Here is a 57,671-nt window from a genome sequence, read left to right as displayed (position 1 = left end):
ACGGTTGGCCCAACAGCCCTTGTTAGCCGGTTTGAAAACCCTCAATCGTCTCGAACAGGTCTTTATAAAGCAAGAAGCGGCACAGCAGAGCAGTGATGACTTGCTGGTGCTGGATACCACAGACAAGGTGATTGAAACCTCCAGTGCCAATTTGCTGATGTATAAGCAAGGGCAGTGGTATACCCCAAGCTTAGATCAGGCCGGGGTGCAGGGGGTTTATTTAACGCATCTAAAACAACGCCTGCCAATAATCAGTTGTCAGCTTAATTTGGCCCAGGTATTGTCGATGGATGCGGTGTTTTGTTGTAATAGCCTGATGGAGCTGGTGCCCATTACCCGCATCGCCCACCATGATTACAATCTCGATGTAGCGCATAGCCTGTTAGTAAAACAAGGGATCAAGGTATGATAAGGGTCATAGCCAGTGTTGTGTTACTGGCGTTAGTACTTACTGCGGCTGGATACTACCAGTTGCGCCAAGCCATGCAGGCGCCCTTCAATATTGGCCACACTCAGTTGGTGGAAATTCCCAGTGGCACTGGGTTTAACCAGTTATGCCGTCAGTGGCAGAGTAAGCAATGGGTCGACGAGTGCTGGCCGCTGCAGGTGCTCGCCAAGCTTGACCCCAGCCTTACCGATTTAAAAGCTGGCGTGTATCAGTTGGTGCCGGGTACCGCATTGGGCGCCTTTAGGCAGATCAGTCAGGGTCTTGAGCATGAGTTTAACTTTACCATTATTGAGGGCGACAACTTACGTCAGGTGCTGGCGCGGTTGGCCCAAGCCGAATACGTAGACACGCCGTTGCAATGGGGCGACAGCTTTATTGAACAGCCTTTGGATGAGCGCTTCGAAGGCAAGTTATTTCCCGATACCTATCATTATCATGCCCATGAGGATGCCGAGCAGATCCTATTGCGGGCCTATAACAAGATGGAATTGCAATTGGCCGAAATCTGGCAGCAGCGTGACGATAACACACCGCTTAAGAGCCCTTATGAGGCCTTGATCTTGGCGTCTATTATTGAAAAGGAAACCGGGGTTGCCGGCGAGCGCCCACTCATTGCATCGGTGTTTGTAAACCGTCTAAACAAGGGGATGCGGTTGCAAACGGATCCTACGGTGATCTACGGTATCGGCCCCGATTTCGATGGCAACATTACCCGCGCCCATTTGCGTCAGACTACACCATACAATACCTATCGTATCGATGGTCTGCCACCGACGCCTATCGCCATGCCCTCGCGCAAAGCCTTGTTGGCGGCGGTGCAGCCGGCTCAGTCGGACTACTATTATTTTGTCGCCAAGGGCGATGGCAGCCATCAATTTTCCAAGCAACTGGCGGATCATAATCGTGCAGTGCGCCAGTATCAGTTAAGAAGAGCAAATGACAGCTAAGTTTATTGTGATCGAGGGCCTGGAGGGCAGTGGTAAGTCCACCGCCATGAAGGTCTGTGCCGAGCTATTAACAACCGCAGCAATTGACTTTATTACCACGAGAGAGCCAGGTGGCACTCCGGTGGCGGAGCAATTACGGGCGGTGGTAAAAGAATGTCAGGATGAGCAGATCAGCACCCAAACCGAATTACTTCTGATGTATGCGGCGCGCTCTCAATTGGTGGAAAATGTGATCCGCCCGGCGCTGGCCCAAGGAACCTGGGTGCTTGGCGATCGCCACGATCTTTCATCTCAGGCCTATCAGGGAGGAGGCAGACAGGTCGATGCCGACGTGATGCGTTTTCTTGGCAATTATGTCCTGGACGGGCTGCGCCCGGATTTAACTCTTTATTTGGATATCGACCCGGCCCTAGGCCTTGAGCGAGCCCGTGGTCGCGGTGAGTTGGACCGCATTGAGCAAGAAGACCTGTCTTTTTTTGTGCGCACGCGAGAGCGCTATTTGGCTTTGGCGCAGGCGGATGACAGTATTCATATTATCGACGCCAGCCAAAGCATGGAGCAAGTGCATCAGGCCTTGGCCGACGTGCTTTTACCCTTTATAGCGGGGCAATAATGTACCCCTGGCTTAGCGCTGTTCAGCAACAATATGCCCAACAACAGCAGCAAGGGCGATTGCACCACGCCCATTTGCTCTATGGCGCCGAGGGCGTGGGTAAAGGCGCATTGGCTGAGCAGTTATGTAAGGCCTTATTGTGTGAGCAGGCCGAGCAGATGCATCCTTGTGGTCAATGCAAGGGCTGCAAGCTAATCGCCGCGGGAACCCATCCTGATTTACTGATGCTCAGTGGTGAGGGCAGCAGCATAGGTGTCGATGCCATCCGTGCTATCAGTGACTTTGTCCAACACAGTGCCCAGCAAGGCGGCGCCAAATGCGTAATTATTCCTAATGCCCAGCGTATGACCGTGGCCGCCAGTAATGCTTTGCTCAAAACCTTGGAAGAACCCAATAACCATTGTTACTTGTGGTTGCTCAGCCCAGGCACCGCCAATTTGTCGGCCACCATTTTAAGCCGTTGTGCCAAACAGCAGATTTCGGTGCAGGACGGTAGCGAACTGGATGCCTGGTTGCATCAGTATGCCACTGATGCCATGGCTCAGCCGTTTGCGGTACACTTTAAGAATCAGCCCTTGTTGTTGCGCCAATGGCAAGAAAACGACGAGCTTGGGCAAATCCAAAGCTTATACCAAGCGCTGTATGAGCAGCAATTAGCGGTTAACGAACAAAAGCTGGTTGATATTTTGACGCAAAACTCACAATATATTGCTATCTTTAGGCTGTTCGTAAGCCAGTTTCTATTACACAGGTCCCAGCAGGGGTTGCCCTTTGCGGCTTTTGAACGCTGTTATAGGCAGTTACAACACTTTAGTGAACAGGTAACGCAGACCCCAGGACTTAATATGACTTTAGCACTGGCACAGCTGTTGCGTGTGTTAAAACAAGAATTAGGATAACAAAGGAGCCGTTGTGCAAGAGCTACTTGTAGAATTAGACGATCTGGATGAATTATATCGTTGTTATATGCCTTATCTAAAAACCGGTGGTTTGTTTGTACGCACAAACATGAGCTATGAAATGGGGCAGTCTTTGGCGTTGCGCGTGAGCTTACCCGACTCCCTCGAAGAAGAGGTGGTGACGGGCAAGGTAGTGTGGGTGACCCCAATCGGCGCGCAAAGCTCAAACCCGCCAGGTATTGGCATCGGTTTTATTGACGACAAAGTGCACCTGCGTGACAAAATCGAAAAGATGCTCGGGACTTTGTTAAACTCCGGCCACCCCACATACACCATGTAAGGCCTTCGGCCTTACATTCACATTGCAGTAACTCATGATTGTAGATTCCCACTGCCACCTAGACAGGTTGGACTTCGATAAACTCGGCGAGGATTTGCCGAGTGTATTAGCTCAGGCTCGCGCCAAGGATGTAGAACACTTTTTATGTGTCAGCGTAACCTTGCAGCAGTTTCCGCAGATGTTGGAAAAAATTGCTGCCTTTGACGATGTTTCCGCCTCTTGCGGGGTGCACCCGTTAGATCAGAAAGACGCTTTAGATATCGAACTGCTGCGCCGTTTGGCGGTGCATGACAAGGTGGTTGCCATTGGTGAAACCGGGCTGGATTACTACTACAGTGGTGACACCAAGCAGGTCCAGCAAGAGAGTTTTGTCGGCCATATTCAGGTGGCCAATGAGCTGAATAAACCGCTGATTATTCATACCCGAGATGCAAAAGCCGACACCATTAATTTGATGCGCGAGCATAATGCCGAACGTTGTGGTGGGGTGCTGCATTGCTTCACCGAAGACCTGGACATGGCGAAACAGGCCATGGATCTGGGTTTTTATATTTCCATCTCAGGTATCGTCACCTTCCGTAATGCCGAACAGTTGCGTGAGGTGGTTAAGCAGGTGCCCCTGGAGCGCTTGCTGATTGAAACCGACTCACCCTATTTGGCACCGGTGCCGCATCGCGGTAAAACCAACCAACCCGCCTATGTACAGGATGTGGCCTACTTTATTGCCGACCTCAAAGGGGTGAGCTATAAAGAGCTGGCGAACGCTACCACGGATAACTTCTATCGTTTATTTAACGGTATTAACAGGCGCTAAGGATTGATGGGGCCAATATTGTGACAGAACTTCCTCTGCTGCTGCTTGGCCCTTTGCTGCGTCGCACCGAGCCCGAGCTTATTCGCCTGCAACTGGCTACCTCTAAGGCGATCAACCCAAGATTAGAGCTTGATGGTGTCGAGCTGTATCAGCGGGTAGATATGTGTCGCCTTGGCGAGTACTTGTACCTTTACAGCCTGACCCTTACGCCAAGCAAAGGCACCTTTGCTACTGACGTTGCCATTGCCTATGAGTTGTTTGATGGTCTCGAGCGTATCGATTTGAGGGGGCTTTGCTACCCCGGTCACGCCAGCCCGACGTTATTAATACCTCAGCAATTACACTCAGTGCTCCATGGTTCTTGTCGCAATCCCCATCATTACAGTGACGATGCCCTGGTGCAGGCAGATGAATTGCTGGCGCGCTCCCTAGCGCAAGAAAATGAGGTACAGCGTCCGCAGTTGTTGTTGCTCTCTGGCGATCAGGTGTATGCCGATGATGTGGCCGGCCCCATGTTACTGGCTATTCATCAGTTGATTGCCAAGCTGGGCATTTACACTGAATCCACGCCCTTGTTAGCCTCTAGCGAGCAGGTGGTCGATGAGCTCTATCGGCGCGCCGAGTTGCTGCCGAAAACGCCTTGGCAAAAACTGTCAAAGTGGCACAGCGGCCATTGGCTGCGCAAAGACGAGCCCCACTTTAGCAGCATTAAAAGTGCCAACCATTTAATCCATTTCGAAGAATTTATTGCGCTGTATTTGTTGAGTTTTAGCGCCGCAAGTTGGCAACTGGTCGACTTTGCCCGGCTAGAGCTCGCCGCCGAGCATCCCCAGCAGGGAGTGTTTAGTGCCGAGCGCGAGCATTTGCGTAAATTTGCCGCCAGCCAAGGGCAGGTGGCGCGGTTGTTGGCGCACACCAGCACCTTAATGATTTTCGACGATCATGACGTCACCGATGATTGGAACCTCACCGCTAATTGGGAGCAGGCGGTGTATACCCATGGCGCCAGCCGCGGCATTATCTGTAATGCCATGTTGGCCTACGCCCTGTTTCAGGGCTGGGGCAATACGGATGCTAACCAGGACTGGCCATTTTTCTCCTTGCTTAATCGCGCGTTTGCAGGGGGGCACTGGCGGCTTAAGACCTTGTATAAACCCCTGCTACAATACGACTACTGGCATTATGAGTTGCCAACCGTGCCCAAGGTGGTGGTGCTTGATACCCGCACTCATAGGTGGCGTAACGAGCAGGACTTTAATGAGCCATCCGGGCTGTTGGACTGGGAGCGACTATTAGAGCTAGAGAGTACCCTGGAAGGCTGCGACAAGGTCTTGCTGGTTTCCCCTGCGCCGGTGTTTGGGGTTAAGTCCATTGAGGCGATACAGGCGCTGTTTACCCTGTGCGGTAAGCCATTGATGGTAGATTGTGAAAACTGGATGGCCCATGAGGGCTCGGCGAAAAAGTTACTGGATATCTTTAGGCGTATGGAAACACCGGAAGAAACCATTATTCTTTCAGGCGATGTGCATTATTCCTTCTGCTTTTCCGTCAAAGCACGCTTTGGCGAGCGTGATAATCGTATCTGGCAACTAACCGCCAGTGGCATTAAAAATGAGTTTCCCCGCAAACTGATTAACGTGTTGGACAAACTCGATTCCATTTTATATTCGCCGCGCAGCCCCTTGAATATGTTTACCAAACGTTGGCAGATGAAGGTCGCTAAGCACGATACCACTACTGGGCCACAAAAACATTTGGTCAGTCAGGCGGCGATCAGTTTGATTGAGCTCGAGCAGGGTGATCTAAGTCGTTATCGGCTGCTGCACAGTGATGGCAGTTGCACCGAGTATGAACTCGATTAATGATACTAAAAAGTCACAAAACCTTTTCACAATAGATTGATATTTAACGTAAAAATTTAGATGGAGAATAAAAAACGCCCAGGACGAATCCGCATTGTCCTGGGCATAGGGGAATGGCTCTTGATGAGCCGTGCGCTAACTAAATAAACTGTTCACATTCATACGGGAGAAGCGAAAGTCTTCTTAATTGTAGTTAACGCGCTGCAAAAAGTGAAATAAATCTGAACGATTAAATTTAATTTAAAAACAGTTAGTTATAATGTTTTGTGAAAAAGTGTAAAAAAAACAGGCTGATTTTTGCTGCTTTTATACCCAAGTTATTCCCAAGTTATTAACCGTCCATCCAAGACCAAATCTCTGGCGAGGGAGTTCTTAATTTTATTCTTTTGCCACTTACCCAAACCGACGCTGGCCCCATTTAAGCGGATGATCACCTCGCCTTGAGCCGCACTTGGCTCGCTGAGGCGCACATCCTTACCATTAAAGTAATCGGCGCCTTGCTCAGCGGATAAGTCAACGACATTTTTATTGGCAAGTTTCCCTAGGCAACTGCCAAACTCGTGCTCTAGGCGCACGCCATTTTTGTGTGTGGTGCCGATCAAAATACCGATGCGGGAGTATTTTACCGCCTCTAATAAATGCTCACTTTCCACACTTGGGAACAACCATACCTCTTTATCGCGGATATGCAGGGCACCGGGTAAGCTCTTAATACCGAACTGCTTTTTAAGGTACTGCATAAACTCTTGCTGCTGCTTTGCTGGCATTGGGGTAAACGGGAAAGCGCCTTTTTTGCATTTCGGCTCGCTGACCGCTCTGGCACCGGTTTTTTTAAACTTGGCAATAAAGAAGCCTTCGCTGTCGAATATCTGTGGCCAGATGTGCAGATAGCCTTCCTTTGTTGCCGCTTTTTCTGCATCGGTAAATAAATCATTCAGCGGCTCTACTTCAATTAAGCCGGCAAACTCGTCGAGCAGGTACTGGCACACGGCCTGGTTTTCTACCGGGGTCAGTGTGCAGGTAGAGTAGACCAGGGTGCCACCCACTTTAAGGGCATGGAAAGCGCTTTTTATCAGCGACTTTTGTACCTCGCTTATATCGATATTCGATTGCAAAGACCAATTTTTTAACGCATCTGCATCCTTCCTTACCGTGCCCTCACCAGAGCAGGGTGCATCCAATAAGATGGCGTCGAACATCTCCGGCATATAATCGCCAAACACGGCGCCATCAAAATGCGTGAGCCCAACATTATGGGCGCCGATGCGTTTAAGCGTCGCACTGAGAGCCTTGAGCCGTGACGATGAATATTCATTGGCAACTAAAAAGCCCTCATTGTTGAGCATGGCCACCAATTGTGAGGTTTTACTGCCTGGGGCCGCAGCCATATCCAGTACCGTATGGGCTTCGCCTAAAGCTTCTTTCAAGGCGGTAGGTGGCAGCATGGAGCTGGCCTCTTGTACATAGATGCAGCCACTTAAGTGCAAATCGGTTCTGCCCAAAGGCAGGGACTCTTCTTCTTGCTCTGGACGGGTTAGCCAATAACCCTCTTCACACCAAGGCACCGGGGTGATATGCCAACGGCGCTGGTTACATATTTGCTCAAACTCCTCGGTCGACATCTTTAACGTATTAACTCGCACCGCTCTTTTAAGCGGGGTTTGGCAGGCGTTGATAAAGTCTTCTAGTTCAAGGTGTTCAGGCAAATAGCTTTTAACATCATCAATAAAAGCTTCGGGGATATAGGTATTGATGTTCATAGATATGGACAATGACGGGCAAATAATCTGGCCATAGTGTATCGCATCACCATAGTGAATGCCGATGTTTTTAAAGTGTCGACATTTTTGTTTCAATTCCACACAAAGCACTAATCTTAGCAGGTATAAATAGAATTTATGTCGACAATATGGGCTGGCTACGGTTGACAATATCCCCAACCTCTCCCATAGTAGGTGCCAAGATTGTCGACAATTTGAGAAAGGCGTGAGCAATCAATCCGTGACTAATGAATCAATAGAACCGCAAAACCAGGTGACAACCGCAGTAGACCAAGTTTTTGTGGAGCTGCGCCGCGCCATCGTTGAGGGAGACGTGGCACAGGGGTCGAAAATTTCCGAGCCCGAATTGGCAAAACGCTATGGTGTATCGCGCGCCACCCTGCGCGATGCCCTGAACCGCTTAGAAGCCTGCAACCTGGTTGAACGCAAAGCCAATGTGGGTTGTCGCGTGGTGGCCTTGACGCCGGAGCGTCTTATCGAGGTGTATCAGGTGCGTGCCGCCCTCGAGGGTTTGGCCTGTCGGCTTGCCGCACAGAACATGACCGACGAGGAAATTGCCAATATTAAAGCCTTGTTAAACAAGCACCTTAATGAGCAACGAGTGAAAGAAGGGGAGTCCTATTATCAAGAGGCCGGCGACCTGGATTTTCACTACCGCATCATTAAGGGCTCGAAAAACGAGCACCTATTTAATTTGCTGTATCACGATTTATATCAGCTTATCCGCATGTACCGAGTGCAAATGGGGATGACGGGCCCTCGAGTTTCCAAGGCATTCGACGAGCATTTGGCTATTATTAACGCCATTGAAAATCGTGATGGCGAACTGGCCGAGATGCTGATGAAGCGACATATCAGCTATTCAATGAATAACATAGAAAACAAATTTAACGCGGCGCAATAACCGCAACCGTTCAAAGAGCAGGAGTTTACAATGTCCGCAGGAAAAAAATTTAGAGACGCATTAACAGCCAATCAGCCATTGCAGATTGTCGGCACTATTAATGCTTACTGTGCCATGATGGCCAAACAACTAGGCCACCAGGCCATTTACCTGTCCGGTGGTGGCGTGGCCAACGCCTCATACGGCCTGCCCGACTTAGGCATGACCTCATTGAACGATGTGATTGCCGATGTACAGCGCATTACCTCGGCCTGTGATCTACCCTTGATGGTGGATATCGATACGGGTTGGGGCGGTGCATTTAACATTGCCAAGACCATCCGCGATATGGAAAAAGCCGGTGCCGCCGCGGTGCACATCGAAGATCAGGTGGCGCAAAAGCGTTGTGGACACCGTCCAAATAAAGAAATCGTTCCCGTCGAGGAAATGGTCGACCGTATTAAAGCGGCGGTGGATGCCCGTACCGACCCAGATTTCTTCATCATGGCCCGTACCGACTCATTTGCCCAAGAAGGCCTGGAAGCCGCTATTGAACGTGCAAAAGCCTATGTGGCCGCCGGTGCCGACGGTATCTTTGCCGAAGCGGTACAAACCGAAGAGCATTACCGCGCCTTTGCCGACGCGTTAGACGTGCCAATTCTGGCCAACATCACCGAGTTCGGTAAAACCGAATTGTGGAACTGCAAAGAGCTAGGCGAGTGGGGCGTGGACATGGTGCTTTACCCATTGTCGGCATTCCGTGCCATGAATAAGGCGGCAGAAAATGTGTACAAATCGATTCTAGCGAACGGCGATCAAAAAGCCGTAATAGACACCATGCAAACTCGTATGGAGCTATACGATTATCTTGGCTATCACGAATACGAACAAAAACTCGATGCCCTTTTTGCCGAAGGCAAGAATAAGTAACCGAGTTTCAACAGGAAAAATTCAGGAGAATTATTATGGTAGATAAAGCATTAGGTGGCGCCGGTCTGCGCGGTCAAGAAGCGGGTCAAACAGCCCTTTGTACGGTAGGTAAAACAGGTTCGGGCCTAACCTATTGTGGTTACGACATCAGTGAACTGGCGGATAAAGTACAGTTCGAAGAAGTGGCCTTTTTACTTTCGCGCGGCGAGCTACCTACCGCGGGTGAGCTGGTTGAATACAAAGCCAAACTTAAATCATTGCGCGGCCTACCGGCGGCACTTAAAACCGTGCTTGAAGCCATTCCAAAAGATGCCCACCCAATGGACGTGATGCGTACCGGCTGTTCTATGCTGGGTAACCTGGAAATGGAAACCGACTTCGACCAGGCCAATGACGCCATCGACCGCATGGTTGCCATCTTCCCAAGCATTATTTGTTACTGGTATCGCTTCAGCCACGATGGCGTGCGCATCGAAGTTGAAACCGATGACGATTCGGTGGGCGCGCACTTCCTGCATCTGTTGCATGACAAAGCCCCGTCGCAGTTGTTTGCCGATGTGATGAATGTGTCTTTGATTCTCTATGCAGAGCACGAGTTTAACGCTTCAACCTTCACCGCCCGTGTATGTGCGTCAACCCTGTCTGACATTCATTCATGTGTAACCGGTGCTATCGGTTCACTGCGTGGTCCATTGCACGGTGGTGCTAACGAAGCAGCGATGGAACTGATTGAGCGTTTCAGCAATGCCGATGAAGCCGAGCAGGAACTGATGGGCATGCTTGAGCGTAAAGAAAAAATCATGGGCTTCGGTCATGCGATTTACCGCGAAAGCGATCCACGTAATGTGATCATCAAAAAATGGTCAGAGCGTTTGGCCCAAGAGGTAGGCGATGATGTGCTTTACCCTGTGTCTGTACGTTGTGAAGAAGTGATGTGGCGCGAGAAGAAGCTATTCTGTAATGCCGATTTCTTCCACGCGTCGGCCTATCACTTTATGGGCATTCCAACCAAGTTGTTTACGCCTATCTTTGTAATGAGTCGCGTAACGGGCTGGACCGCACACGTGAAAGAGCAGCGCGCTAACAACCGTATTATCCGCCCAAGTGCGGGTTATATCGGCCCAGAAGCGCGTCCAGTGCCTGAGCTAAGCGAGCGCTAAACCACGGTTTAGCCACCTTGCCTGTCGGTGCGGCACATTCGTTGGCGCACCACATCCATTCGCAATGTAGAGATGATTATGAATACCCAATACCGTAAGACGCTGCCGGGCTCAGAGCTGGTTTATTACGATACCCGAGCAGCGGTTGATGCAATCGAGCCGGGTGCCTACGATGGCTTACCTTATACCTCAAAAGTGCTTGCCGAGAATCTGGTTCGCCGTTGTAACCCAAAAGATTTAACGCAAAGCCTTGAGCAACTTATTTATCGTAAGCGCGAGCATGATTTCCCTTGGTTTCCAGCGCGCGTAGTTTGTCACGATATTCTTGGTCAAACGGCGCTGGTGGATCTTGCCGGTCTGCGTGATGCCATTGCTGCCAAAGGCGGCGATCCGGCCAAGGTAAACCCCGTGGTACCGACCCAATTGATCGTTGACCACTCGTTGGCGGTCGAAGCGCCGGGCTTTGACCCAGACGCGTTCGAGAAGAACCGTGCCATTGAAGACCGTCGTAACGAAGACAGATTCCACTTTATTAACTGGACCAAAACAGCGTTTAAAAACGTTGATGTGATCCCGCCGGGTAACGGCATCATGCACCAGATCAACCTGGAGAAGATGTCGCCGGTGATCCAGGTACGTGATGGCGTGGCCTTCCCGGATACCCTGGTAGGTACCGACAGTCATACCCCGCATGTTGATGCGCTGGGCGTAATCGCCGTGGGTGTGGGTGGTCTTGAAGCCGAAAGCGTGATGCTGGGTCGTGCCTCTTACATGCGCTTGCCGGATATTATCGGTGTTGAGTTGACGGGTAAGCCGCAGCCGGGCATTACCGCCACCGATATCGTACTGGCGTTAACCGAATTCCTGCGTAAAGAGCGTGTGGTTTCCAGCTATCTTGAGTTCTTTGGTGAGGGTGCCTCGCATCTGACCCTGGGCGACCGCGCCACCATCTCGAATATGACACCGGAATACGGTGCCACGGCGGCCATGTTCTATATCGATGAGCAAACTATCGACTATTTGAAACTGACCGGTCGTGAAGACGAGCAGGTTAAGCTGGTTGAACAGTACGCCAAAGAAACGGGCCTGTGGGCCGATGCCATGACGGGTGCGAAATACGAGCGCGTATTGCGTTTTGATCTGTCATCTGTGGGTCGTAACCTGGCCGGTCCATCAAATCCGCATGCTCGTTTGGCGACGGCGGACTTGCAAGCCCGCGGTATCGCCAAGCATGTTGAGCAAGAAGAAGGCCTGATGCCGGATGGCGCGGTTATTATCGCGGCTATTACCAGTTGTACCAACACCTCTAACCCGCGTAACGTGATTGCCGCAGGTTTATTAGCCCGTAATGCCAATAAGTTTGGCTTGGTGCGCAAGCCCTGGGTGAAAACCTCACTGGCACCGGGTTCAAAAGCGGTGAAACTCTATTTAGAAGAAGCGAATCTGCTGCCTGAACTGGAAGCCCTGGGCTTTGGCGTGGTGGGTTTTGCCTGTACTTCGTGTAACGGCATGAGCGGCGCCCTGGATCCGAAAATTCAGCAAGAGGTGATCGATCGCGACCTGTATGCGACTGCGGTACTCTCTGGTAACCGTAACTTTGACGGCCGTATCCACCCCTATGCGAAACAAGCCTTCCTGGCCTCACCGCCATTGGTGGTGGCGTATGCCATTGCCGGTACCATACGTTTTGATATCGAGAAGGATGCCTTAGGCTATGATAAGCAAGGTCAGCCTATTACCCTGAAGGATCTATGGCCAAGCGACGAAGAAATCGATGCGGTTATTGCCAAGAGCGTGAAGCCAGAGCACTTCCGTCAGGTGTACGAACCCATGTTCGATTTAGACGTGGATTACGGTGAAAAGAACAATCCACTGTATGACTGGCGCGAAATGAGTACCTATATTCGTCGTCCACCTTATTGGGAAGGGGCACTGGCGGCACCGCGCACCATGAAAGACATGCGCCCACTGGCGGTGCTAGGTGACAACATCACCACCGACCACCTGTCGCCGTCGAATGCGATTCTGGCCAGCAGTGCGGCGGGTGAATACCTGGCGAAAATGGGTCTGCCTGAAGAAGACTTTAACTCGTACGCCACGCACCGTGGTGACCACCTAACGGCGCAACGTGCAACCTTCGCAAACCCTAAGCTGTTTAACGAAATGGTACGCGATGAAAACGGTGAGGTGAAGCAAGGTTCACTGGCGCGTATTGAGCCAGAAGGCCAGGTTACCCGCATGTGGGAAGCGATTGAGACCTATATGGAGCGTAAGCAGCCGTTATGTATCGTTGCCGGTGCCGACTATGGTCAGGGCTCAAGCCGTGACTGGGCAGCCAAAGGCGTTCGCTTAGCGGGTGTGGAAGTGATCATCGCCGAAGGTTTCGAGCGTATTCACCGTACCAACCTGATTGGTATGGGTGTGTTACCTCTGGAGTTTAAAGCGGGTGAAAACCGCAAGACCTTCAACCTCGATGGCAGCGAAACCTATACGGTGTTAGGCGAGCCAGCACCGGGTGCCGACATGCAAGTGCAGATCACCCGAGCCAATGGTGAGCAGCTGACCATTACCACTAAATGTCGCCTTGATACCCAAGAGGAATTGTCTATCTACAGTGCAGGCGGTGTATTACAGCGCTTTGCGCAGGACTTCCTTGAAGGCTCAGTATAAATTGCAAAAGGTGGGCTCCCATTAGTGATGGGATCTCACCTTTTTTTTGAGGTTAATAATGACACAACAGCTAAAAATACCGGCAACCTATATGCGCGGTGGCACCAGTAAAGGGGTGTTCTTTGCGCTGCAAGATTTGCCAGCACAAGCGCAGCAGCCGGGCGCCTATCGCGATGCCTTGCTTTTGCGGGTCATCGGCAGCCCGGATCCCTACGGCAAACATACCGATGGCATGGGTGGGGCGACATCCAGTACCAGTAAAACGGTGATCTTATCTAAAAGCGATAAAGCGGATCATGACGTTGACTACCTGTTTGGCCAGGTCGCCATCGACAAGCCCTTTATTGATTGGAGCGGCAACTGTGGCAACCTAACCGCTGCGGTGGGTGCCTTTGCCATTAATAACGGCTTGGTGGATGCATCACGCATTTGCGAAAACGGTATCACCGAAGTGCGGATCTGGCAGGCCAATATTCATAAAACCATCATCGCCCACGTACCCATGCGTGACGGTTTGGTGCAAGAGCTTGGTGACTTTGAACTCGATGGCGTGACCTTTCCGGCCGCTGAGGTCAAAGTCGACTTTTTATCGCCTGTCGGTGATGGTGCGGTCCTGCCAACGGGTAATCTGGTTGATACTCTAGTCGTGCCGGGCGAGGGCGAGCTACAAGCGACCTTTATCAATGCCGGTATCCCCACGATTTTCGTGAATGCCAGTGAACTGGGTTACACCGGGGCCGAGTTGCAGGACGATATCAATAATGATGAGCAGGCGCTTGCGCGCTTTGAACGAATTCGTGCTTATGGCGCTGTGCAAATGGGCTTGATCGGTGATATTGAAGAAGCGAAAACCCGCCAGCATACACCTAAAATTGCTATGGTAGCGCCGGCGAGCAATTATGTGGCATCCAGTGGCAAGGCCATTGATAAAGCGGACATAGACGTGCAAATTCGTGCCTTGTCTATGGGTAAGCTGCACCATGCCATGATGGGCACGGCCGCCGTTGCCATCGCCACCGCTGCGGCTATCGAGGGTACCTTGGTGAATCTTGCCGCCGGAGGTGTGGCACGTCAGTCACTGACCTTTGGCCATCCTTCGGGCACATTGCAAGTGGGGGCCTCGGTGAATATGAATGCGGGGCAGGTTGAAGTGCATAGCGTCAGCATGAGCCGCAGTGCCCGCCGTTTAATGGAAGGCTGGGTGCGGGTGCCAGAGCCGCAACTAGACGAGTAGACATAAAAAAAGCCGCTATAAAGCGGCTTTTTTTATTAAAGCAGAAGGTGAATTACACAACACCGCGCGGTAGGCGACAGTCGTGGTCTTTCTCTGCAAGCTCTTTAATCCAAAATTCTTCAGCAGTGAAACCGTCTTTGTTTTCACTTACTACGGTGAAGGCAGCTTTCTTTTCGGTAGGTTTTGCCGCAGGAGCTGCTTTTTTGGTTGTTGTTTTTTTGCTTGCTTTGGCAGGTGCCTTTTCTTCTGCTTTAGCGACTGTTTCAGTTTTACCAGAAGTAAGTTCTTCAGTGAGAGCAGCTACGTCAGCAAGGCGCATGTTTTTGCCGCCATCAATGCTGTACCAGCCAGGCTTGGTGGTGATTTCTGGCTTTTTGCCATTCGCCGCTTCATAAGCAGCTTCAAAAGCAGCTAACACTTCTGTTTTGTCTAGTTTACTCATCAAAAGATCCTAGTCGTTAACGCAGGTTAATTTTATTACAAGTTTATATTTATACCCATTTGTCCCAAGATTTTCAATTTTTTGTGGCGAAATTGCTAATTTCCTTTATTTTTTCTCCCAATGACGGGAAAATTTAGGCCTAAATTAGGTGCATGAGGTGATTATGAAACGCAATGAGCTACTCGCTATTTTGAATGCCAAGCTGGCGCCGGAGCAAATCAAAGACTTTTGTCCTAATGGCTTGCAGGTGGAAGGCACCGAGCAGATCAAAAAAATCGTCACCGGGGTAACAGCCAGTCAGGCCCTGGTTGATAAGGCGGTGGAACTGCAAGCAGATGCACTTTTGGTGCACCATGGATACTTTTGGAAGGGCGAGTCACAAACCATCAGCGGCATGAAAAAGCGCCGCATAAAAGCGCTGTTGGCGGCGGATATTAACCTGTTCGCTTACCACTTACCTTTGGATGTGCATCCGGAGTTAGGCAACAACGCTCAGCTCGCTAAGTTACTGGGCATCGAGATCCAGGGCGGCATGGAGCCCGGAGCGGCCAGCGTGCCGGTATGGGGCAAGCTCACAAAGCCGGTCCGCGGCGATGAATTTGCCAAGCGTATTGAAACCGTGCTTGGGCGCACGCCGCTCAGCTCAGTGGTGCGCTCAGATGTGATTGAAACCATCGGCTTGTGTACCGGCGGTGGTCAAGGGTACATCGACCTGGCGGCGGCGCAAGGTTTGGACGCCTATCTGACCGGTGAGGCATCGGAGCAAACCATACATAGCTCTACCGAGCAGGGCATCGATTTCTTTGCCGCCGGCCACCACGCCACCGAGCGCTATGGTGCTAAGGCGCTGGGGGAATTTTTAGCGGATGAATTCGGCCTGGATGTAACCTTTATCGACATCGACAACCCGGTATAAAGATTATACCAATTCACTTAAATAGCTAATCACCCTAGCGGGCTAAATATCGTGCTAACTGTGTTGAAATTTTTCTATGTACGCCTACACGGATGTAGGCGGTAGAGCGGCGCAGGAGCCAAAGCCGAGAATAACTACATAAGAAAAATTCCGCCTTGTTATCACATCATTTATCCAGCGCTATATCTGATCACATACTTAACAGAATTGGTATTAAAAGGAGCCAGAGGCTCCTTTTTTACTGTTGTTGCACTGGCTTATTTGCGGCTGTTATTTTGCTTACAGGTATTGAGGAAGTGACGATAAACCGGGTTATCCTTCATTTCTTTTTTCATCGCCAAATACATGGGGCGGTTCAATCCCAGGGCGCCTAAAGGAATTGACTTGATCAAGCCCTGGGCTTCATAGGGTGTCACCAACCAATCCGGCAGGGCGGCCACACCCATGCCTGCACTGACCAATTGGAAAATCAACAAGCCCTGATCAACGGTTTTTAAGGTGCCGTCAAAACGGGCATTTTGAATGAAGTGTTTGAATATATCCTGACGTTCTCGCGGGATAGGGTAGGAGATGATGGTCTCGTCTTTTAAATCCAAGGCGGTCACATAGGCCTTATTGGCCAAGGGGTGGTCCGGTGCCACGATCAGCTTGAGTTTAAAATCGAACAGGTGGGCGAACTCCAGACGATCCGGCTCACGAATGTCCGAGGTGAGGACCAGATCTAAATCCCCATCAAGCAACTCGGGAATGGCGTCATAGCTAAAGCCGCGCTCATAATCCACATGGATATCGGGCCAGAAATTATTGAATTCTTTAATGGTCGGCAGCAACCAGTGAAAACAGGCGTGGCATTCCACACTCAGGCGTAATTGCGAAATGGGCTGATTTAAACTCTCTTTGAGACGGCACTTGGTGGCTTCAACCTTAGGTAGGATATCTTGTGCGAGCTCCAGCAGCAGCATGCCCTGAGGCGTAAAGCGCACCGGGTGGGTTTTACGCTCAAACAGTTGGCAATCCAGTTTGTTTTCTAAGTCTTTGATTTGATGAGATAAGGCAGACTGAGTTAAGAACAATTCACGTGCGGTATTCACTAAAGAGCCGGTTTCTTTCAAGGTGGCTATGGTTTTTAGGTGTTTAATTTCAATCATCTTTAGTAAATCTCATAAAAGCCAATCGTTAATCTCATGATTATTGCGACCAAACCGCTTTCTATAAATGTATAAAAGTCTAGATGGCTAAAAAATTATCACTTTTATACGTGCTTGGCTATTAAAAGATAAAATTCATTGTAAAAAATGTCTATTTTATCTTTTTTGATATTTGGTCATCGATGAGTTAACGCATTGAGATGAATTTAATTCACTAATAATGTGAATAAGCTTCGTTTGTATCCCCTGGATCCGAGGAGTAATGTTTAGCCATCTAAACAGCTAAACGGATATTTACATCATGGCACTTATACATAACTTAGGTTTTCCCCGTATCGGCAAACGTCGTGAACTAAAATTTGCTATCGAGGCCTATTGGGCTGGTACCATAAATCAGGAAGAATTACGTCGGCGTGGCGCGCAAATTCGCCAAGACAACTGGGCAATGCAAAGCGAGGCGGGCATCAAGCTTTTGCCGGTAGGCGATTTTGCCTGGTATGATCAGGTGTTATCTACCTCCATGCTGGTGGGGGCCATTCCAGCGCGCCACCAAAGCAGTGATAGCAATGCCTTGGATACCTTGTTCCGTATCGGCCGTGGTCGTGCACCAACGGGCTGCGCCTGCGCCGCCAGTGAGATGACCAAATGGTTTAATACCAACTACCACTATATTGTGCCTGAGCTAAGTGCCGAGCAGCAGTTTGCCCTGAGCTTTAACGAACTTTTTGAGCAAGTAGAAGAAGCGCAAAATTTAGGGCATAAGGTCAAGCCCGTGCTGGTTGGCCCGGTGACCTATTTGTACCTGGCTAAATGTGCCGGGGACGAGTTCGACAAGCTGACCTTGTTAGAGCGTCTATTGCCTGTGTATCAACAGGTGCTAGCCAAGTTGGCGACACAAGGGGTGGAGTGGGTGCAAATCGATGAGCCAATTTTGGCCCTGGAGCTGGATGCGAACTACCGCAGTGCCTTGACTCAAAGTTTTGCGGCACTGGCAAACCAGGGCGTGAAACTGCTGCTGGCCACTTATTTTGATGAGGTGAGCAGTTACCTGGAAGACATCAGCGAGTATGCCATTGATGGCGCCCATTTCGACCTGGTGGCCACACCACAAAATATCGAAGCGCTGGACGCGGCGCTTGGCGAGCAGCGGGTGTTGTCTCTTGGGGTGATCAACGGCCGTAATATCTGGCGTGCCGATCTCAGTGCCATCTATGAGCGAGTGAAAGAGGTTGCTGATCGTCGTGGCGATTCGCTGTGGCTGGCGCCTTCTTGCTCTTTATTACATACCCCGGTGGATTTGGAGCAAGAGCAACTGCTCGATGGCGAATTGAAAAGCTGGCTGGCCTTTGCCAAGCAAAAAGGCGAAGAGCTTAATTTGCTGAAAGTCGCCTTGGAGCGCAACAACACTCAGGATATTGATGCCTACAGTGCGCCGGTTAAAAACCGTCGCTCCTCAAGCCGCGTCAACAACACCTTGGTACAGCAGCGAGTGGCAAACTTAAGTGCCGAGCACGGCCAACGTCGCAGTGAGTTTGCGGTGCGTGCCGAGGCGCAAAAAGCGGCCTTAAAACTGCCGCTGTTGCCAACCACCACCATAGGCTCCTTCCCGCAGACATCGGACATTCGCAAGGCCCGTCGCGATTTTAAGGCTGGGGAGCTCAGTGCCCACGCCTATGAGCAGCAGATGCAGGAGCAAATTCAATATGCGGTGCGCGAGCAAGAAGCATTGGATATCGATGTATTGGTGCATGGTGAGGCGGAGCGTAACGACATGGTCGAGTATTTCGGTGAATTGCTCGATGGTTTTGCCTTCAGCCAGTTTGGCTGGGTGCAAAGCTATGGTACCCGTTGTGTGAAGCCGCCTTTGATCTGGGGCGATGTGTCTCGTGCTGCCCCCATGACCTTGCAATGGACCCAGTATGCCCAGTCGCTCACCGACAAGCATATGAAGGGCATGCTCACGGGTCCTGTGACCATTTTGTTCTGGTCCTTTGTGCGCGATGATCTGGATAAGCCGACCATTGCCAAGCAAATCGCTCTGGCGCTGCGCGACGAGGTGGTGGATCTGCAGGATGCGGGCATTAAGGTGATTCAAATAGATGAGCCGGCGTTTCGCGAGGGTATGCCACTTAAAGCCAGCCAATGGCAGAGCTACCTCGATTGGGCGGCCTATGCGTTCCGTGTGTCGGCCAGTGGTGTAGATGACAGCACGCAAATTCATACCCATATGTGTTACAGCGAGTTTAACGATATTATTGGCGCTATCGCCGCCATGGATGCGGATGTGATCACCATAGAAACATCGCGCTCTAACATGGAATTGCTCGATGCCTTTGAGCATTTTGATTACCCCAATGATATTGGCCCTGGCGTGTATGATATCCACACCCCGAATGTACCCGAGGTCACGTGGATCAAGGAGTTGATCCACAAGGCGGCGGCGAAAGTACCGGTTGAGCGTCTGTGGGTGAACCCGGACTGTGGACTGAAAACGCGAGCCTGGCCGGAAACCCGTGAGGCCTTGCAAAACATGGTCAGTGCGACCAAGGAACTGCGCCAGGAATTAAGTGCTTAGTAAAAAGAGCCACACAAGAGCGGACGTTTATCATGTCCGCTCTTTTTAAACCCTCTGTCACCCTTTACTTTCACTGCCTTCCCCCCTAAGATCACACAAAATTTCTAGTGGATAAGCGCAATGACACATACCCCGCAACGTATTACCCTTACTCGTCCTGATGATTGGCACATTCACCTTCGTGATGGCGAGCAACTAAAAGACACGGTAAGAGACGCCAGCCGCTATATGGGCCGCGCCATTATTATGCCTAACCTGGTACCACCGGCGACCTGTACCGATACGGCGCTAGCTTATCGTGATCGCATTATGGCTGCGGGGCCACAGGCGCATTTTGAACCCCTCATGGTGCTATACCTAACGGATAACACCACGGCTGATGAAATTCGCAAGGCCAAGGCGACGGGCAAAATCGTTGCGGCTAAGCTGTATCCAGCCGGTGCGACCACCAATTCGGACTCGGGTGTGACCGACATCGAAAACATCTACCCTGTGCTTGAAGCCATGCAGGAAGTGGGTATGTTGCTGTTGGTTCACGGGGAGGTGACCGACTCCAGCATCGATATTTTCGACCGCGAAAAGGTCTTTATCGACACTAAATTGAAGAAAGTGGTGAAGGATTTCCCCGAACTAAAAGTGGTATTAGAGCACATCACCACCAAGGATGCCGTTGACTTTGTGAGCTCGGCGTCGGCCAATGTAGCGGCGACCATTACCGCGCATCACCTGCTTTACAACCGCAACCATATGCTTGCCGGTGGCATTCGTCCGCATTATTACTGTTTGCCTATCCTAAAACGCAACACCCATCAGGAAGCCCTGATCGCGGCGGCAACCAGTGGTAACAGCAAGTTCTTCTTAGGCACCGACTCGGCGCCACACCTTAAAGATAAAAAAGAAGCGGCCTGTGGTTGTGCCGGTGCATACACGGCCCATGCGTCATTAGAGCTTTACGCCGAGGCCTTTGAACAGGCCGGTGCCCTGGATAAGCTTGAAGCCTTTGCCAGCCACTTTGGCCCGGATTTCTATGGCATGGCCCGTAATACCGACACCGTGACCCTGGTACGTGAGCCTTGGCAAGTGCCACAAAGCTACCCGCTTGGTGAAGATAAGGTGATACCTATATGTGCCGGTGAAATGCTGAACTGGCAGGTTAAGGACTAACTCCTTACCCTAATCCAAAAAAAGCCCGATGATTTATCGGGTTTTTTAATGCCCGAAAGGCCTGAACGCCCAAGTGAGCGACTGACAGTTGATCTGCGTCAAGCAAGTCGCAGAGCGCAGGTGGGGGCGGACAATTGTCCTTATGATATAGAGTGGCTTTGACTAAGCTCTGGCGCTAAAATTAAGCACAGTCAGTGCTTCTCGCGCTATAACAAACAGGTGAAATAACCATGCACTTACCGACAGTGGACTATCAATCGCCGAACGCGCCAGCCGAATTTGTCGAATCGCTTCGCAATACCGGTTTTGGGGTGTTAACCAATCACCCGATCCCGCAATCGCTGGTGGAGTCAATTTATCAAGATTGGCAGGCTTTTTTTAACTCAGAGCAAAAGCATGAGTTTCTTTTTGATAAACAAACTCAGGACGGTTATTTCCCCCCTGAGGTCAGTGAAGTGGCCAAGGGCTTTAAGGTCAAAGACATTAAAGAGTATTACCATGTCTATCCTAAGGGTCGTGTGCCGGAGCAACTAGAAGCGAAAATTCGCGAGTATTATCGTTTGGCCAATGAGTTTGCCAGCGAATTGCTAAGCTGGGTGCAAGAGCATGCGCCAGCGGATGTACAGGCGAAGTTTTCTATTGACCTAAAAGACATGATCAAAGACTCGGAGCAAACTCTGCTACGCATTTTGCACTATCCGCCGATGACGGGTGATGAAGAGCCGGGCGCTATTCGTGCCGCCGCCCATGGCGATATCAACCTGCTAACAGTTCTGCCGGCGGCAAACGAGCCCGGTTTGCAGGTGCAAACCAAAGAGGGCGGCTGGTTGGATGTTCCCAGCGATTTCGGTAACCTGATCATCAATATCGGCGATATGCTGCAAGAAGCATCCGGTGGTTATTTCCCATCGACTATTCACAGGGTGATCAACCCAAGCGGTAAGGCCTCGACCAAGTCGCGTATCTCGTTACCCCTGTTTTTGCACCCACGCCCAGATGTGGTGCTGTCTGAGCGTTACACCGCCGACAGCTATTTGCAGGAGCGTTTGCGCGAACTAGGCGTAAAATAACGCCCATAGAACAACCATAAAAAAAGCCCGTTAAAAACGGGCTTTTTTTTTTTTGAACTTGAATGCTTAGCTTATCAGCAGAGCGCATTAAGGAGCAGGAGGTTTACCGTCTGTTTCTAATTTGATACGGGTGTGTCACACTGATCTCGTCGACTTGTTGGAAAAGCAATTGACGTATTAGGATGAGTGTCATCGACAGCGATGAAACAAGATTTCTTAGACGTGAAATTATATCCCGAAGGGAAGATATCATCAGGTCAGCAACCATTCGCAGCGTTGACTTTAAAGGGTTTGTTGGTGTGGCTGACCTCCCTAGAGGAACTCAACCTAAATCCTATTTGTACTTACAAAACATGCAAAGGGGTGTGGGTAAGAAATCTATATAAGTGAATGTAGGAGAAAATTAGGATGAGGAAGATTATTTACACACTTTGCTTATCAGCAATTATTTCAGGCTGTGCAGAATCCGAGCCAAAAAATAGCTTTAACGCAATCGTTACATTTCCAGTGAATAATCAATGTCACGACTACGTTACTCAACTACCTGTAAGCGCTAGTTCGTACGAAATGTCATATAAACCTTTCACTGTGATGCTTGATGCTTTTCCGCAAATATCAGGCTTCATGGAGTTGCGCAGCAATAACATGATGCATGTGGAATTGCAAAATGAGGCAATTAAGATGATGGATTATTGTTTTGCAAGAGCTAAAACCACTATCGAAGTGACAACGCCAGAGGAATGGGTTAATGCAGGTAAAGCCATTCATTCCAACTTGGTTAATGACGTTCCCGTACACTCATTAGTTTTAAAAGGTTCCAAGTTGGACATTTATTACAACTGGAATGATAAAAAGCAATCGCGTTAGGCCTAGGTTCATTTCGTTGTAGACATGAGGCACAAATATTCTGACGAGAGAAGGTGTTTATTTTTTGGGAACGCCTAACATATAGGCTATAGCATGCCCTTAGTTTAGGGAAGATTTACAGCTCCTATTAGATTTTTAGGCTACCAGCAAGGCGCGGGCCGTGAGGCCGATACCCAGGGTGATCACCACGCTGAGTAGAGTCCCTAACATCACGTATTCGGTGAGCTGCTTATCCTTGGCATTGGTTAAATCGCCAAAGCGAAAGACCGACTTGGCAGCAAGCACAAATCCCACGCCGGCCAACTCGTCGATAATGATAAAGGTCAGCATAAGCAGCCGCTCCAACAGGCCGATGCTGTGCCCTGCCTGTGGCAGCGTTGTTGTCTTATCACCGGCGATGCTGGCAGGCAGGTGCCAGCGCTCAAGCAGCATACGAATGGCCACGGAGCTGGGATTAAGCACCAATAAATAGGCGAGTAGGAGCACATAGGTGTTGCTGTGCACTAGCTGAGTGCTAAACCATTGGCCGAGGAGTTCGGTGTCCGTTAGATAACAGCTGAGCGCCACCAGAATCAGAATATGCGCCCCTTGATCGATAATAAAGGGAACAAAACCATGCTTGCTGTAGGATTTTGCGACATCAATCAACCAGTGACTCGCCATGATAATTGCCGTGGCCGCCAGGACGGGGAGCCATTCACCCAGGCCATAATAACACTCCCACACCCACAATAAGGCGCCGCTCAGCGCGCCGTGCACCAACATATGTAGCGCTAACTTAGGGGATTTAAAATGGCGTTCATTGCGCTGCATCACCCAGCTTAAGGGCTGCAAATAGAAATCGGCGATTACATGGGCCAACAACAGCGCTAACAGCAGCGCAATTTGTTCATTCATGCGTGTGCTCCTTGGCGGCGACCGCGAGAAATTCATCGAGCAAATGATATTGCCCGGCATTGAGTAATTTAGTGACATTGGCCCGTGAGCTGCCCATTTGAGCAGCGATGGCGGCATGATCTTGGTGTTCCAGCCAGTGATACCAGTACAGGGCCTGGGCCTGCTTTTGGCTGGTGTGGCTAACCAGGTGGTCAACGAAGCGGATGTTTAAGGCAAAGCTGGCGCTCAGGGGCTCCTCATAGAGGCTCAGGCTCAGGCGCTTGTTTTTAATCGTATCCAGCCCCTTGCCGGAGAGCAGCAGAGCGGCCCCGGTGGCGGTTTTTACATCCTGGCGGTAGTTATCAATCGGCCCCCGCGCCTCGCTAATGCGGGCATCTAGATTCTGGCTGCGCAAATAGAGGCGTAACATCAAGGTTGCCTGCAAAGGGACCGTGGCCTTAGCGAGAATACATTGAAACGCATCGCCACGGTAAATATTGAAGTGCCCATCGAAGCGCTCGCACAGGGCCCGCAAGCCTTGCTCCAGGGTATAAAGCAGGCCGTCATATTCTGGCCCCGCCTGCTTGCTGGAGCCGACAATATCGCCGCTTAGTACTGTGTAGTGCGTTGTGGACATAGGTTTCCATACAGTTTGGTTACTTGATTAAAAGTAACTTAAAATGGTTACATTTAATTTTGTAACTGAATATAGTTACTTAACCTTGAAAGTACAAGCTTTGCCTTATTTTTGCCAGGGACGTCTGTATTTTAGGTGCTTTTTGCCAGGCGCTTATAATTAGCTAATAACAAAGATATCAGATAGTTATACCCCTAAGGGGAATTTTGTTGGGAAATTTCAAAAAAGTTAATGACAACGCTGTCATTAATTGGGTAACATAATTTCAACATGATTCAGTAGGTGGTTACCGGCAAAGTGGCGTCAGCGATACTTTATCCCGGTTAAGTAAGGAATAGAGGTCTGGTAATGAGGGTAGACGCGACAACGCAGGAGCAGCTATTTATCGGTATTGACGGTGGGGGAACCAAATGCCGGGCGACCATCTATAGCCCCACTCAAGGAGTCTTGGGCACGGGGTTGGGTGGGCCTGCCAATCCCTTACATGGATTGGAGCGGACCCTGGAGTCGATCATGGTGTCGACTCAGCAGGCGCTGCGCGATGCCGGTATGAGCTTGCACCGTGTTCATGAGCTGGTGGCCGGTTTAGGCCTGGCCGGGGTCAACTTGCCAAGTCTGTATGAGCAAATCAGTGATGGCAGCATCCCTTTAAAAAAATGTACCTGACCACGGATTTACACACCGCCTGTATTGGCGCCCATGAAGGGCAGGATGGGGCGGTGATCATTACCGGCACCGGTTCATGCGGCTTTGTCACCGTCCAGGGCAAGAGCAAAAGCTATGGAGGCCATGGGTTTGCCCAGGGCGATAAGGGCAGTGGTGCCTGGCTGGGGCTTGAAGCCCTTAAGGCGGTTTTGCTCGACCTCGATGGCCTGGGGCCACATACCCAACTTACGGCTATGTTTACCTTACACTTTAATACGCAGTCGGCGATGGCGATTGCCGAACAAATGGCAGGCCAACCCTCGAGTAGTTATGCTAAATTGGCACGTATGGTCCTCGATGCGGCGCAACAGGGCGATGCTCTGGCGAGTGCGATAGTTAAAGATGGAGCCCGTTATATCAGCATGATGGCCAAGCGCTTGTTGGCGTTTGAGCCGCCGCGTTTATCCATGATAGGCGGTTTGGCAGAGCCCTTACAGCCGTGGCTGGATGCGGACATTGCCGCGCGCGTCGCACCGCCAAAACAGCCTCCGGAACTAGGGGCTGTCTATTTTGCGCAGCAATCATTAGCACAAGAATAACCTGGAACGAGTCACTTACAAATAAGAGTAACTGGTTACCACAAAGCCTAAGGGTATAAATACCATGAACACAAGCTACCATGCCCAGCGTTTATTTGATGGTGAACGCTTTTTGACTAACGTCTACTTTCAGGTGCGTGCGGGGAAATTACATTTTTTAACGCAGCCGCAAGAGCAGGCTGTCCGGCTTGAGGGCTTGGTTGCGCCCGGTTTTATCGATGTTCAGGTCAACGGCGGGGGCGGGGCGTTTTTTAATGCCGAGCCCAACCTAGCCTGTCTACAGCAAATGGTACAGGCCCACGGTCAATATGGCACCACGGCCATGATGCCGACGCTGATCACCGATGATATTAAGGTGATGGGGGCGGCGGCCGATGCCGTTGCTCAGGCTATCAGCGCTCAGGTGCCGGGCATTGCCGGCGTGCATTTTGAAGGCCCACATTTAAGCCTGCCCAAAAAAGGCACCCACAGTGAACAATTTATTCGTCCGATCAGCACCGCAGAAATGGCCATTTATGAGCGCGACGATCTGGGCCTGAAAATGCTGACCCTGGCGCCGGAGAATGTCAGTACCGCCGACATCAAACGCCTGGTTGCCATGAATGTTAAGGTCTCTCTGGGTCATACCAATGCGGATTACGCTACCACCATGGCGGCTCTTGATGCCGGCGCCGATGGCTTCACTCATTTATTTAATGCCATGTCTCCCTTTACCTCCCGTGAGCCGGGCGTGGTGGGCGCGGCTTTGTGGCATGACAACAGCTGGTGCGGGCTAATCGTGGATGGTCATCATCTTCACCCGGACTCGGCCAAGTTGGCTATTCGGACCAAGCAACGCGGCAAAATCATGCTGGTGACCGATGCCATGCCGCCGGTCGGTACCGACGCCACCGAGTTTGATTTCTTTGATGGTCGCAAGGTGTACCGCACCGGCGATCGTTTGAATTCCAGCACAGGTGAGCTGGCGGGCAGTGTGCTCGATATGGCCAGTGCGGTGCGCAATACGGTCCATACCCTGGATATCAGCCTGGGCGAAGCGCTGCGAATGGCCTCCCTCTATCCGGCACAATACCTGGGTTTGCATCAGTCCAAGGGGCGTCTGCTGCAAGATTATGATGCCGATTTTGTGGTGCTTGACGCGCAACTGCAGGCACAGGCGACCTACCTGGGCGGCCAATTAGTTTAACATTTCCTCCCTAAGACCCCGCATGCGGTAGCGCGGGGGCTTTTTACCGAGTATTTAATTGCCCCTGACAAGTAGTGAGAAGATATGGCGACAACTGACACGGTTAAAAAGAAGCAACGCCTGGCCTCTTTGGATGCCTTGCGCGGCTTTGATATGTTTTGGATCTTAGGTGGTCAGGGCATTTTCGCCGCACTTTTGGTGTTAACGGGTTGGCAAGGCTGGAAGGCATTCGAGGCGCACACGCTGCACTCTTCCTGGCATGGCTTCACCTTTTATGACCTGATTTTTCCGCTCTTTATATTCTTATCGGGCGTGGCCATGGGCTTAAGCCCTAAACGTATCGATCATTTACCCCTTAAAGAGCGACGACCTTATTACCAAAAGGCTCTCAAACGACTCATCATGCTGTGTGCTTTTGGCGTGCTCTATAACCATGGTTGGGGCACCGGCATGCCCATGGCGCTGGATGAAATCCGCTATGCCAGCGTGCTTGGACGCATTGCCATTGCCTGGTTTATTGCCGTTATGCTGGTCTGGCACACCTCTATGCGCACTCAGGTGATGGTGGTCGTTGGCATCTTAGTGGGTTATTGGCTTTGGCTTTGTTTTATTCCCGTGCCCGGTGGGGTTGCCGGTGATCTAAGTGCGCCGGGCAGCTGGAACGCCTGGGTTGACCAACGCCTGTTACCGGGTATTAGTTATCAGAATAGGCCGGTTGATCCTGAGGGACTATTGTCGAATATTCCCGCGGTGGCCAACGCCATGCTGGGAGTCTTTGCCGGGCGTCTGGTTGCTCAAGCGCAAGAGCGTGGGCAGTGGCGAATTACCGCTATATTGCTGGGCTGCGGGCTTGTTAGCCTGATCTTGGGCTGGCTATGGGATGGAATTTTTCCTGTTAACAAAGAGCTTTGGACCAGCTCTTTTGTGCTGGTGACCGTGGGCTGGAGTGCCATCTTGCTGGCGGTATTCTACGCCTTGGTTGATGTCCTGGGTCTTCAACGGTGGGCTTATCCCTTTGTGATTATCGGCGCCAATTCCATCATTATTTACCTGGCCTCAAGCCTGGTGAGCTGGAGCCATGTATCGAAAAGCCTGTTTGGCGGCGTGATACGCGCGGTGCCAGAGCCCTGGCAGCCCTTGGTCGGTGTAATAGCGCTGCTGGGCGCACAGTTGCTGGTGCTACACTGGATGTATCGACGCAAGATCTTTGTCAGTGTTTAGGCCTTTATCCGGCGTAGGTAACAGCGAACAAAGCTAAAACAAAAATCCATGCCTGTTTCGTCGCTTTGGCTTTACAAGGGGAAATGAAAAAGGCAAAAATGATAACGCTGTCATAATGGTGAGACCTGATGGAATCCCTATAAGGTGCCGATCTATGGTCAGGGGCCAATTGCACGGAGCGTTTGACCATAGATCCCATTTTTTTCAACTTTAACAACGAGCTAGACATGCAAATTGTGATTCTAAAAGACGCGACGGCGGTTGCTCACTATGGCGGTGAGTTGTTTGCGGCGCAGTTAAAAAAACAGCCTGCCTCGGTATTGGGTTTAGCGACCGGTTCAACGCCCGTTGCCTTGTATCAAAACCTCATCAAGCTAAATCAGCAAGGGGACATAACCTTTGCCCAGGCGCAGAGTTTTAACCTCGATGAATACCTGGGCTTGCCCGGTGAACATCCGCAAAGTTACCGCTACTTTATGAATCAGCAGCTGTTTAATCATATTGATATCGATATTAACAACACCCATGTGCCGCCAGGCAATGCGGACGATCCCATTGCGGCCTGCGAGCAGTACGAGCGGCAAATAGCCGAGGCTGGTGGGATTGATTTGCAACTACTTGGCATAGGTCGCAACGGCCATATTGGTTTTAATGAACCCTCGTCCGGCTTGACCTCGCGTACTCGGGTAAAAACCCTGACCAAAGCAACCATTGCCGATAATGCGCGCTTCTTTGCCGAGGGCGAATACCAGCCCCATTTATCCATCACCATGGGCATAGGCACCATATTGGATGCCAAAAAGGTGGTATTACTGGCAACTGGCGAGAGTAAGGCTGCGGCCATTGCCGCTACGGTCGAAGGGCCGCTCAGTGCCGCTTGCCCAGCATCGGCGCTGCAAATGCATCAAAATGCCGTGTTGGTGATAGATGAAGCGGCGGCAAGTAAGTTGGCGGATGTGGACTTTTACAAACATATTGAAGCCGAAAACCAAAAGCTGCTTGCTCGCCTGGGCAAAAGATAACTTCTTCATTAGCTAGATTAAAATGAGCTTTTATTGTCGCTGTCGGGGGCGCGCAAATATGCTAGTGTAGGGGCATTCGTTTATTTGGCCTGTGTTTAGATTTAGATGTTGCAATACTCCCAGTTGCCCCTCGACCGTCACTCCGGTGAGCGCAAAGACCCAAATTGGCTTATTAACAAGCGCCAAGGTGGACGTTATGTGCTTATCAATAACGACCATAATTTGTTTGTTCCAGACTCTCCCATCGCTGCTTTTGTCGATTATCAAGCCGTAAAAGAGTTTGATGTGGATAATGCCATCTATCTGGGCGAGCACGAGCAGCAGCATTACTTCGCACTGGATGTCAGTGCACCGCTGGCCGAGATAACACAGTTCGCTGGCCATGAATTCGTTGATATCCGCAAGTATGGACCCGTAGTCGATGCCCATGATGCGGCCATTTTAGTGCTAGCTCGGGGCCTGTGCCACTGGCATAAAACCCATAAGTTTTGTGGTCGCTGTGGCACCCAAAACTTTGTCGCCGAGGCAGGTCATGCGCGTAAATGCAGCAACAAAGAGTGCCGTCATTTAACCTTCCCAAGAACCGACCCTGCGGTGATCATGTTGGTTCATTATCCCTTTAGCGATGGTATTGAGCGTTGCTTATTGGGCCGTCAGGCGAGTTGGCCTCAAGGCGTTTATTCTACCTTGGCCGGGTTTGTAGACCCGGGTGAAACGCTCGAAGCCGCCGTGGCCCGTGAGGTGATGGAAGAGGCGGGGGTGGAGGTGGAAAACCCCAGGTATATCGCCTCTCAGCCGTGGCCTTTTCCCAGCTCTTTAATGCTCGGCTATATGGCCAAAGCAAAAAGCACAGATATCTTTGTTGACCAGGACGAGCTCAGCGAGGCGAGATGGTTTTCCCGTCAGGAGCTGCGCGATTTTGGTAACTGGGGGGACGAGGGCGAGCATTTCAAATTGCCCCGTCAGGACTCTATCTCACGGTTTTTGATCGACTCTTGGATAGCACAGAATGAGGACCAGGAATGAAAAAAGAAACGCAGCTGATCGCCGCCGGGCGCAGTAAAAAGTACACTCAGGGGGTTGTGAACCCTGTATTGCAGCGGGCATCCACCGTGGTATTCGACAGCGTGGCCGAATTTAAAGAAGCGGCTAAAAATCGCGGTAATCGTGCCTTATTTTACGGTCGTCGCGGCACCAATACCCATTTTGCCCTGCAAGAAGCCATTGCCGAGCTAGAAGGCGGCGCCGGCTGTGCCTTGTATCCAAGCGGCGCGGCGGCCATTGCCAATACCCTGCTGTCATTTGTGAAGGCCGGGGATCATATCCTGATGATGGATACCGCCTACGAGCCAACCCGTGACTTTTGCAATAAGGTACTGAGCGGACTAGGCGTAAGCACCACCTATTACGATCCCATGATAGGTGCAGGCATAAGCGAGCTAATTCAGGAAAACACCCGAGTGCTGTTTATGGAGTCTCCCGGGTCCATCACCATGGAGGTGCAGGATGTGCCGGCCCTGGTTAAGGTTGCCAAGGAGCATGGCTTAATTACCATGCTCGATAACACGTACGGCAATGGCCTGCAGTTTCGTCCTTTGGATCACGGCGTCGATATTAGTATCCAGGCCGCCACCAAATATATTGTTGGCCACAGCGATGTAATGATGGGCGTCAGTGTTGCCAACGAACGCTACTGGCCAACCTTGCGTGAGCAATCCTACCTGCTTGGTCAGTGCTGCAGCGCCGATGATGCTTATATGGCACTGCGTGGCCTGCGCACCATGGCGGTACGTTTGGCGCAGCATGAGCAGGCGGCGCTAACGGTAGCAAACTGGTTAAGCACGCACCCGCTGGTTGACCATGTGCGTCATCCGGCGTTACCAAGCTGTCCTGGGCATGAGCACTTTAAGCGTGATTTTCACGGCAGCAATGGGTTGTTCTCCGTGGTAATGAAAGAGGGCAATCAGGCGGCGCTGGATGCCCTGGTTGAGGCCTTGCATCACTTTAAAATGGGCTTTTCCTGGGGTGGCTATGAGAGCCTGATCACCACGGGGCTGACCATGGCACCGCTGCGCAGCGTCACCGGTTGGGCGCATGGGCCAATTATTCGTCTGCATATTGGTTTAGAGAATGTTGATGACTTGATTGACGACCTGAGTCAGGGCCTGGATGTGTACGCCAAGGTTTGTGCTCAGGCTTAGTGTCCATAAGCCGTAGACTTTACTGAAACATCTTTTTACAAGCGCTCATACTTTTGAGCGCTTTTTTCATTTATAGTGGTAAGCAACTAATAATAATAAGGATAACGCCATGGACCCTGTGCGTATCGGCAAGCTTATGCAGTTTGAGCTAGCGCGGCATTTTTTAACTAAGAAAGCCTGGTTGGCACTGTTGGCCTTTGCCCTGGTGTGGCTGATGATTTACCGCTATGGCGTGTATGAAGCGGTGAATATCTTGGCTCAGCCGGAGTTTGAGCAGTTTATTTTAGCCGTGTTTGGCAACCTAGGTCTGCAAAGCCTGTTGCATTGGCCCGATGCCGAGATGGCGGTGTATTGCCTAATCGCCATGATCACCTTTCCGCCCTTTATCATCTATTTGTGCAGCGATCAGTTTGTCAGTGACCGTGAGCGCGGCACTCTGCGCTTTATTGCCTTGCGGGCCACACGCCTGGAAATCGTACTGGGACGTTTTTTCGGTCATGCCCTCAGTACCGCATTCTTAATTGCCATTAGTTTGTGTGGGGCGCTTATTTTGGTGGCGCTGCGCGATATCAGTATTCTTCCACAAGCGCTTTGGCATGCCTTGCAGTTTGAACTTCTGCTGCTGGTGAATTTAATGCCCTTTATTGCCCTGATGTCCTTGCTCAATACCGTGGCACGCTCATCGCGAATGGCGCTGATTTACGTGATTTTACTCTACACCCTGGGCTTACTGATCTTATCCATCTTGCAGGTGAAACTGGGTGTGCCCGAGGCGCTGGATTATTTGTTCCCCGGTGAGCCGCTCGACCAAATTGCCACCTTACGCCCGCCTTTAATGAGTGCGGTGTTGTGGCCGTTAGTGCAAACGGGGCTCTTCCTGGGGCTTGGCTTTTATAAATTTCAGCGAGGCAGTTTATGAGTTTGCTAATAGAAGCGAAGGGCATCAGTCATTTTTTTGGTGCCAAGCAAGCGCTGCAAGATGTGAATATCGAGTTGGCGGCGGGCAAACCTATAGCCCTGGTCGGCCCTAATGGTGCCGGTAAGACCACCTTGTTCAGCTTGATATGCGGTTATTTGCAACCAAGCCAGGGGGAGATCCGAGTGCTTGGCCATAAGCCGGGCAGTGCGGCTCTGTTCGGCCAGCTTTGGGCGCTGCCACAAGATGCTTTACTCAGTCCGGATTTTAGCGTTGGTGAACAGCTAGGTCTGTTTGCGCGGCTGCAAGGGTTTAGTCGTGCCAAGGCGCGCAGCGAATGCGAGCGGGTATTGGAACTGGTGAACCTGTCCGAGACCCTCAATAACCGCCCCAATGAACTGTCGCATGGCATGAAAAAGCGCATCTGTATCGCTCAGGCGCTGATCGGCTCACCTAAACTGGTGATGCTCGATGAAGCCACCGCCGGTCTCGATCCGGTCAATGCCAGGGCTATTCGCGAGTTGGTGAGTATGCACAGCGACCACACCACCTTTGTGCTCAGTTCTCATGATTTGTCCGAGCTCGAACGTTTGTGTGACCGCGTCTTGTATTTACGCCAGGGGCAACTGGCAACTCACGAACTTAATCAAGGCGGTGCGCAGCTTCGCTATCTTACCCTGCAATTGCGTGAACAAGATGAGCAGGTGTTAGCGCACCTGAACGCCCTTGATCAAGTTGTTGAGGTGAGTAATAGTCAACGTAATGAATTTGTGATTGGCTACAAACATCTGGCTGACACCGAGGCCATGGATATTCAGGTGCTAAGATTATGTCATCAGCAAGGATGGCAATACCGGGCGCTGGTCAATGGCCACACACTCGAAAACCAACTTTTTGCAACAGGAGCCTAATATGGGACTTTTAAGTGGATTAATGGGAAATGCCAGTGAAGTGGACGGCGAGGAGCTGGAAGCCCTGCTCGAAGAAATTCTGGCTCCGGGAGAGAACCTGGAAAAGGCTTACAAGGTGATCCGTGATTTATTCTTGTTTACCAACAAACGCTTAATCTTGGTGGACAAACAAGGGATGACGGGATCAAAAATGGAGGTGCTCAGCATTCCTTACGGGAAGATCACCAAGTTCAGTAAAGAAAGCGCCGGCCACTTTGATATGGATGCGGAGCTGAAGATCTGGATAGGCTCGGATAAGGAGCCGTTGACAAAGAACTTTAAGGCCGATGACAACATTAATGAGGTTTATCGAATATTGTCACGCTACGCTTTGTAAGAATTTGTACCTATATCTAACAATACCTAACATTTATTTAAAACAATCAAATGGTTAGTTAAGTTATAATTCAGTTCAGCGGCGCTAGAGTGGCGCTGCTTTATTTAGATATAGGGAAATCTATTATGAAAAAACTAACTGTTGCCATCGCATCTGTACTTTTCTCAGGCGCTGCATTCGCCCAATCTTATCAGTCGATCACCGACCTTGAATACGTTAACTTCGACTCTGATGACTTTGTTTCTATAAGCTCTAAGTACTATTTCGCGCCTAAGCAAGTACTTGGCCCGCTGGATCAGTTTGAATACATCAACAAAACCACCAATGTATATGGCGGTCTTGCTGATAGTGACTTTGCCACTAGCTACAATGTAGGCGGTGAATACTTCTACAATAGCTTTGTATTTGGCGCATCATACAACACCACTGACTACGACGACTTCGGTGACATCGATGGTTACACACTAAGCCTGGGTTACCTGGTAAACGACAACCTGTTGTTCAAGGTTGAGCGTGAAGATTATGAACAGGCAAGCGACGTTTTCTACTTTTCAGGTCAATACAATCACCAGCTAAACGCTACCGATTACATCGGTTTCACTGCAAAAGTTGATGACGGATTCGATCATCGTGAAGTAAGTGCAAAATACTTTAAAGATCTGCAGCATGGTAACTACCTAACGATTGAAGGGACATTTATCGATATTGAAGATGGAGACAGCTACTGGCAGCTTGGCTCTAGCTACTACTTCAGCAAAGCAACCTCTGCATTCGTTCAGTTTGATGAAGAAGACAACTATGGCTTCGGTGCTAAGCACTTCTTCACTACCAACTTTGCTGTGACTGCCGGTTATGGTAATAACTGGGATGACTCAGACCTAGATCAGTACTACCTAAAAGCGACGGCGCAGTTCTAATCTGCTCTGATTTTAGGAATAAAAAAGCCGCGATAATCGCGGCTTTTTTACGTTTGAAAATAAAAATACTTTTTTGAATAAAGTCACATGCAAGAATTAGGTTTCCATAAACCTTATAAAAATAAGCATGAATAAAGAACTAATTGGTTTATTTTTATTTAGTTTACAGTTTGACTTTGGATTAATTTTGTTTAATGTTTGAGTTCGAATTATTAAACAACAAGGATGTAACAATGAAGCACCTTTCAATTGCATTAGCTTCTGCACTTTTTTCCAGTTTTGCGTTTGCTCAGTCTTATCAATCTATTAGTACCTTAGAGTATGCCGATTACGATTCAAATTTCGACGAGCTATTGCTTAATTCAAAATACTACTTTGATTCTAAGGAAGTACTAGGCCCACTAGATCAGTTTGAATATATTAATAAAGCGACCAATGTTTATGGCACAGTTATCGATAATGATGTATTTGGCAGTTATAGCGCTGGGGGTGAGTATTTTTTTGATAGCTTCATGATAGGAGCTTCATATGGATATTTTGACTACGATAATGGTGGCGATAGTGACTCTAATTCGCTTAGTGTTGGTTATCTTGTTAATGACGACTTATTATTCAAAGTTGACCGAGTCGATTATGAGCATTTGGATGCTATTTACTTCTTCTCTGGTCAGTACAATCACGCGCTGAACGCGACAGACTACATTGGTTTCACTGCTAAGTTTGATGATGAATTCGATTACCGTGAAGTAAGTGCAAAATACTTTAAAGACCTGCAGCACGGTAACTACCTTACGGTTCATGCTTCATTTATTGATTTTGAAGCTGGAGACAGCTACTGGCAGCTTGGCTCTAGCTACTACTTCAGCAAAGCAACCTCTGCATTCGTTCAGTTTGATGAAGAAGACAACTATGGCTTCGGTGCTAAGCACTTCTTCACTACCAACTTCGCTGTGGAAGCCGGCTATTTTAACAACTGGGATGACTCAGATGCTGATACATATTATCTAAAAGCCACGGCGCAGTTCTAATCTGCTCTGATTTTAGGAATAAAAAAAGCCGCGATAATCGCGGCTTTTTTGTTATTTAACAGTAGCTTATTACCAGCCGCACTGACGGCCTTTGTTTTGCTCATCAAGGTAAGCTTGAAGCGGGGCAAAGTAATCAAGGATGGCTGTGGCATCCATTTCTTCTTTACCCGTCACGCTGGCCAGGGCTTCTTGCCATGGGCGGCTTGAACCCATCTCTAGCATGGCATTGAGCTTTTCACCTGCTTCTTTTGAGTTATAGACCGAACAGCGGTGAATCGCTTCTTTATTTCCGGCGATTTCGCACAGACTACGATGGAAATCGAACTGCAGAATATGCGCTAGGAAATAGCGAGTGTAGGGCGTATTGCCAGGAACATGGTATTTCGCACCGGGATCAAAGTCGGCTTCTGAGCGGGCGATAGGCGCTTGCACACCTTGGTATTTCTCACGCAGTTCCCACCAGGCTTTGTTGTACTCGGCAGGTGTAATTTCACCTGAGAATACCTTCCAGCGCCATTGGTCTACTAACAGACCGAAAGGAATAAAGGCAACCTTATCCAGCGCCATTTTCATCAGCAGGCCGATGTCTTTCGACTCATCTGGCACTTCATCAAGCAGGCCAATTTCTTTTAGGTAAGCCGGAGTTACGGATAGCGCGATGGTGTCACCAATGGCCTCGTGGAAACCATCGTTGGCGCTTTCCTGGTAGTACAGCGGCTGCGTATTATAGGCGCGTTGATAGAAGTTGTGGCCTAGCTCGTGGTGAATAACTGAGAATTCTTCACCGGTGCGCTGAATACACATCTTAATACGCAAATCGTCCTTGCTGTCGATGTTCCAGGCCGAGGCATGACATTGTACATCGCGGTCCTGCGGCTTAGTAAATAAGGAGCGCTCGTAGAAGGTTTGTGGTAGCGGTGCAAAGCCCATAGAAGTGAAGAACTTCTCCGCACCTTTGACCATCTTGATCTCGTCATAGTTGTGCTTGGCGAGTAGCTCGGTGACATCATAACCTGGATCGGCATTTTCTGGTGCAACCACATCATAAATGTTGCCCCAGGTTTGCGCCCACATATTACCTAGTAGGTGAGCTGGGATGGGTTGATCTTGCGGTACCTTGTCTTCGCCGTACTTTTCGCCCAATTTGGCGCGCACATGGCAGTGCAGTGAATCATAGAGCGGCTTTACCTGGCCCCATATGCGATCCAGCTCTTTGGCGAAGTCATCGGCCGGCATATCGTATTTGCTACGCCACATGGCGCCGGTATCGGCATAACCCAGCTCCTGGGCGCCTTCGTTGGTAAGCGCCACTTGCTGCTCGTAAAGAGGGCGCATGGGTCTAGAGACCTGACGCCAGCCCTGCCATAAATCCAGCAGCTCGTTGTAATCACGGCTGGTGGCCATGGTGGCGGTCATCTCGCCCAGACTTAAACAGGTACCGTCTTCTTTACAATATTTGCCTTTGCCATATAAACCGCCTAACTCGGCGACTAACTGCGACAGCTTAGCCGTTTTCTCGGCGTCCTGCGGAGCAGGCAGGGTTAAGGCGAGTTTCAGCTTGTCGAGCTTACGACGCGCATCGTAGTCGAGCTCTAAGTCATCAAACTTGGCCGCTTCATTGGCAAGGCGCACCACGGTTTCGGTCATCTTGCGGTTTACTTCGGCAGAAAGCTCGGCGGTGTCATGGGTAATGAAGTTGGCGTAAATCCACTCGGCGCGGCTTGACTCCAGATAGAGTGCGGCTAGGTCCTGCTCGGTTTTTTCTAAGAAACGCTCGGCATCGGCGGCACTAACCTGAGTCTGGGCAACACCTTGTTGTTTTGTTTCTGCGGTGTTGGCTTCTGAGCAGGCAGTTAGGCCTAACGCTGCACAGACAACCAAGGCGCTTAAGCTTGGTTTAAATGGCAATATGGTCATGAAGATTCCTCTTGTTGTTAGACCCGGGTTCATTAACCCGGTTAAAGCAGCAGAATAATAGCAGTGCGTTGCGAATTGGTACAATGCAGATGTCGCAAATGATTGTAAATCTTGATAGTTCGTCCCATACTGAGGGCTAAGATCGAGTATCAAGGAACAAAGCGATGAGTTGGTTATTTATCCTTATTTTGGTCGCCATTATTGTGGTGTTTGGGGTGCGTGATATTCGTATGAATATTATTACCCGGCCGGTGTTTAAATGGTTTAAAAAAGCGTTGCCGCCGTTATCGCAAACCGAGCGCGATGCCATGGAAGCGGGGGATATCTGGTGGGATGGCGAACTCTTTCGCGGCAATCCCAACTGGCATACCCTACACCAATATGCCACCACCAAACTCTCCAGCGAAGAGCGTGAGTTTATCGACAATCAGGTAGCCACCCTGTGCGGTATGCTCAATGACGATGAGATCACCCAAAACCAGGATTTAAGTGAGCCGGTATGGCAATACCTTAAAGACCAAGGTTTTTTTGCCCTGATCATTCCAAAAGAGCACGGCGGCCATGAATTTTCTGCCTTAGCGAACTCCACCATAGTGGCAAAAATTGCCACCAAAAGCTTAAGTGCAGCAGTGACCGTGATGGTGCCCAATAGTTTAGGACCAGCGGAGTTGTTACTGCACTACGGCACCCTGGATCAGCAGAACCATTGGCTACCCAAGCTGGCCAAGGGCGAGGAGTTGCCTTGTTTTGCCCTGACCGCGCCTGATGCGGGTTCAGATGCCGGGGCCATCCCGGATACGGGTATTGTTTGTAAAGGCGACTACCAGGGCGAAGAAGTAATTGGCTTAAGGTTAAATTGGTCAAAACGCTATATCACCTTGGCACCCAAGGCCACGGTATTGGGGCTGGCATTTAAGATGTTTGACCCGGATGGCCTTTTGGGACACACCAAAAATATCGGCATTACCTGCGCCCTGATCCCCACAGAGCATCCGGGCGTGAAGACTGGTATGCGTCATAAGCCGATGAATATGGGGTTTCTTAATGGCACCACCACGGGTGAGGACGTATTTATTCCCCTTGATTGGATTATTGGCGGTGAAGTGCAAGCCGGCAACGGTTGGCGCATGTTGGTCGAGTGCTTATCCGCAGGACGGGGCATTTCCCTACCTGCACTTAGCACGGCTACCGGGCATTTATGCGCCCGTACCAGTGGTGCTTACGCGGCGCTGCGCCAACAATTTGGTGTGGCCATCGGTGAGTTTGAAGGGGTGCAAGAAGCGCTTGCACGTATTGGTGGCTTAACCTATCAACTGGAGGCTGCTCGTGTCTTGACCGCGACGGCTATAGACCAGAAGCTCAGCCCAGCGGTGATCACCGCCATCGCCAAATACCATATGACGGAAATGGGCCGTCAGGTCATTAATGATGCCCTGGATATTCATGCCGGCAAGGGCATTCAGATGGGTCCGTCCAACTATTTGGCGCACTGCTATATGGGTACGCCGGTGTCGATCACCGTAGAGGGCGCGAATATTCTCACGCGTAACCTGATGATCTTCGGTCAGGGTGCTATCCGCTGCCACCCTTATGTACTTGATGAAATGGCCGCCGCCGCAAACGAAGACGGTGAAAAAGGGGTGAAGGAGTTCGATCCCCTGTTGTGCCAACATATCCTCTATAGCGCTGGCAACGGGGCCATGGCCTTTGTTCATGCACTGAGTTGCAGCTATTTCGCAAGTACGCCTGTCGGTGGCGCGACGGCTCACTATTATCGCTATTTAGGTCGCTTCTCACGGGCGCTGGCATTTTGTGCCGACATCGCCATGCTGCGCTTTGGCGGTGAACTCAAGCGTAAAGAAATGCTCTCGGCCCGGTTGGGCGATGTATTGAGCCATCTCTACCTGGCCTCGGCGGTATTAAAGCGTTTTGAAGATGAGGGACATCAGCACGCCGACCTGCCTTTTGTTCAATACTCTGTGGAGCGTAGCCTGTATCTCTGTGCTAAGGCCTTCGATGAGTTTATTGCTAATGCCGGTGGATTGGCGCTGCGAGGCCTGCTGCGCCTAGTGGTTTTCCCGTTGGGCAATCATTTTAAAATGCCCAAAGACGAGGTCGCCAAAACGGTGGCTAAGCATATGACTCAGGTGGGGGTGGTGCGCGAGCGCTTAACCCACTTGTGTATGGTGGATGAAAATAATGGCACCGGCGTGCTTGAGGCGGCACTCGAAGCCCAGCATCAGGCGGCGTCGGCCTATAAGGCGTTTAATAAACTACGCAAAGAAAAAGAAATCCGTGGTTTAACCGTGGCGCAACAGCTTGACGATGCAGCCGAGAAAAATAAGCTCAGCGCCGAACAGTTAGCGCTCTTAAGACGGGCGGAGGAACTGAGGCAGCAGGTGATAGCCGTTGATGTTTTTGCCGCAGATGAATTTGTATAACGAAAAAGGGCCGAAAGGCCCTATTTTTATAAGTTTTTTCTCGTTGTTTTTGTTGGCCTAGCGGCCATAGGGGTCGGGGATAACTTCTGTCACCACCCAGGATATTCCGTCTCTGCTTAATTTTACACTGCGCATATCGTCGACCTTCTTACCCTGAAAGTCACCGGTGAACACCAGATTGATGGTGGCATGATCCCCGTATTGCTCACGCACGCTCATTTCGGTGCGGTCGAGCTCAATACTAACATGGTCAAATTGCATATTGAGCACGTTGCGGGTGAATTGCTCGGCGCTGCCATAGGCATACATGATACGGGTTAGTTTGGGGGCTGCGTGCTCGCTGGCTCGTTCCAGGCTATCGTGGTTAAAGAGAGCGAAAAAGTATTGACTGGCTACATAACCAGGGGAGTTAGGGTCGCCACTTAGCTTGTCTTCTTGACCGCAGGCACTTAAAAGTACCAGTAACGAGGAGAATATAATGCGCTTCATACACTAGAGGTAAGATTGCTAAAAACTAAACGAAAGTGTGAAGTGCGGCGGTAGATAAGTAAAGAAAAAGGCGCCTAAGCGCCTTTTAATTACGAATAAAGAACCAGAACTTTCGTTACTGTACCAATTCCTGGTCGCTAAATTCATCGGCAAACAGAGCACTGGATAAATAACGCTCAGCGGAGCTAGGTAAAATCACCACAATGTTTTTACCGGCGTTTTCCGGGCGCTCGGCAATTCGCTTGGCGGCAACGACGGCGGCACCGGATGAAATACCGGCAAGAATACCTTCGCGTTTCATCAGCTCATGGGCCATTTCCATGGATTCTTCGTTGCTGACCTGTTCAACGCCGTCAATCAATTCTAGATCCAGGTTACCAGGAATAAAGCCGGCACCAATGCCTTGAATTTTATGTGGGCCCGGCTTGAGCTCTTCACCTGCCATGGTCTGGCTGATCACCGGTGAGTCGCTGGGCTCAACGGCGATGGATTTAACATTAAGACCCTTTTCCTGTTTTAAATAGCGACTGACTCCGGTGATGGTGCCACCCGTACCGACGCCGGCAACAAAGAAGTCCACCTTGCCATCCAGGGCATCATAGATTTCCGGACCTGTGGTTTCGAAGTGGATTTTCGGGTTCGCTGGGTTTTCAAACTGTTGTAATAAAATATATTTATCTGGATTGCTATCGCGAATTTCTTTTGCCTTCTCGATAGCACCCTTCATACCTTTGGCGCCGTCGGTAAGCACCAGGTTGGCACCTAGGGCCTTTAACAGTTTACGACGCTCTAAGCTCATGGTGTTGGGCATGGTTAGGGTCAGCTTGTAACCACGAGAGGCGGCAACAAAAGCCAGGGCGATGCCCGTATTACCCGAGGTAGGCTCAATCAGTTCTTTGTCTTTGGTTAATTCGCCCGACTTCTCTGCTTCCCAGATCATGGATGCACCGATGCGGCATTTAACACTAAAGCTGGGGTTACGCGCTTCGATTTTGGCGTAAACATTGCCAGAAGTGACGCGATTAAGTTTGACTAACGGGGTGTTTCCAATTGAAAGCGAATTATCTTCATAAATCTTTGACATATTCAGTACCTAGCTAAATGTGACCGTCTATTCGGTAATGCCTTCACTTTACTCTTTGAAGCGCAAAACTAAAGGAAAGATTGGCTATAAGATATAGCCAATCGGTTATAACAACGGGATATAAAAAAATTTTTTATATATCCGGCGCTTTAATTCTATTACTTATCCCTAACCGAATGGGCAAGATTTATTAAGTCTGGTGCATGCCTAGCCGTTTTGCCAGTTCAGCTAGAGCGCTCATTTCGTATTTGTGGGATGGCCGTCGGGGTCGTTTTGCGCACCATCTAGGCATTGGTTTGTATAATCCTTGTTCATCCGATGGGTGATTAATCGGATTTATGCGTACATAAGTGTTAAAAGATGGTAAAACATCGGCATTGTTAAATTAGAGTCATCGTTATGAAGCTTATTGTTAAATTGATTGTCGGCATCCTGCTAGGGATTATCATTGGCGCCTTCGCGCCTGAGCTAGTCGCTCGCGTGTTGTACACAGTGAAAACCCTGATCGGTGAGTTGATTGGATTTACCATTCCTTTGATCATCCTGTTTTACATCTGTTCGGGCATTGCCGGGCTTCCCCGTGGAGCAAACCATTTGTTGGGTAAAACCGTGGGTTTTGCCTATGGTTCAACGGTGATAGCCGGTATCCTGGCGACCCTGGTGATGATTTGGGCGGCGCCGCACCTAAGCGGCAACATCAGTTTTTCTGGCTCAGAAGAAAGTGCCCTAAAAAGCTTTATAGACATTGAAATCCCACCTTTATTGGGCGTGATGACGGCCCTGGCCACCGCTTTTACCTTTGGTATTGCCATCAGCCAGCGTCAGTTGAACGAGCTTAAAACCGTTGTTGACCAAGGTCGTGAGGTAATCGATGCCTTATTGGCACGGGTGATTATTCCGGCACTACCATTGTATATTGCCGGTGTATTTGCCGATATGACGGTGGCCGGGACCGTAGCCTCGACCTTGCAAACCTTTGCCGTGGTATTGGCCATTGCGCTGATCATGCACTGGTTATGGTTAACCGTGCTGTATGTGGGGACAGGTATCATGCTTGGTCGCTCACCGTTAGAGCTTATTAAAAACATGCTGCCGGCGTATTTAACCGCCCTGGGTACCATGTCCAGTGCCGCTACCATTCCGGTTTCCTTGCAGGCAAGTAAAAACAATGGCGTAAAAGAGAATATTGCCAACTTCAGCGTGCCCTTGTGTGCCACCATTCACCTGTCAGGCTCGACTATCACCATAGTGACCTGTGCCATGGCGGTGATGGCGTTGTCGCCGAGCATGAGTGTGGGCGGTTTAACCGAGATGCTACCCTTTGTGTTTATGCTGGGTATTGTGATGATCGCCGCGCCTGGTGCGCCAGGTGGAGCGGTAATGTCAGCCTTAGGTCTTTTGACCAGCATGTTGGGCTTTAATGATGCGGCGATTGCGCTTATGATTGCCCTGTATTTAGCTCAAGACAGTTTTGGCACTGCCTGTAATGTTACCGGCGATGGCATCATAGCATTGTGGGTTGACCGTTTTTCTGTTAAAACAGAGGCTTGAGTAAGGTGTTTACAGGTACGCTCGGGCAACAAGGAGTCGCTTGGGCGTAACTAGAGAGGGTAACCCCGTTGATTAATGTATTACTAGTAGACGATCATGAACTGGTACGTACTGGAATTAGACGTATTCTTGATGATGTTCGTGGCTTTAAGGTGATAGGCGAAGCCAAAACCGGTGAAGAAGCGGTGCAGTTTTGCCGTCAGAACGAGCCGGATATTGTCCTTATGGATATGAATATGCCTGGTATTGGTGGCTTGGAAGCAACCAAGAAAATTTGCCGCTATTGCCCCGATGTCAAGGTTATTGTCTTGACCGTGCACTGTGAAGACCCTTTCCCTAGCAAAGTAATGCAAATCGGCGCCCATGGTTATCTTACCAAGGGCGCGGGCCCAGAAGAGGTGATCAATGCGATTCGTGCCGTTAACTCAGGACAGCGCTATATTGCCCCGGAAATTGCCCAGCAGATAGCCTTGGCACAGTTTAGCGGCCGCACCGATGAAAACCCGTTCCAAACCCTGTCCGATCGAGAACTGCAAATCATGCTGATGATCACCAAGGGTGATAAGGCACAAAGTATTGCCGAGCGGCTTAATCTAAGCTCTAAAACCGTGAACAGTTACCGCTATCGTATATTTGAAAAACTCGCGGTAAATGGTGATGTGGAGCTGACACACCTGGCGATTCGCCATAAAATGATCGATATCGACAGCGATCACTGATCAAATCCTATGACCTTTGCTGCTGACCAGTTTCTTAAAACGGTCTCTGAAGAACCCGGCGTATACCGTATGCTCGACAAAGAAGAGCAAGTGATATACGTCGGTAAAGCGAAAAACCTAAAAAAGCGCCTTTCCAGTTATTTTCGTAAAACCGGTCTAGACACCAAAACGCAAGTCTTGGTGCGCAATATCTGCGATATTCAGGTCACCCTTACCAATACCGAAACCGAGGCCTTGCTGCTCGAAAATAACCTGATAAAGAAATATCAGCCGCGTTATAACATTCTGCTGCGTGACGACAAGTCTTACCCTTATATTCTCTTAACTAAGCACCAGCACCCGCGTTTGGCATTCCATCGCGGTGCCCAAAAAATAAAGGGCGAATATTTTGGTCCTTTTCCCAGCAGCAGTGCGGTATCGGACAGCCTCAGGTTAATGCAAAAGTTGTTTCCGGTGCGCCAATGTGAAGATAGTTACTATAAGGCCCGCAGTCGGCCTTGTTTACAGTATCAGCTGAAGCGCTGCAGTGCCCCATGTGTTGGCAAAGTCAGTGATGAAGATTACGACGCCCAGGTAAACTTCGTACGTAAGTTTTTAGGCGGTAAATCCCAAGAGGTGATCGCCGAGTTGGTGGCGAAAATGGAGCAGGCCAGCGAGAACTTGGCTTTTGAAAAGGCGGCCAAGTACCGCGACCAAATCCAGCTGTTGCGTAAGGTGCAAGAGCAACAATCGGTCTCCGGAAAGCACGCCGAGCTCGATGCCATCGGCTATTATTCTCATAATGGCCTGATAGCTATTCATATCCTTATGGTGCGCGATCACAAGGTATTGGGCAGCAAAACCCTGTATCCCAAGGTGCCTAAAGACAGCAGCGACGATGAAATCCTAACCTCTTTTATTGCCCAGTATTACTGTACCCCAGGAGCCAGTGGCCGCATCGCTAAAGAGCTGATCTTACCCTTTGCCATAAGCGAGCAAAATGAGCTGGCCGCGGCCATGAGTGAGCTTAAATCGTCTAACGTTAAGCTGGTGACGGTGCAAAGAGGGGAGCGCGCCCAATACCTGCAGTTGGCCAATAAAAATGCCCGCAGCAGCCTGGAGGTGAAGCAAAGCACCCAGGATTCTATTAACAAGCGTTATGCGCTGTTAAAAGATGCCCTGAACCTCGATGATATAACCCGTATGGAATGTTTCGACATCAGCCATACCATGGGCGAGAACACGGTGGCTTCGTGTGTCGTCTTTGACGCACAAGGACCAAACAAGTCGCAATATCGACGTTTTAACGTGACCGGTATAACCCCAGGCGACGATTATGCGGCCATGGCCTTTGCCTTGAAAAAACGCTATTCCAAACTGGTGGATGAAACTAAAATCCCCGACGTAATTTTTATTGATGGCGGTAAAGGGCAGCTAAATCAAGCGGTTGAATTTTTTAGTGATTGGCCGTTTGATAAAGAGCCGCTGCTTGTGGGGGTGGCCAAAGGCACCAGTCGTAAACCCGGTCTGGAAACCTTATTAATCGATGCGGGGCGTAAAACCGTGAATTTAAGTAGCGATTCGCCGGCATTACACCTGATCCAGCATATAAGGGATGAATCCCACCGCTTTGCCATCGCCGGGCATCGTAATAAGCGACAGAAGCAGCGTAACCGTTCTGTGCTGGAAGAAATTAGTGGTGTTGGCCAAAAGCGGCGCCAGGCGCTGCTCAAATACCTAGGAGGAATGCAGGGTGTTAAGAATGCAACAAGGGAGCAATTGAGCCAGGCTCCAGGTATCAGCCAAGCCATGGCTGAAAAGATATTTAACCATTTGCATGACAAGGCATAGCCCTTCGTGCGAATATTAATAAAAAGAAGACGCTAAGAACGCCTAGTAGTTATGTGGAACATTCCCAATACGTTAACAACCTTCAGGTTGTGCCTTATTCCGATTTTTTTAGTTATTTTTTATTTACCTTACCAATGGGCGTTTTTTGCAGCGGCATTTGTATTTTGGTTAGCCTCGATCACGGATATACTCGATGGGTATCTGGCGCGACGTTTAAATCAGTCTACACCCTTTGGCGCGTTTCTTGATCCTGTGGCCGATAAGGTTATGGTCAGTGCTGCCCTTGTGGTTTTGGTTAGCTATTATCAAAGTGCCTGGATGACGGTACCGGCGATTATTATTATTTCCCGGGAGATCGTTATTTCCGCATTACGTGAGTGGATGGCCGAGCAGGGTAAGCGCGGTCAAGTTGCGGTTTCCCAGTTGGGAAAAATTAAAACTGCGGCGCAGATGTTGGCCATTATCGGCTTGATTTGGCAGTTCCAGCCCTGGATGGTGAGTTTAAGCTATGTGTTGTTATATATTGCCACCTTATTGACCTTTGGTTCCATGGTGCAATATTTGCTGGCCGCACGTCACAGTTTACTGGCCAATAACGGCTAAATGTATAATTACACACCGTTTTAGATAAATTTTAAGCAAACGATTCAAAACTGACATTTTTTGTATTGACGCGTTTAATAATCTCTGTAGAATGCGTCGGTGTTGAGAGGGCGCTAGCCCAATCAAAGTGAAGCAAGAAGCCAAGCTTCTTGTTAGGTGAGAGTTTCTCATCGTAGGATGCGAGTATAGCTCAGCTGGTAGAGCGCAACCTTGCCAAGGTTGAGGTCACGAGTTCGAACCTCGTTACTCGCTCCAAACTTTGATGGCGGAATGGCAGAGTGGCCATGCAGCGGATTGCAAATCCGTCCACCTCGGTTCGACTCCGGGTTCCGCCTCCATTTTCTCAACATTTCCACATGCGCAAGCAACCCGATGCCCGGGTGGTGGAATTGGTAGACACAAGGGATTTAAAATCCCTCGCTGGTAACAGCGTGCCGGTTCAAGTCCGGCCCCGGGCACCATTTTAACACTGTTGTGTTATTGGATTTGCGGGAAGATTTCAGCTGCAAGAAGATAAAGGCGAATCCTTTATTTAAGCAGAGAAACTTTCTCATTATGGAACGCGAGTATAGCTCAGCTGGTAGAGCGCAACCTTGCCAAGGTTGAGGTCACGAGTTCGAACCTCGTTACTCGCTCCAATTTCCTCCGCTTCGTATGTATGGCTCTTGAGTCGACCATCCGCCCGGGTGGTGGAATTGGTAGACACAAGGGATTTAAAATCCCTCGCTGGTAACAGCGTGCCGGTTCAAGTCCGGCCCCGGGCACCATTTGACTCCTCTATGTCAAATGACCTAGGAAGGCAGAATAGTTAAGCTGCTAGAAGGTAGGCAACCTTTTTATAAAACAGCAGGTAACTTTCTTTTATGGAACGCGAGTATAGCTCAGCTGGTAGAGCGCAACCTTGCCAAGGTTGAGGTCACGAGTTCGAACCTCGTTACTCGCTCCAATTCCCTTCGATTTATAATAAAAAACATAAAAAAAATAAATAATCAAAAAGTCATTCTAAATATGGCCAGTAGATTATTCATACCATAATAAACTTAAACACTAATACCTACTACGTAGTTAAAACCAAAAAAAATTTAGCTTTAAATTATAAAAACCCCTTTCTTCACTTTAAAAACAGTCTTTACTAATTGGCTTTAGTAATAATCTGGGTTGTTGATATTATTGATATTTTTATTCTTAATTAATCTTGTATTGGTTGTTTTTGTCGCGTCGGCGCCATTTAATTCGATGTATATCGGTCATTGTGGTTCGATTATATACGATAACAGTTAAGTGCGAGTTGAACTCTCAGTGTCGCCCGAGTTCGTCGTATTCATTCACTTACAACCTAAACAAGCAACTCTGTCTGTTTTTGTTTTATCTAATCAACCGTGTGGCATCTTGGCGTAGGGCGGGGTCATTGCACTTATGATGCAGTCTTCAGTTCGGAGCATCAAGCGTTCATCTAAGCATTAGCTAATGGCAGTTCCCTACGAGCAATGGTTGGCAAAACCTAACAAGATGACTTTTATTTTTAATTTAAAATTCTTCTATGTCAGGGTGTTATTTTTTGAACATAATTTAGTCATTTCGCATTCATCTAGTTGCATTATTATCCATCACACTAAAAAACAGTATGGGTCTCGGCGGGATAAAAAGGTGTTTTAACACCTAGTGTCGATTCTCTGCTTAATGATATTTATGCTCCTTTTCTATTCTTAAGCTTTTGATTTGGTTGTTTTTATTTCATATTCAGCCATGCAGTTCAAGCGAGTGCGCTTTATAACTATAAGAAAAGTTTTCGTTATAGATTTGAGTCTTAAATTTAAGTAATTGATGTGGCTAGCTTAATTAGTCTTGGCGAAAATCTATTCAATTTCACACCGTAATTTGGTTGAATTTTGACCTTTCTCCTTGCTATTATGCCGCCTTTTTTATTCTGGTTGTGATTTAGCAGCTCAATAAAAGCATTCAGTTTTTGGCTCATTTTTATGAGTCATGGGTTTTTATTGTCTGAAATCACTACCTTTGCCGTTTTTTGAAGTCTCTCTTGGTGTTTTATTTGAGATTTTAATTATTTACATAAATTATTTCAGGTGTAGCGATGACAGCAAAACTTAAAATAACTAAGGCAGGGATGTTTAAGAGTTTATCTTTTCTACTGGTACTGTTCATGTATCTTCAAAGTGTTCAGCCTGCGTTAGCTGCTCAAGGCGCTCTGGGGCAACAAAATACGCTTGTGATGTTGCTGAACTTCAAAGAAAACCCAAATGAACAGCCAATGAGCGCAGCAGAAGCCAATAGCCTGGTATTTGACACGGTAGATGATTTCTATCGCGAGAACTCTTTCGGCCAAACCTGGTTCTCAGGTCAGGTCGTCGGCTGGTATACACTGCCTGTTTCCAATCAGGTGTGTGATTTAAGCGCCGTGCGTGACGCCGCCGATCAAAAAGCCATCGCATCTGGTATTCAATTAGATCAGTATGATCGTATCGTTTATATGATGACTAAGACGGCTTGTGGTATCGCGGGCTCAGCAACCATGCAAGGCACGCCTTCACGCGCTTGGATTAATGGTAACTTTTCTGCAATGAATATTGCTCATGAGTTGGGGCACAACTTAGGGCTTCGTCATTCTGGTTCGCTAGATTGCGGTGAACAGCCAATTTCTGACCAATGTACACGACGTGAATATGGTGACACCTATGACGTGATGGGTGGCTCAAATGGCTATATCAACACCTTCCAAAAAGAGCAATTAGGTTGGTTGGAAGGCGCCCATGCCGCTAAAACCATTGAAGTGACTCAAAGTGGTACTTATGCAATTACTAACTATGAAACGCAAGGTAATGAGCCTGTGACCATCAAGGTGCCTCGTGGTATAGATCCAACAACGGGTAAAAAGAGCTGGTTTTATATTGAATACCGCCAGTCGGTGGGTTATGACGACTTTCTAGATGCGCGCTCTTACGTCTTCTATCGTGGTGATGTGACCGATGGTATTGTAATTCGCTCGGCGCTAGAAGGTGATGAGCGCAGCAGCAATCTACTTCACTTTAAAATGGGCTCTGAATATTATGCGATTACTGGTTCGAATGACTGGTATGATCCAGCCATGCCGGTTGGCGGTACTTATACCGATCCTCTTTCGGGTGCAACGATCAGCCTCAAGAGTGCAAATGGTACGCAGGCTGAGGTGACCGTTACCCTAAACGGCTCCGATTCAGGCGATGATAAAGTGAGTTGTGCCATCAATGCGCCTTCCATCAATGCACAGGCCATCACAGGAAGTACGGTTTTTGCGGGCAAAGAAGTACAGTATCAGGTGACTATTACCAACAATGATTCCGCTGATTGTGCCAGCAACAGCTTCGATATCAGCACTGTGGTGCCGTTCGGTTGGCAAGCAACTAACGACCAGGTAACTTTAGCGCCGGGCGCGTCTGGGCAAGTTGTTATCGCGGTGACTTCATCTCAAGACGCCACAGCAAAAGATTATTCGCTGTCAATTAAAGCAACACACGGTGCTGATTCAGCATATAGTGCTGCAACGGCAGTGCGTTATACCGTGGTGGCCGATGAAACGACCACTCCAGCGGTGGTAGCGGTTGACGATATGGTAGCCCTAAGTGCAAAGGTGTCGGTAGTTATTGATGTACTGGCCAATGATATTGTTGATGCGCAGGCTCCTGCTACTGTGACCTCTATCACACAGCCTAGCAAAGGGAATGTAGAGCTATTGTCAGACGGTACCTTGCGTTATACACCAGGGCGACGTTTTAAAAACAACGACAGTTTTAGCTACACCATTACCGATGGTAATACCCGCTCGACGGCTTATGTTTCTGTCAGACTACAATCGGACGGTGGTAACAGCGGTGGGCCTGGCAAAGGTAAGAATAAGTAGTAATAACGTTTGAAATTAAAAAAAAGCCTGGCTCTTACGAGTCAGGCTTTTTGGTATCTCGATTTAACTTTGCCTATTCAAGATTTATGGCCGATGCGGGTGTAGGACACATTTCCATGTCTACGCATTGCGGGCATAGAGTACACTCTGCTTCTGCAGGCATGACAGGTGATAGATCACCAAACACTGGAACACCTGTTGCAGTCACCATATCAGTAAAGGCTCCTACATAGAATCCAGGGGTACCTTCACCTAGTTCACCTTCTCCGGGTACAGGTACATAACTACCTGCATAGTCGGCGCAGGCTCCAGGAGTGCCCATGGGGGTTAGTGTGCCTATAAAGTGCGGATTAGGATCTTTGTTATCTTGAACAAAGACGTCATTAATAGTGATTTCAGAGGTGTTACATACTTCACCACTGTAATTAACCTGTAGACCATAATCGCCATAGCCATTGAGCACTACGACCACGTCACAGTCTTTTTCAAGCGATAGTGAGCCGAGTAGATTTTGCTCTGGACATTCCCAGCTGGCCATATCTTCTGTTGCAACTGGACCGCCGGGCTCAGTAGCACCGGTAGCCATAGCATGGTTTAAAATACCATTTTGACTGACGACGAAGGAGCCGGTAATAATCTGTGACCCATCGACATCTAGATAGCCTACGTTAGTTGTATGGCTACCAGCGCCATCAATGCCTTCGGCTGTTGTATCAACGACCTTAACATCCCATAGAGGCAAGGTGCCTGTATTAGTAACGGTTAGCTCGTAGTTGTATCTAAGCGCATCGCCGCCAACAACTTCACCAAAGGTACAGTCTTTGACAAGAGTGATTTCTGGCAAACCTGGGGTGTAGCAGAATGAAATATGGCTAAGACCGTAGTAGTTACCATTTTTATGATTGACCGGAGAATGCAGGCCACCATCTGATGTGGTGATTGCACCACCATCGCTATAGTATTCATAAAGGTTGCCAGCTGGGCCACCTTTAACGAAGATGGACTGGATAATTACACCGCCGCTAACCGTCCAATCGAATGTTTTGTCTGGCTGTATATCTATGTCTACCATAATATCGCCATCGCCAAACATCCCTTCACCTGGATCATTGATTCGGAACTCCATTAATCCTTCAATACCCGTTGATAATTCTGAACAGGTTGGGTTGCCATCAACATACATAGGCTGCACCCCATTGTCGGATGGTGCGCCGGGGTGTTCGGCAAACGCATTTTGCGTGCTAAGGGCAAAACCTAACACCAAGAACAAAGCTAGTATTTTCTTAATAGTTGAGGTGACACAACTAAACTCGCCTGTGCCACACCATAAATTCATATTGGTTTTCATAAAACCTCCTTTGAGTATGGACACCATACTTCGGCCCCTATACACAGTGTTTGTTGTTACGTAGTGATACTTCGACTTCGGCTGTATAGGAGCACAGAGCGTGCCAATCGGTAACTCGTTGTATTTATTATAAATTATTTCTATTTTGGAGAGGTCGGCTGTGAAGCTGTGTCATGTCCGTTACAACTTTAATAGGCATTGCCTTGCAGTTTTATGCTAACTCTATGAATAGGCAATAATTTATAGGAGGGGTTAATGGGTTTGTATTAAGGTAACACTGTGTTCATCGCTGTTACACCCCAGAGCGGACGTAGCTTAGACCACTTCTTAATCACTCAGGTAGAAAAGTTACAATTTATTGTTGACCAGATTCATGAATCCGTTAGACTACGCCCGTTCTCACGGAAACATCCTAGGGAACACAGCAGTAATAATGTGAGAACCGTTCCTTTATTTAGAACAAGGCGCTCGCATTATGAAGTGCGAAGTTTGCTAAGCTGCAAGAAGGTAAGGGCGCAACCTTTATCTAGAAAAGCAGATAAGCTTTCTCATTATGGAACGCGAGTATAGCTCAGCTGGTAGAGCGCAACCTTGCCAAGGTTGAGGTCACGAGTTCGAACCTCGTTACTCGCTCCAACTTCCTTAGTTCTGCTGCTACAATCATCTCAAGAGGGCGGAATGGCAGAGTGGCTATGCAGCGGATTGCAAATCCGTCTACCTCGGTTCGACTCCGGGTTCCGCCTCCATTCATACCAATTTTATTAAAGTTCAGCTCTTTCTTTCGAGCTAAATAACCCACTTAGATCGTTAAAAAATTACATATGTACGCCTACATGGATGTCTGTGGCAGAGCGGCGCAGAAGCCGAGAACAACTACATAATGAAATTTTTGCCTTGTTATTGGGCCTTTTATCCGACGCCACAATAGACCATCTACTATTACTCTTTATCCTCTCTATTTTGAAATAGCCCCTTTAATAGTTCCATGGGTAATGGAAAGGCGATGGTTGAATTTTTTTCGCCGGCAATTTCCGTTAGGGTTTGTAAATACCTTAATAAAATGGCATTTGGCTCTTTTGATAATTTTTCTGCGGCCTCAACCAGTTTTTCCGAGGCTTCCATTTCCCCAGACGCATGAATCACCTTCGCTCTACGTGTTCGTTCGGCTTCTGCTTGTTTGGCAATGGCCCGAATCATGGTTTCGTTAAGGTCTACGTGTTTAATTTCGACATTGGCAACCTTGATCCCCCAACCATCGGTACGCGCATCTAAAATTTCTTGGATATCGGCGTTGAGCATGTCTCTATTTGCCAGCATTTCATCGAGTTCATGTTGGCCCAGCACTGAGCGCAGGGTTGTTTGTGCCAGCTCAGAGGTGGCTTGGAGAAAGTTTTCCACATTAATAATGGCTTTTTGCGGATCGATAACGCGAAAGTAGATCACCGCATTGACGCGTACCGAGACATTATCCCGGCTTATTACATCCTGGCTGGGCACATCCATTACTACCGTACGTAAATCCACGCGGACTATTTGTTGGATAAAGGGAATGACGATAATGAGGCCAGGCCCTTTTACCTTGTAAAAACGCCCGAGCAAAAATATCACGCCGCGCTCATACTCACGTAAGATACGAAATGCACTGAGGATGATTAAAATGAGCAAGAGTACAATGGTGCTCGAGAATATCTGACTATTCGTTAATAGGATTTCCATGACTTACTCCTTGGCTGGGGTTGGCGAAACATGCAATGTTAAGCCTTGAACTGATTCTATGGTGACCTGATCACCTTGTTTTATGGGGCTATCACTGTGTGCTGCCCAACGCTCGCCGCCAACATCCACAAAACCCTGGCCGCAAAAATCGTTTTCGGCGATGGCTATTTTTCCAGCCATGCTTTCTTGACCGAAAACCACTTCCACATTTCGATTTCGCCATAAATAACCGAGTAAAAATATCACCACCAAGACACTGGTGAAGGCTACGCCGGCTATTAAAGGGATGGAAATCTGAAAGTAGGGGCTTTGGGTATCGATTAAGAAAATTGAACCCAAAACAAAAGCAACAATGCCACCTAGCCCAAATATGCCAAAACTTGGCACAAACGACTCGGCAACCATTAACGCAATACCTAACCGATTAGTGCCAGGCCGGAGAAACTTAGGGGTAACATTTGAAAGGCATAGAGTGCGACGATGAGGCTGATGGCGCCAACGACACCGGCGACGCCTATGCCTGGGCTGTAAAACTCAAGCAAAAGGCCGTAGACGCCAATAAGCATTAATATATAGGCAATGTTTGGATCCGTGATCGTGGCAATAAAGTCAAAGCGCCAATCCGGCTTGACCGGCTTCAAGTAGGCCTGATCTAAAGCCAGCTTAGTCTGCTGATCGCCGCTTTTTATGGTGAAGTCTTTTAGCTGCGCCAACAGATCACTGGGGGAGTCGGCGAGGTGAGTGATGACATTTTTTTGCATGGCTTCGGTTGCCGTCAGGGTGGCCGCTTCGCGCACGGCTAGCTCGGCCCACTCCGGATTACGTCCGCGCAGTTGCGCAAGGGAACGAATATAGGCTATCGCATCATTGAGCATCTTCTTGTCCATGGCACTGGGCGTGGGCTCGGCTTCACCTTGAGGCTGACCTTGGCCTGGAGCTGCGATATTAACCGGCGTAGCGGCCCCTAAGGTGGTGGCCGGAGCCATGGCGGCAATATGACAGGCGTACAAAAGGAAAGTCCCCGCACTGGCGGCGCGAGCGCCTTGAGGGTATACCAAGCAGGCTACGGGAACGGATGAGGTTAACACCGCCTGGTTAATTTGCCGCAAACTACTGCTTAGCCCGCCGGGCGTGTCGAGGGTGATCATAAGCAATGGTTGTGACAGGGCATTGGCCTGATCGATTTGGCGAACAATAAAATCGGCCACAGCGGGACCAATGGCCCCCTCTATGCGAATGACCGGGACCATGTTTGTTGGTTGCTGCTCAGTTTGCTCTTGTGCCAAGCCGTAAAAATTCGTCAACAGCAATACTAAGGCGAGGAGTCGTATCATGATCAATTTGAACTTGATGCTTTAGTCAAAGTATAGCCCTAGTTGGAGCACCGCGTTATTTACAACTAATATTCAAAGAAATACTGAGAGAGCACTCAGTAAATCTTATCGAGTCGATTAATAATGACCATGATCGAGACCTACCATCTCCTCGAAGCGCTAGGCGGGTTGGGGCTTTTTTTACTTGGCATGACCATCATGACCGATGCCCTCTATCAACTAGCTGGTCAACGAATTCGCAATGCGTTGATGTCCTTAACACGAAGCCCAACATCAGGCGCGCTCACTGGTGCTTGCAGCACGGCTATTCTTCAGTCTTCAAGTGCCACAACGGTAGCCGCCATCGGCTTTGTCTCCGCCGGGCTGTTAACCTTCAAAGAAGCCTTGGGTATTATTTTCGGTGCGAATGTGGGCACGACGATAACCGGCTGGTTAGTGGTACTGATAGGCTTTAAGCTTAAACTCACCAGTTTGATGTTGCCTTTATTGCTGCTGGCTATGATAGCCAGACTGTTTTTAAAGAAAAAGCAGGCTGCACTGGCGATGGCGGTAGCGGGATTTTCCGTTATATTTGTTGGCATAGGCATGATGCAAAGTGGCCTGTCCGGGTTTGAACAGGTATTAACACCGGCAACCTTTGGTCCTGATACCTGGTTTGGCAGAATACAACTCTTGCTCGTCGGTGCCGCCATTACAGTGGTTACCCAATCTTCAAGTGCCGGCGTGGCGGCGAGTCTCACAGCCTTATATGCTGGCAGTATTAGCTTTCATCAAGCCGCGGCCTTAGTGATAGGAATGGATGTCGGTACCACTGTGACCGCTTTGGTGGCAACCCTGGGCGGGTCGATCTCATCACGGCGGACTGGGCTTTCACACGTTATTTATAATCTTTTAACGGCAGTGATGGCGCTACTGCTGCTCACGCCCTTTGTGCAGACATGGCAATGGCTTTTTGGGCAACCGGTTGAAGCGCAGGCGCAGTTGGCCCTGGTGGCTTTTCACACCCTTTTTAACACCATTGGGTTGTTTTTGATTTTACCCTTTACCAATCAGTTTCAACGTTTAATGAGCACGCTAGTTCCGGAGCGGGAGTGGTCGTACACAGAGCCTTTGGATAATGCGTTATTGCGCGATGTTGACCTCGCATTAAAGACGGTTTATGCCAGTGTGTGTCGGCAATTTCATGATCTACTCTTTTATCTTCGCACTCGGATTAAGTCGGGAGACGAGGATGAGGTCCCTCCGTTTCCTCAGCTGCAAAGTGCACTGGATGAAACCCATGTTTATGTTGATTTGATCCATTTACAGCAAAAAGACAAACCGAGCTGGTATCAATTGCTGGAACTGATCCATATCCTAGATCACATGCAGCGCTTACATGAGAGGTGTAAAGACTGGAGGGATGACCCTTGGTATGAGCCCCAGCGTGAGTCAGGGGTGAGAGACGGGCACCTGAACGAGCTTCTTCTTAAGGCCGAGCAGACTTTATCTGAAATGATGCACTGCATTAACGAGGGTGACAATCTGCGTCTTTGGCAACAGGCACGACGCCTTGGTGAAGAGGTGGATAGGCAATTAGAGAGAGCCCGAACAAAACGAATGCATGATATTGCTGCCGGTCGTCTTAGGGTGCCAGAGGCCGAAAAGTACTTAGAGGACTTCCGGCGTTTGCAACAAATGATCTACCATATCCGCCGGGTTTGTTTGCATCTCAATCAGTGGCAACAAATTAAATAATAAAAAAGGCCGCGTGCGCGGCCTTTTTTATTAATCCCACATTCCAGGGGGTAAATCCTTATCCAGCTTCTTATGAGCGGTGCGATTAAAGGTGGGTACGCGACCGGCTTTTAACTGTTGGCGATAGTCCTTGGCCAGCCAAATTACTACACCCGAAAGCATAAACAGGGCGATGACATTGACGATAGCCATAAGGCCCATAGAAATATCTGCTAATGTCCAAACCAGCTTAATTTCTCCTAGCGAGCCAAACATCACCATGGCTAACACCAATAAGCGGAATATCAACATACCTTTTTGGTGGTTATGTTCCAGAAATAATAAGTTGGTCTCGGCATAGGAGTAGTTAGCAACGATAGAGGTGAAAGCAAAGAATAAGATAGCGATAGCAATAAAGGTCGAGCCCCATGCACCAACGTGAGTCACTAATGCTTCCTGAGTTAAGGCGATGCCGGTGAGGCCGGAGTCAGGTTCAAGCTGACCGGATAATAAAATCAGTGCTGCCGTTGCACTACAGATCACTATGGTATCGATAAACACACCTAGCATTTGTACATAACCCTGTGATGCCGGGTGTGGTGGATTAGGTGTGGCGGTGGCAGCGGCGTTGGCAGCACTACCCATACCGGCTTCATTAGAAAATAAGCCGCGCTTAATGCCTTGGATCATGGCTTGCATAACACCATAGCCAATTGCGCCGGCACCGGCCTGTTCGATGCCAAAGGCATGATCTATTATCAGCATAAATACGCCGGGTAGCTGCTCTGCGTTAATAGCGCATATATATATAGCAAGCAGAAGATAGGCAATGGCCATAAAGGGCACGACGATTTCGGCAAAGCGGGCAATGGTTTTAAGGCCGCCAAAGATGATAAAGCCTGAGCCAATCACTAAGACGATACCAACGGCGAATTTGGGAATATCAAAGGCGACATTAAAAGCCGCAGCAATAGAGTTAGCCTGTACGGCATTAAAGACCAGGCCGAATGCGAGGATAAGGCACAATGAAAATAATACACCCATCCAGCGCTTGCCCAAGCCGAGTTCCATATAATAAGCAGGGCCGCCACGGAAGTTACCTTCCTCATCTTGTATTTTGTAGGCCTGAGCCAATGTGCTTTCGGCAAAACTGGTTGCCATACCAATCAGAGCAATTAGCCACATCCAAAAAATAGCGCCCGGGCCACCTAGATATAGTGCAACGGCAACCCCGGCCATATTACCGGTTCCAACGCGAGCGGCCAAAGAAGTACAAAATGCCTGAAATGACGAAATGCCACCTTTCGCTCCCTCGCGACTGGCAAACATCACTTTAAAAGAGTGCCCAAAGTCACGAAATTGAATAAAGCCTAAACGAAGAGTGAAAAATAAACCTGCCGCGATCAGCAAATAGATAAGTACATGCCCCCAAATAAGGCCGCTAATGGTGTTAGCGATTTCGGTCATAACAAGTGTACCTTTGAACGAGTAATAAAAATTGAGGCGCAATCTAGCATATAGCTGAACAAACTTTTAGTGCATTAGTATAGAAGATAGCTGATTGGGTTAGTTATCCACAGGAAATTGTGGGTAACTGGTGGGTAGGGTGTAGCTAAATAGGGCGGTGAAATCTTTTTACTATTTTCTTTAAAAAAGGGCTTGCGTCGAAATCGAATCTCCCTATAATGCGACCCCACTGAGACGGCAGGCAGCAACGCATAGCGAGGCGC

The 57,671-nt window shown here is 49.2% G+C and carries 47 protein-coding genes, 8 tRNA genes and 1 pseudogene (1 of these 56 running past the window's edge); 43 read left to right on the top strand and 13 right to left on the bottom strand.

Annotated elements, in window-relative coordinates:
* The 7 genes in view from pabC to C2M29_RS15920 are tightly spaced (at most 34 nt apart) and all read left to right on the top strand, a layout consistent with a single transcriptional unit that may run on beyond the window.
* Positions 1-409: the 3' portion of an aminodeoxychorismate lyase gene (gene pabC / locus C2M29_RS15950; protein WP_105190733.1), read on the top strand. The gene continues 404 nt to the left of window position 1, outside the view; 409 of the gene's 813 nt are visible here — the last part of the coding sequence; its start codon lies off the left edge, out of view; it ends in the stop codon at positions 407-409.
* Complete coding sequence (gene mltG, locus C2M29_RS15945) at positions 406-1,395, top strand: endolytic transglycosylase MltG (RefSeq protein WP_105190732.1); 990 nt, start codon at positions 406-408, stop codon at positions 1,393-1,395. The genes pabC and mltG overlap by 4 nt, the downstream gene beginning before the upstream one ends.
* Entirely contained in the window at positions 1,385-2,008 is a 624-nt protein-coding gene (gene tmk, locus C2M29_RS15940) for a dTMP kinase (RefSeq protein ID WP_105190731.1), read from the top strand. The genes mltG and tmk overlap by 11 nt, the downstream gene beginning before the upstream one ends.
* A complete protein-coding gene (gene holB / locus C2M29_RS15935; protein ID WP_105190730.1) occupies positions 2,008-2,907 on the top strand; it encodes a DNA polymerase III subunit delta' in 900 nt (299 codons plus the stop codon). Before tmk ends, holB begins: the two co-directional genes overlap by 1 nt.
* Positions 2,908-2,920: 13 nt before the next feature.
* The gene (locus tag C2M29_RS15930; RefSeq protein WP_105190729.1) at positions 2,921-3,247 is read left to right on the top strand and encodes a PilZ domain-containing protein; all 327 of its coding nucleotides are present in this window, start codon (positions 2,921-2,923) and stop codon (positions 3,245-3,247) included.
* Between the two features lie 34 nt (positions 3,248-3,281).
* A complete protein-coding gene (locus tag C2M29_RS15925) occupies positions 3,282-4,061 on the top strand; it encodes a TatD family hydrolase (RefSeq protein WP_105190728.1) in 780 nt (259 codons plus the stop codon).
* 20 nt (positions 4,062-4,081) lie between these two features.
* Entirely contained in the window at positions 4,082-5,923 is a 1,842-nt protein-coding gene (locus tag C2M29_RS15920) for an alkaline phosphatase D family protein (RefSeq protein ID WP_233998459.1), read from the top strand.
* A gap of 317 nt (positions 5,924-6,240) precedes the next feature.
* Here C2M29_RS15920 and rsmF read toward each other — a convergent pair whose 3' ends face one another.
* Positions 6,241-7,683 carry a 16S rRNA (cytosine(1407)-C(5))-methyltransferase RsmF gene (gene rsmF / locus C2M29_RS15915; RefSeq protein WP_105190726.1) on the bottom strand — a complete coding sequence of 481 codons (1,443 nt, stop codon included), beginning with the start codon at positions 7,681-7,683 and terminating at the stop codon, positions 6,241-6,243.
* Between the two features lie 241 nt (positions 7,684-7,924).
* On the opposite strand from rsmF, the gene C2M29_RS15910 reads away from it, so the two are divergent.
* From C2M29_RS15910 to prpF, 5 genes are all read left to right on the top strand, one after another.
* On the top strand, positions 7,925-8,608 hold the full coding sequence (locus C2M29_RS15910; RefSeq protein ID WP_233998458.1) for a GntR family transcriptional regulator: 684 nt from the start codon (positions 7,925-7,927) through the stop codon (positions 8,606-8,608).
* 30 nt (positions 8,609-8,638) lie between these two features.
* Complete coding sequence (gene prpB / locus C2M29_RS15905; RefSeq protein ID WP_105190725.1) at positions 8,639-9,517, top strand: methylisocitrate lyase; 879 nt, start codon at positions 8,639-8,641, stop codon at positions 9,515-9,517.
* A gap of 35 nt (positions 9,518-9,552) precedes the next feature.
* Positions 9,553-10,677 carry a bifunctional 2-methylcitrate synthase/citrate synthase gene (gene prpC, locus C2M29_RS15900; RefSeq protein WP_105190724.1) on the top strand — a complete coding sequence of 375 codons (1,125 nt, stop codon included), beginning with the start codon at positions 9,553-9,555 and terminating at the stop codon, positions 10,675-10,677.
* Positions 10,678-10,755: 78 nt separating this feature from the next.
* The gene (acnD, locus tag C2M29_RS15895; RefSeq protein WP_105190723.1) at positions 10,756-13,347 is read left to right on the top strand and encodes a Fe/S-dependent 2-methylisocitrate dehydratase AcnD; all 2,592 of its coding nucleotides are present in this window, start codon (positions 10,756-10,758) and stop codon (positions 13,345-13,347) included.
* 58 nt (positions 13,348-13,405) lie between these two features.
* On the top strand, positions 13,406-14,581 hold the full coding sequence (prpF, locus tag C2M29_RS15890) for a 2-methylaconitate cis-trans isomerase PrpF (RefSeq protein WP_105190722.1): 1,176 nt from the start codon (positions 13,406-13,408) through the stop codon (positions 14,579-14,581).
* Between the two features lie 52 nt (positions 14,582-14,633).
* On the opposite strand, the gene C2M29_RS15885 is transcribed toward prpF, so the two are convergent.
* Positions 14,634-15,023, bottom strand: coding sequence for a hypothetical protein (locus tag C2M29_RS15885; protein WP_105190721.1), 390 nt, complete (start codon positions 15,021-15,023; stop codon positions 14,634-14,636).
* 163 nt (positions 15,024-15,186) lie between these two features.
* On the opposite strand from C2M29_RS15885, the gene C2M29_RS15880 reads away from it, so the two are divergent.
* On the top strand, positions 15,187-15,939 hold the full coding sequence (locus C2M29_RS15880; protein WP_105190720.1) for a Nif3-like dinuclear metal center hexameric protein: 753 nt from the start codon (positions 15,187-15,189) through the stop codon (positions 15,937-15,939).
* A 257-nt stretch (positions 15,940-16,196) separates the two neighbouring features.
* Here the strand turns inward: C2M29_RS15880 and C2M29_RS15875 are convergent, their stop codons facing one another.
* Positions 16,197-17,087 (bottom strand): LysR substrate-binding domain-containing protein, encoded by an 891-nt coding sequence (locus C2M29_RS15875; RefSeq protein ID WP_105190719.1) that lies wholly within the window; start codon positions 17,085-17,087, stop codon positions 16,197-16,199.
* Positions 17,088-17,388: 301 nt separating this feature from the next.
* Here C2M29_RS15875 and metE point away from each other — a divergent pair, with 301 nt between their 5' ends.
* The 4 genes from metE (at position 17,389) to C2M29_RS15855 (ending at position 22,763) form a co-directional block, all read left to right on the top strand.
* Positions 17,389-19,662, top strand: a complete 2,274-nt coding sequence (metE, locus tag C2M29_RS15870) for a 5-methyltetrahydropteroyltriglutamate--homocysteine S-methyltransferase (RefSeq protein WP_105190718.1) — start codon at positions 17,389-17,391, stop codon at positions 19,660-19,662.
* Between the two features lie 120 nt (positions 19,663-19,782).
* Positions 19,783-20,826 carry a dihydroorotase gene (gene pyrC, locus C2M29_RS15865; RefSeq protein ID WP_105190717.1) on the top strand — a complete coding sequence of 348 codons (1,044 nt, stop codon included), beginning with the start codon at positions 19,783-19,785 and terminating at the stop codon, positions 20,824-20,826.
* Between the two features lie 230 nt (positions 20,827-21,056).
* Positions 21,057-21,896, top strand: a complete 840-nt coding sequence (locus C2M29_RS15860) for an isopenicillin N synthase family dioxygenase (protein WP_105190716.1) — start codon at positions 21,057-21,059, stop codon at positions 21,894-21,896.
* Between the two features lie 408 nt (positions 21,897-22,304).
* Positions 22,305-22,763: a hypothetical protein gene (locus C2M29_RS15855; protein WP_158684748.1), complete on the top strand. Its 459-nt coding sequence runs from the start codon at positions 22,305-22,307 to the stop codon at positions 22,761-22,763.
* Positions 22,764-22,898: 135 nt separating this feature from the next.
* Here the strand turns inward: C2M29_RS15855 and C2M29_RS15850 are convergent, their stop codons facing one another.
* Entirely contained in the window at positions 22,899-23,660 is a 762-nt protein-coding gene (locus C2M29_RS15850) for a DUF3307 domain-containing protein (RefSeq protein WP_105190714.1), read from the bottom strand.
* A complete protein-coding gene (locus tag C2M29_RS15845; RefSeq protein ID WP_105190713.1) occupies positions 23,653-24,276 on the bottom strand; it encodes a hypothetical protein in 624 nt (207 codons plus the stop codon). The genes C2M29_RS15850 and C2M29_RS15845 overlap by 8 nt, the downstream gene beginning before the upstream one ends.
* A gap of 348 nt (positions 24,277-24,624) precedes the next feature.
* Between C2M29_RS15845 and nagK the strand changes: the two are divergent.
* The 11 genes and pseudogenes from nagK to C2M29_RS15790 all read left to right on the top strand — a co-directional run bounded on the left by nagK (position 24,625) and on the right by C2M29_RS15790 (position 35,298).
* Positions 24,625-25,520 (top strand): annotated as a pseudogene (gene nagK / locus C2M29_RS15840) (N-acetylglucosamine kinase).
* 64 nt (positions 25,521-25,584) lie between these two features.
* Complete coding sequence (gene nagA / locus C2M29_RS15835) at positions 25,585-26,706, top strand: N-acetylglucosamine-6-phosphate deacetylase (RefSeq protein ID WP_105190712.1); 1,122 nt, start codon at positions 25,585-25,587, stop codon at positions 26,704-26,706.
* Between the two features lie 84 nt (positions 26,707-26,790).
* Positions 26,791-27,927, top strand: a complete 1,137-nt coding sequence (gene nagX / locus C2M29_RS15830; protein WP_105190711.1) for a transmembrane glucosamine N-acetyltransferase NagX — start codon at positions 26,791-26,793, stop codon at positions 27,925-27,927.
* A 227-nt stretch (positions 27,928-28,154) separates the two neighbouring features.
* Positions 28,155-28,949, top strand: a complete 795-nt coding sequence (nagB, locus tag C2M29_RS15825) for a glucosamine-6-phosphate deaminase (RefSeq protein WP_105190836.1) — start codon at positions 28,155-28,157, stop codon at positions 28,947-28,949.
* A 105-nt stretch (positions 28,950-29,054) separates the two neighbouring features.
* A complete protein-coding gene (gene nudC, locus C2M29_RS15820; protein WP_105190710.1) occupies positions 29,055-29,975 on the top strand; it encodes an NAD(+) diphosphatase in 921 nt (306 codons plus the stop codon).
* Positions 29,972-31,150 carry a cystathionine beta-lyase gene (locus C2M29_RS15815; protein WP_105190709.1) on the top strand — a complete coding sequence of 393 codons (1,179 nt, stop codon included), beginning with the start codon at positions 29,972-29,974 and terminating at the stop codon, positions 31,148-31,150. Before nudC ends, C2M29_RS15815 begins: the two co-directional genes overlap by 4 nt.
* 109 nt (positions 31,151-31,259) lie before the next feature.
* Positions 31,260-32,069 carry an ABC transporter permease gene (locus C2M29_RS15810; RefSeq protein ID WP_105190708.1) on the top strand — a complete coding sequence of 270 codons (810 nt, stop codon included), beginning with the start codon at positions 31,260-31,262 and terminating at the stop codon, positions 32,067-32,069.
* Positions 32,066-32,977, top strand: coding sequence for an ABC transporter ATP-binding protein (locus C2M29_RS15805; RefSeq protein WP_105190707.1), 912 nt, complete (start codon positions 32,066-32,068; stop codon positions 32,975-32,977). The genes C2M29_RS15810 and C2M29_RS15805 overlap by 4 nt, the downstream gene beginning before the upstream one ends.
* A gap of 1 nt (position 32,978) precedes the next feature.
* Positions 32,979-33,353, top strand: a complete 375-nt coding sequence (locus tag C2M29_RS15800) for a PH domain-containing protein (RefSeq protein WP_105190706.1) — start codon at positions 32,979-32,981, stop codon at positions 33,351-33,353.
* Between the two features lie 125 nt (positions 33,354-33,478).
* Positions 33,479-34,270: a putative porin gene (locus C2M29_RS15795; protein WP_105190705.1), complete on the top strand. Its 792-nt coding sequence runs from the start codon at positions 33,479-33,481 to the stop codon at positions 34,268-34,270.
* 233 nt (positions 34,271-34,503) lie between these two features.
* Complete coding sequence (locus tag C2M29_RS15790; protein WP_105190835.1) at positions 34,504-35,298, top strand: putative porin; 795 nt, start codon at positions 34,504-34,506, stop codon at positions 35,296-35,298.
* A 69-nt stretch (positions 35,299-35,367) separates the two neighbouring features.
* Here the strand turns inward: C2M29_RS15790 and C2M29_RS15785 are convergent, their stop codons facing one another.
* The gene (locus C2M29_RS15785; RefSeq protein WP_199774896.1) at positions 35,368-37,215 is read right to left on the bottom strand and encodes a M2 family metallopeptidase; all 1,848 of its coding nucleotides are present in this window, start codon (positions 37,213-37,215) and stop codon (positions 35,368-35,370) included.
* A 164-nt stretch (positions 37,216-37,379) separates the two neighbouring features.
* On the opposite strand from C2M29_RS15785, the gene C2M29_RS15780 reads away from it, so the two are divergent.
* Positions 37,380-39,656 (top strand): acyl-CoA dehydrogenase, encoded by a 2,277-nt coding sequence (locus C2M29_RS15780; protein WP_105190704.1) that lies wholly within the window; start codon positions 37,380-37,382, stop codon positions 39,654-39,656.
* Positions 39,657-39,713: 57 nt separating this feature from the next.
* Here the strand turns inward: C2M29_RS15780 and C2M29_RS15775 are convergent, their stop codons facing one another.
* Together C2M29_RS15775 and cysK are read right to left on the bottom strand one after the other, a co-directional pair.
* A complete protein-coding gene (locus C2M29_RS15775) occupies positions 39,714-40,145 on the bottom strand; it encodes a hypothetical protein (RefSeq protein WP_105190703.1) in 432 nt (143 codons plus the stop codon).
* A 115-nt stretch (positions 40,146-40,260) separates the two neighbouring features.
* Positions 40,261-41,229: a cysteine synthase A gene (gene cysK, locus C2M29_RS15770; RefSeq protein ID WP_105190702.1), complete on the bottom strand. Its 969-nt coding sequence runs from the start codon at positions 41,227-41,229 to the stop codon at positions 40,261-40,263.
* A 399-nt stretch (positions 41,230-41,628) separates the two neighbouring features.
* Here cysK and C2M29_RS15765 point away from each other — a divergent pair, with 399 nt between their 5' ends.
* From C2M29_RS15765 to C2M29_RS15715, 11 genes are all read left to right on the top strand, one after another.
* Positions 41,629-42,780, top strand: a complete 1,152-nt coding sequence (locus C2M29_RS15765) for a dicarboxylate/amino acid:cation symporter (protein ID WP_105190701.1) — start codon at positions 41,629-41,631, stop codon at positions 42,778-42,780.
* Between the two features lie 68 nt (positions 42,781-42,848).
* Positions 42,849-43,499, top strand: coding sequence for a UvrY/SirA/GacA family response regulator transcription factor (gene uvrY, locus C2M29_RS15760; protein WP_105190700.1), 651 nt, complete (start codon positions 42,849-42,851; stop codon positions 43,497-43,499).
* 9 nt (positions 43,500-43,508) lie between these two features.
* Positions 43,509-45,329, top strand: a complete 1,821-nt coding sequence (gene uvrC / locus C2M29_RS15755; RefSeq protein WP_105190699.1) for an excinuclease ABC subunit UvrC — start codon at positions 43,509-43,511, stop codon at positions 45,327-45,329.
* 51 nt (positions 45,330-45,380) lie between these two features.
* Positions 45,381-45,932: a CDP-diacylglycerol--glycerol-3-phosphate 3-phosphatidyltransferase gene (pgsA, locus tag C2M29_RS15750; protein ID WP_105190698.1), complete on the top strand. Its 552-nt coding sequence runs from the start codon at positions 45,381-45,383 to the stop codon at positions 45,930-45,932.
* Positions 45,933-46,111: 179 nt separating this feature from the next.
* A tRNA-Gly gene (locus C2M29_RS15745) sits at positions 46,112-46,187 on the top strand.
* A gap of 9 nt (positions 46,188-46,196) precedes the next feature.
* Positions 46,197-46,270 (top strand) — tRNA-Cys (locus tag C2M29_RS15740).
* Positions 46,271-46,306: 36 nt separating this feature from the next.
* A tRNA-Leu gene (locus tag C2M29_RS15735) sits at positions 46,307-46,393 on the top strand.
* A 101-nt stretch (positions 46,394-46,494) separates the two neighbouring features.
* Positions 46,495-46,570, top strand: a tRNA-Gly gene (locus C2M29_RS15730).
* 42 nt (positions 46,571-46,612) lie between these two features.
* Positions 46,613-46,699: transfer RNA gene (locus tag C2M29_RS15725), tRNA-Leu, on the top strand.
* Between the two features lie 103 nt (positions 46,700-46,802).
* Positions 46,803-46,878 (top strand) — tRNA-Gly (locus tag C2M29_RS15720).
* A 1,215-nt stretch (positions 46,879-48,093) separates the two neighbouring features.
* Entirely contained in the window at positions 48,094-49,827 is a 1,734-nt protein-coding gene (locus C2M29_RS15715) for an Ig-like domain-containing protein (RefSeq protein WP_199774895.1), read from the top strand.
* Positions 49,828-49,900: 73 nt separating this feature from the next.
* Here C2M29_RS15715 and C2M29_RS15710 read toward each other — a convergent pair whose 3' ends face one another.
* The gene (locus C2M29_RS15710) at positions 49,901-51,175 is read right to left on the bottom strand and encodes a DUF7507 domain-containing protein (RefSeq protein ID WP_105190696.1); all 1,275 of its coding nucleotides are present in this window, start codon (positions 51,173-51,175) and stop codon (positions 49,901-49,903) included.
* Between the two features lie 560 nt (positions 51,176-51,735).
* Between C2M29_RS15710 and C2M29_RS15705 the strand changes: the two genes are divergently transcribed.
* Positions 51,736-51,811, top strand: a tRNA-Gly gene (locus C2M29_RS15705).
* A 36-nt stretch (positions 51,812-51,847) separates the two neighbouring features.
* Positions 51,848-51,921 (top strand) — tRNA-Cys (locus tag C2M29_RS15700).
* A gap of 193 nt (positions 51,922-52,114) precedes the next feature.
* Here C2M29_RS15700 and C2M29_RS15695 read toward each other — a convergent pair.
* Genes C2M29_RS15695 through C2M29_RS15690 form a run of 3 tightly spaced genes read right to left on the bottom strand, consistent with a single transcriptional unit; the run spans position 52,115 to position 54,195 of the window.
* The gene (locus C2M29_RS15695; protein WP_105190695.1) at positions 52,115-52,891 is read right to left on the bottom strand and encodes a slipin family protein; all 777 of its coding nucleotides are present in this window, start codon (positions 52,889-52,891) and stop codon (positions 52,115-52,117) included.
* A 3-nt stretch (positions 52,892-52,894) separates the two neighbouring features.
* Positions 52,895-53,296, bottom strand: coding sequence for an NfeD family protein (locus C2M29_RS16865; protein ID WP_325050611.1), 402 nt, complete (start codon positions 53,294-53,296; stop codon positions 52,895-52,897).
* An 11-nt stretch (positions 53,297-53,307) separates the two neighbouring features.
* Positions 53,308-54,195, bottom strand: a complete 888-nt coding sequence (locus tag C2M29_RS15690) for an NfeD family protein (protein ID WP_325050610.1) — start codon at positions 54,193-54,195, stop codon at positions 53,308-53,310.
* Positions 54,196-54,348: 153 nt separating this feature from the next.
* Between C2M29_RS15690 and C2M29_RS15685 the strand changes: the two genes are divergently transcribed.
* The gene (locus tag C2M29_RS15685) at positions 54,349-55,962 is read left to right on the top strand and encodes a Na/Pi cotransporter family protein (protein ID WP_105190694.1); all 1,614 of its coding nucleotides are present in this window, start codon (positions 54,349-54,351) and stop codon (positions 55,960-55,962) included.
* Positions 55,963-55,992: 30 nt separating this feature from the next.
* Here C2M29_RS15685 and C2M29_RS15680 read toward each other — a convergent pair whose 3' ends face one another.
* On the bottom strand, positions 55,993-57,408 hold the full coding sequence (locus tag C2M29_RS15680) for an alanine/glycine:cation symporter family protein (protein ID WP_105190693.1): 1,416 nt from the start codon (positions 57,406-57,408) through the stop codon (positions 55,993-55,995).
* Positions 57,409-57,671: the final 263 nt, after the last annotated feature.

The sequence above is a fragment of the Pseudoalteromonas sp. T1lg48 genome (assembly GCF_002964785.1).
In the GTDB taxonomy this organism is placed as follows: domain Bacteria; phylum Pseudomonadota; class Gammaproteobacteria; order Enterobacterales; family Alteromonadaceae; genus Pseudoalteromonas.
The sequence above is the reverse complement of the archived record's forward strand: the minus strand, read 5'-3'. Positions and strand labels throughout refer to the sequence as shown.

Coding starts and splice junctions, on each gene's coding strand:
- C2M29_RS15800 (WP_105190706.1), top strand. CDS start 32,979: ATGGGACTTTTAAGTGGATTAATGGGAAATGCCAGTGAAGTGGACGGC.
- pgsA (WP_105190698.1), top strand. CDS start 45,381: ATGTGGAACATTCCCAATACGTTAACAACCTTCAGGTTGTGCCTTATT.
- uvrC (WP_105190699.1), top strand. CDS start 43,509: ATGACCTTTGCTGCTGACCAGTTTCTTAAAACGGTCTCTGAAGAACCC.
- C2M29_RS15885 (WP_105190721.1), bottom strand. CDS start 15,023: ATGAGTAAACTAGACAAAACAGAAGTGTTAGCTGCTTTTGAAGCTGCT.
- C2M29_RS15815 (WP_105190709.1), top strand. CDS start 29,972: ATGAAAAAAGAAACGCAGCTGATCGCCGCCGGGCGCAGTAAAAAGTAC.
- nudC (WP_105190710.1), top strand. CDS start 29,055: ATGTTGCAATACTCCCAGTTGCCCCTCGACCGTCACTCCGGTGAGCGC.
- C2M29_RS15805 (WP_105190707.1), top strand. CDS start 32,066: ATGAGTTTGCTAATAGAAGCGAAGGGCATCAGTCATTTTTTTGGTGCC.
- C2M29_RS15880 (WP_105190720.1), top strand. CDS start 15,187: ATGAAACGCAATGAGCTACTCGCTATTTTGAATGCCAAGCTGGCGCCG.
- C2M29_RS15680 (WP_105190693.1), bottom strand. CDS start 57,408: ATGACCGAAATCGCTAACACCATTAGCGGCCTTATTTGGGGGCATGTA.
- nagA (WP_105190712.1), top strand. CDS start 25,585: ATGAACACAAGCTACCATGCCCAGCGTTTATTTGATGGTGAACGCTTT.
- holB (WP_105190730.1), top strand. CDS start 2,008: ATGTACCCCTGGCTTAGCGCTGTTCAGCAACAATATGCCCAACAACAG.
- C2M29_RS15780 (WP_105190704.1), top strand. CDS start 37,380: ATGAGTTGGTTATTTATCCTTATTTTGGTCGCCATTATTGTGGTGTTT.
- C2M29_RS15795 (WP_105190705.1), top strand. CDS start 33,479: ATGAAAAAACTAACTGTTGCCATCGCATCTGTACTTTTCTCAGGCGCT.
- C2M29_RS15785 (WP_199774896.1), bottom strand. CDS start 37,215: ATGACCATATTGCCATTTAAACCAAGCTTAAGCGCCTTGGTTGTCTGT.
- C2M29_RS15810 (WP_105190708.1), top strand. CDS start 31,260: ATGGACCCTGTGCGTATCGGCAAGCTTATGCAGTTTGAGCTAGCGCGG.
- mltG (WP_105190732.1), top strand. CDS start 406: ATGATAAGGGTCATAGCCAGTGTTGTGTTACTGGCGTTAGTACTTACT.
- C2M29_RS15715 (WP_199774895.1), top strand. CDS start 48,094: ATGTATCTTCAAAGTGTTCAGCCTGCGTTAGCTGCTCAAGGCGCTCTG.
- C2M29_RS15710 (WP_105190696.1), bottom strand. CDS start 51,175: ATGAAAACCAATATGAATTTATGGTGTGGCACAGGCGAGTTTAGTTGT.
- metE (WP_105190718.1), top strand. CDS start 17,389: ATGGCACTTATACATAACTTAGGTTTTCCCCGTATCGGCAAACGTCGT.
- rsmF (WP_105190726.1), bottom strand. CDS start 7,683: ATGAACATCAATACCTATATCCCCGAAGCTTTTATTGATGATGTTAAA.
- C2M29_RS15875 (WP_105190719.1), bottom strand. CDS start 17,087: ATGATTGAAATTAAACACCTAAAAACCATAGCCACCTTGAAAGAAACC.
- prpB (WP_105190725.1), top strand. CDS start 8,639: ATGTCCGCAGGAAAAAAATTTAGAGACGCATTAACAGCCAATCAGCCA.
- C2M29_RS15765 (WP_105190701.1), top strand. CDS start 41,629: ATGAAGCTTATTGTTAAATTGATTGTCGGCATCCTGCTAGGGATTATC.
- C2M29_RS16865 (WP_325050611.1), bottom strand. CDS start 53,296: ATGGTTGCCGAGTCGTTTGTGCCAAGTTTTGGCATATTTGGGCTAGGT.
- nagX (WP_105190711.1), top strand. CDS start 26,791: ATGGCGACAACTGACACGGTTAAAAAGAAGCAACGCCTGGCCTCTTTG.
- C2M29_RS15855 (WP_158684748.1), top strand. CDS start 22,305: ATGAGGAAGATTATTTACACACTTTGCTTATCAGCAATTATTTCAGGC.
- C2M29_RS15685 (WP_105190694.1), top strand. CDS start 54,349: ATGACCATGATCGAGACCTACCATCTCCTCGAAGCGCTAGGCGGGTTG.
- C2M29_RS15860 (WP_105190716.1), top strand. CDS start 21,057: ATGCACTTACCGACAGTGGACTATCAATCGCCGAACGCGCCAGCCGAA.
- prpC (WP_105190724.1), top strand. CDS start 9,553: ATGGTAGATAAAGCATTAGGTGGCGCCGGTCTGCGCGGTCAAGAAGCG.
- acnD (WP_105190723.1), top strand. CDS start 10,756: ATGAATACCCAATACCGTAAGACGCTGCCGGGCTCAGAGCTGGTTTAT.
- C2M29_RS15925 (WP_105190728.1), top strand. CDS start 3,282: ATGATTGTAGATTCCCACTGCCACCTAGACAGGTTGGACTTCGATAAA.
- C2M29_RS15850 (WP_105190714.1), bottom strand. CDS start 23,660: ATGAATGAACAAATTGCGCTGCTGTTAGCGCTGTTGTTGGCCCATGTA.
- C2M29_RS15695 (WP_105190695.1), bottom strand. CDS start 52,891: ATGGAAATCCTATTAACGAATAGTCAGATATTCTCGAGCACCATTGTA.
- pyrC (WP_105190717.1), top strand. CDS start 19,783: ATGACACATACCCCGCAACGTATTACCCTTACTCGTCCTGATGATTGG.
- tmk (WP_105190731.1), top strand. CDS start 1,385: ATGACAGCTAAGTTTATTGTGATCGAGGGCCTGGAGGGCAGTGGTAAG.
- C2M29_RS15845 (WP_105190713.1), bottom strand. CDS start 24,276: ATGTCCACAACGCACTACACAGTACTAAGCGGCGATATTGTCGGCTCC.
- prpF (WP_105190722.1), top strand. CDS start 13,406: ATGACACAACAGCTAAAAATACCGGCAACCTATATGCGCGGTGGCACC.
- C2M29_RS15790 (WP_105190835.1), top strand. CDS start 34,504: ATGAAGCACCTTTCAATTGCATTAGCTTCTGCACTTTTTTCCAGTTTT.
- nagB (WP_105190836.1), top strand. CDS start 28,155: ATGCAAATTGTGATTCTAAAAGACGCGACGGCGGTTGCTCACTATGGC.
- C2M29_RS15775 (WP_105190703.1), bottom strand. CDS start 40,145: ATGAAGCGCATTATATTCTCCTCGTTACTGGTACTTTTAAGTGCCTGC.
- cysK (WP_105190702.1), bottom strand. CDS start 41,229: ATGTCAAAGATTTATGAAGATAATTCGCTTTCAATTGGAAACACCCCG.